This window comes from Ensifer adhaerens, assembly GCF_002940685.1.
GTDB classification, from domain to species: Bacteria; Pseudomonadota; Alphaproteobacteria; order Rhizobiales; family Rhizobiaceae; genus Ensifer; species Ensifer adhaerens_E.
Genome location: NZ_PNFP01000011.1, coordinates 227,971 through 283,935 on the forward strand (window position 1 = coordinate 227,971; position 55,965 = coordinate 283,935).

General features: G+C 62.9%; 58 protein-coding genes (2 of these 58 cut by a window edge). 36 read left to right on the forward strand and 22 right to left on the reverse strand.

Features of this window, described 5'->3' with window-relative positions; all coding sequences use genetic code 11:
- Both C1A35_RS21920 and C1A35_RS21925 read right to left on the reverse strand, forming a co-directional pair.
- A protein-coding gene (locus tag C1A35_RS21920) for a DUF1326 domain-containing protein (protein ID WP_104666365.1) crosses the window boundary here: on the reverse strand, nt 1-289 show its 5' portion. Its footprint begins 401 nt before the window's first position; the window shows 289 of its 690 coding nt (coding positions 1-289); the start codon lies at nt 287-289; its stop codon lies beyond the left edge, outside the window.
- Between the two features lie 256 nt (nt 290-545).
- Nucleotides 546-701: a hypothetical protein gene (locus tag C1A35_RS21925; protein ID WP_104666366.1), complete on the reverse strand. Its 156-nt coding sequence runs from the start codon at nt 699-701 to the stop codon at nt 546-548.
- A 121-nt stretch (nt 702-822) separates the two neighbouring features.
- On the opposite strand from C1A35_RS21925, the gene C1A35_RS21930 reads away from it, so the two are divergent.
- The 6 genes from C1A35_RS21930 (at nt 823) to C1A35_RS21955 (ending at nt 6,446) form a co-directional block, all read left to right on the forward strand.
- Nucleotides 823-1,380, forward strand: coding sequence for a cytochrome c oxidase subunit 3 (locus C1A35_RS21930; RefSeq protein WP_104666367.1), 558 nt, complete (start codon nt 823-825; stop codon nt 1,378-1,380).
- Nucleotides 1,381-1,385: 5 nt separating this feature from the next.
- Entirely contained in the window at nt 1,386-1,664 is a 279-nt protein-coding gene (locus C1A35_RS21935) for a cytochrome C oxidase subunit IV family protein (RefSeq protein ID WP_104666368.1), read from the forward strand.
- A gap of 170 nt (nt 1,665-1,834) precedes the next feature.
- Nucleotides 1,835-2,287 (forward strand): c-type cytochrome, encoded by a 453-nt coding sequence (locus C1A35_RS21940; protein WP_104666369.1) that lies wholly within the window; start codon nt 1,835-1,837, stop codon nt 2,285-2,287.
- Nucleotides 2,288-2,311: 24 nt separating this feature from the next.
- Entirely contained in the window at nt 2,312-3,658 is a 1,347-nt protein-coding gene (locus tag C1A35_RS21945) for a nitric-oxide reductase large subunit (RefSeq protein WP_104666370.1), read from the forward strand.
- Nucleotides 3,659-3,723: 65 nt separating this feature from the next.
- A complete protein-coding gene (locus C1A35_RS21950) occupies nt 3,724-4,536 on the forward strand; it encodes a CbbQ/NirQ/NorQ/GpvN family protein (RefSeq protein ID WP_104666371.1) in 813 nt (270 codons plus the stop codon).
- Nucleotides 4,537-4,544: 8 nt separating this feature from the next.
- Nucleotides 4,545-6,446, forward strand: coding sequence for a nitric oxide reductase activation protein NorD (locus C1A35_RS21955; RefSeq protein ID WP_104666372.1), 1,902 nt, complete (start codon nt 4,545-4,547; stop codon nt 6,444-6,446).
- Here the strand turns inward: C1A35_RS21955 and C1A35_RS21960 are convergent.
- Both C1A35_RS21960 and hemN read right to left on the reverse strand, forming a co-directional pair.
- Nucleotides 6,425-6,916, reverse strand: coding sequence for a WapI family immunity protein (locus C1A35_RS21960; RefSeq protein ID WP_104666373.1), 492 nt, complete (start codon nt 6,914-6,916; stop codon nt 6,425-6,427). The two genes, C1A35_RS21955 and C1A35_RS21960, sit on opposite strands and share 22 nt — an antisense overlap.
- Before the next feature lie 141 nt (nt 6,917-7,057).
- The gene (gene hemN, locus C1A35_RS21965; protein WP_104666374.1) at nt 7,058-8,410 is read right to left on the reverse strand and encodes an oxygen-independent coproporphyrinogen III oxidase; all 1,353 of its coding nucleotides are present in this window, start codon (nt 8,408-8,410) and stop codon (nt 7,058-7,060) included.
- A 221-nt stretch (nt 8,411-8,631) separates the two neighbouring features.
- Here hemN and C1A35_RS21970 point away from each other — a divergent pair, with 221 nt between their 5' ends.
- From C1A35_RS21970 to C1A35_RS21985, 4 genes are all read left to right on the forward strand, one after another.
- The gene (locus C1A35_RS21970) at nt 8,632-8,910 is read left to right on the forward strand and encodes a DUF2249 domain-containing protein (RefSeq protein WP_104666455.1); all 279 of its coding nucleotides are present in this window, start codon (nt 8,632-8,634) and stop codon (nt 8,908-8,910) included.
- 133 nt (nt 8,911-9,043) lie between these two features.
- Entirely contained in the window at nt 9,044-10,408 is a 1,365-nt protein-coding gene (locus C1A35_RS21975) for a hypothetical protein (RefSeq protein ID WP_104666375.1), read from the forward strand.
- Entirely contained in the window at nt 10,405-10,935 is a 531-nt protein-coding gene (locus tag C1A35_RS21980; RefSeq protein WP_104666376.1) for a DUF2249 domain-containing protein, read from the forward strand. The genes C1A35_RS21975 and C1A35_RS21980 overlap by 4 nt, the downstream gene beginning before the upstream one ends.
- Nucleotides 10,922-11,248 carry a metal-sulfur cluster assembly factor gene (locus C1A35_RS21985; protein WP_104666377.1) on the forward strand — a complete coding sequence of 109 codons (327 nt, stop codon included), beginning with the start codon at nt 10,922-10,924 and terminating at the stop codon, nt 11,246-11,248. Before C1A35_RS21980 ends, C1A35_RS21985 begins: the two co-directional genes overlap by 14 nt.
- Before the next feature lie 64 nt (nt 11,249-11,312).
- Here C1A35_RS21985 and C1A35_RS21990 read toward each other — a convergent pair whose 3' ends face one another.
- The gene (locus C1A35_RS21990; protein ID WP_104666378.1) at nt 11,313-12,536 is read right to left on the reverse strand and encodes an NnrS family protein; all 1,224 of its coding nucleotides are present in this window, start codon (nt 12,534-12,536) and stop codon (nt 11,313-11,315) included.
- 339 nt (nt 12,537-12,875) lie between these two features.
- Between C1A35_RS21990 and nirK the strand changes: the two genes are divergently transcribed.
- The 3 genes from nirK to C1A35_RS22005 all read left to right on the forward strand — a co-directional run bounded on the left by nirK (nt 12,876) and on the right by C1A35_RS22005 (nt 15,848).
- A complete protein-coding gene (gene nirK / locus C1A35_RS21995; protein ID WP_104666379.1) occupies nt 12,876-14,009 on the forward strand; it encodes a copper-containing nitrite reductase in 1,134 nt (377 codons plus the stop codon).
- 100 nt (nt 14,010-14,109) lie between these two features.
- Complete coding sequence (locus C1A35_RS22000) at nt 14,110-15,027, forward strand: SUMF1/EgtB/PvdO family nonheme iron enzyme (protein ID WP_104666380.1); 918 nt, start codon at nt 14,110-14,112, stop codon at nt 15,025-15,027.
- A 122-nt stretch (nt 15,028-15,149) separates the two neighbouring features.
- Nucleotides 15,150-15,848, forward strand: a complete 699-nt coding sequence (locus tag C1A35_RS22005) for a Crp/Fnr family transcriptional regulator (RefSeq protein ID WP_234822942.1) — start codon at nt 15,150-15,152, stop codon at nt 15,846-15,848.
- A gap of 110 nt (nt 15,849-15,958) precedes the next feature.
- Here the strand turns inward: C1A35_RS22005 and C1A35_RS22010 are convergent, their stop codons facing one another.
- Nucleotides 15,959-16,195, reverse strand: a complete 237-nt coding sequence (locus tag C1A35_RS22010; protein ID WP_104666381.1) for a hypothetical protein — start codon at nt 16,193-16,195, stop codon at nt 15,959-15,961.
- 196 nt (nt 16,196-16,391) lie between these two features.
- The gene (locus C1A35_RS22015) at nt 16,392-17,318 is read right to left on the reverse strand and encodes a LysR family transcriptional regulator (protein ID WP_104666382.1); all 927 of its coding nucleotides are present in this window, start codon (nt 17,316-17,318) and stop codon (nt 16,392-16,394) included.
- Between the two features lie 425 nt (nt 17,319-17,743).
- On the opposite strand from C1A35_RS22015, the gene C1A35_RS22025 reads away from it, so the two are divergent.
- Nucleotides 17,744-18,667: a DMT family transporter gene (locus C1A35_RS22025; RefSeq protein ID WP_104666384.1), complete on the forward strand. Its 924-nt coding sequence runs from the start codon at nt 17,744-17,746 to the stop codon at nt 18,665-18,667.
- 49 nt (nt 18,668-18,716) lie between these two features.
- Nucleotides 18,717-19,049: a DMT family transporter gene (locus C1A35_RS22030; RefSeq protein ID WP_104666385.1), complete on the forward strand. Its 333-nt coding sequence runs from the start codon at nt 18,717-18,719 to the stop codon at nt 19,047-19,049.
- A 30-nt stretch (nt 19,050-19,079) separates the two neighbouring features.
- Here C1A35_RS22030 and C1A35_RS22035 read toward each other — a convergent pair whose 3' ends face one another.
- Nucleotides 19,080-19,829, reverse strand: coding sequence for a sulfite exporter TauE/SafE family protein (locus C1A35_RS22035; protein ID WP_104666386.1), 750 nt, complete (start codon nt 19,827-19,829; stop codon nt 19,080-19,082).
- A gap of 98 nt (nt 19,830-19,927) precedes the next feature.
- On the opposite strand from C1A35_RS22035, the gene C1A35_RS22040 reads away from it, so the two are divergent.
- Entirely contained in the window at nt 19,928-20,818 is an 891-nt protein-coding gene (locus C1A35_RS22040; RefSeq protein ID WP_104666387.1) for a LysR family transcriptional regulator, read from the forward strand.
- A 382-nt stretch (nt 20,819-21,200) separates the two neighbouring features.
- Nucleotides 21,201-21,467, forward strand: a complete 267-nt coding sequence (locus C1A35_RS22045; protein WP_104666388.1) for a hypothetical protein — start codon at nt 21,201-21,203, stop codon at nt 21,465-21,467.
- Between the two features lie 56 nt (nt 21,468-21,523).
- On the opposite strand, the gene C1A35_RS37105 is transcribed toward C1A35_RS22045, so the two are convergent.
- Nucleotides 21,524-21,646, reverse strand: a complete 123-nt coding sequence (locus C1A35_RS37105) for a hypothetical protein (RefSeq protein WP_272939265.1) — start codon at nt 21,644-21,646, stop codon at nt 21,524-21,526.
- Between the two features lie 389 nt (nt 21,647-22,035).
- On the opposite strand from C1A35_RS37105, the gene C1A35_RS22050 reads away from it, so the two are divergent.
- Nucleotides 22,036-22,569, forward strand: coding sequence for a GNAT family N-acetyltransferase (locus tag C1A35_RS22050; RefSeq protein ID WP_158665125.1), 534 nt, complete (start codon nt 22,036-22,038; stop codon nt 22,567-22,569).
- 95 nt (nt 22,570-22,664) lie between these two features.
- On the opposite strand, the gene C1A35_RS22055 is transcribed toward C1A35_RS22050, so the two are convergent.
- On the reverse strand, nt 22,665-25,844 hold the full coding sequence (locus C1A35_RS22055; protein WP_104666390.1) for an efflux RND transporter permease subunit: 3,180 nt from the start codon (nt 25,842-25,844) through the stop codon (nt 22,665-22,667).
- Nucleotides 25,841-27,103 carry an efflux RND transporter periplasmic adaptor subunit gene (locus tag C1A35_RS22060; RefSeq protein ID WP_104666391.1) on the reverse strand — a complete coding sequence of 421 codons (1,263 nt, stop codon included), beginning with the start codon at nt 27,101-27,103 and terminating at the stop codon, nt 25,841-25,843. The genes C1A35_RS22055 and C1A35_RS22060 overlap by 4 nt, the downstream gene beginning before the upstream one ends.
- A gap of 359 nt (nt 27,104-27,462) precedes the next feature.
- Here C1A35_RS22060 and C1A35_RS22065 point away from each other — a divergent pair, with 359 nt between their 5' ends.
- Nucleotides 27,463-28,476, forward strand: a complete 1,014-nt coding sequence (locus C1A35_RS22065) for a 2Fe-2S iron-sulfur cluster-binding protein (RefSeq protein WP_104666392.1) — start codon at nt 27,463-27,465, stop codon at nt 28,474-28,476.
- Nucleotides 28,477-28,596: 120 nt separating this feature from the next.
- Here C1A35_RS22065 and C1A35_RS22070 read toward each other — a convergent pair whose 3' ends face one another.
- The 7 genes from C1A35_RS22070 to C1A35_RS22100 form a co-directional block, all read right to left on the reverse strand.
- Entirely contained in the window at nt 28,597-30,168 is a 1,572-nt protein-coding gene (locus C1A35_RS22070; RefSeq protein WP_104666393.1) for a TerC family protein, read from the reverse strand.
- Between the two features lie 397 nt (nt 30,169-30,565).
- Nucleotides 30,566-31,132 (reverse strand): DUF2076 domain-containing protein, encoded by a 567-nt coding sequence (locus tag C1A35_RS22075; RefSeq protein WP_104666394.1) that lies wholly within the window; start codon nt 31,130-31,132, stop codon nt 30,566-30,568.
- Between the two features lie 27 nt (nt 31,133-31,159).
- The gene (locus C1A35_RS22080) at nt 31,160-31,876 is read right to left on the reverse strand and encodes a Bax inhibitor-1/YccA family protein (protein WP_104666395.1); all 717 of its coding nucleotides are present in this window, start codon (nt 31,874-31,876) and stop codon (nt 31,160-31,162) included.
- Between the two features lie 10 nt (nt 31,877-31,886).
- A complete protein-coding gene (locus tag C1A35_RS22085; protein ID WP_104666396.1) occupies nt 31,887-32,648 on the reverse strand; it encodes an anti-sigma factor family protein in 762 nt (253 codons plus the stop codon).
- Entirely contained in the window at nt 32,641-33,171 is a 531-nt protein-coding gene (locus C1A35_RS22090) for a sigma-70 family RNA polymerase sigma factor (RefSeq protein ID WP_104666397.1), read from the reverse strand. Before C1A35_RS22090 ends, C1A35_RS22085 begins: the two co-directional genes overlap by 8 nt.
- A 300-nt stretch (nt 33,172-33,471) precedes the next feature.
- On the reverse strand, nt 33,472-33,660 hold the full coding sequence (locus tag C1A35_RS22095) for a hypothetical protein (protein ID WP_104666398.1): 189 nt from the start codon (nt 33,658-33,660) through the stop codon (nt 33,472-33,474).
- A gap of 112 nt (nt 33,661-33,772) precedes the next feature.
- Complete coding sequence (locus C1A35_RS22100) at nt 33,773-34,495, reverse strand: NIPSNAP family protein (protein ID WP_104666399.1); 723 nt, start codon at nt 34,493-34,495, stop codon at nt 33,773-33,775.
- Between the two features lie 98 nt (nt 34,496-34,593).
- Between C1A35_RS22100 and C1A35_RS22105 the strand changes: the two genes are divergently transcribed.
- Nucleotides 34,594-35,202, forward strand: a complete 609-nt coding sequence (locus C1A35_RS22105; RefSeq protein ID WP_104666400.1) for a TetR/AcrR family transcriptional regulator — start codon at nt 34,594-34,596, stop codon at nt 35,200-35,202.
- Between the two features lie 104 nt (nt 35,203-35,306).
- Complete coding sequence (locus tag C1A35_RS22110; RefSeq protein ID WP_104666401.1) at nt 35,307-36,704, forward strand: family 16 glycosylhydrolase; 1,398 nt, start codon at nt 35,307-35,309, stop codon at nt 36,702-36,704.
- A 110-nt stretch (nt 36,705-36,814) separates the two neighbouring features.
- Here the strand turns inward: C1A35_RS22110 and C1A35_RS22115 are convergent, their stop codons facing one another.
- Both C1A35_RS22115 and alr read right to left on the reverse strand, forming a co-directional pair.
- Nucleotides 36,815-38,065, reverse strand: coding sequence for a D-amino acid dehydrogenase (locus tag C1A35_RS22115; RefSeq protein WP_104666402.1), 1,251 nt, complete (start codon nt 38,063-38,065; stop codon nt 36,815-36,817).
- A 25-nt stretch (nt 38,066-38,090) separates the two neighbouring features.
- Nucleotides 38,091-39,221 carry an alanine racemase gene (alr, locus tag C1A35_RS22120; protein ID WP_104666403.1) on the reverse strand — a complete coding sequence of 377 codons (1,131 nt, stop codon included), beginning with the start codon at nt 39,219-39,221 and terminating at the stop codon, nt 38,091-38,093.
- 126 nt (nt 39,222-39,347) lie between these two features.
- Here alr and C1A35_RS22125 point away from each other — a divergent pair, with 126 nt between their 5' ends.
- From C1A35_RS22125 to C1A35_RS22175, 11 genes are all read left to right on the forward strand, one after another.
- Nucleotides 39,348-39,812, forward strand: coding sequence for an Lrp/AsnC family transcriptional regulator (locus C1A35_RS22125; protein WP_104666404.1), 465 nt, complete (start codon nt 39,348-39,350; stop codon nt 39,810-39,812).
- Nucleotides 39,813-40,156: 344 nt separating this feature from the next.
- Nucleotides 40,157-41,278 carry an efflux RND transporter periplasmic adaptor subunit gene (locus C1A35_RS22130; RefSeq protein ID WP_158665126.1) on the forward strand — a complete coding sequence of 374 codons (1,122 nt, stop codon included), beginning with the start codon at nt 40,157-40,159 and terminating at the stop codon, nt 41,276-41,278.
- On the forward strand, nt 41,275-43,212 hold the full coding sequence (locus C1A35_RS22135; protein ID WP_104666406.1) for an ABC transporter permease: 1,938 nt from the start codon (nt 41,275-41,277) through the stop codon (nt 43,210-43,212). The genes C1A35_RS22130 and C1A35_RS22135 overlap by 4 nt, the downstream gene beginning before the upstream one ends.
- Entirely contained in the window at nt 43,181-44,605 is a 1,425-nt protein-coding gene (locus tag C1A35_RS22140) for an efflux transporter outer membrane subunit (protein WP_158665127.1), read from the forward strand. Before C1A35_RS22135 ends, C1A35_RS22140 begins: the two co-directional genes overlap by 32 nt.
- A gap of 176 nt (nt 44,606-44,781) precedes the next feature.
- Nucleotides 44,782-46,128 (forward strand): NADP-specific glutamate dehydrogenase, encoded by a 1,347-nt coding sequence (gdhA, locus tag C1A35_RS22145; RefSeq protein WP_104666408.1) that lies wholly within the window; start codon nt 44,782-44,784, stop codon nt 46,126-46,128.
- A 484-nt stretch (nt 46,129-46,612) separates the two neighbouring features.
- Entirely contained in the window at nt 46,613-47,629 is a 1,017-nt protein-coding gene (locus C1A35_RS22150) for an NAD-dependent epimerase/dehydratase family protein (protein WP_104666409.1), read from the forward strand.
- A 166-nt stretch (nt 47,630-47,795) separates the two neighbouring features.
- Nucleotides 47,796-48,302, forward strand: coding sequence for a peptide-methionine (S)-S-oxide reductase MsrA (msrA, locus tag C1A35_RS22155; RefSeq protein WP_104666410.1), 507 nt, complete (start codon nt 47,796-47,798; stop codon nt 48,300-48,302).
- Nucleotides 48,303-48,401: 99 nt separating this feature from the next.
- Nucleotides 48,402-49,628 (forward strand): bifunctional alpha/beta hydrolase/OsmC family protein, encoded by a 1,227-nt coding sequence (locus C1A35_RS22160; protein WP_104666411.1) that lies wholly within the window; start codon nt 48,402-48,404, stop codon nt 49,626-49,628.
- Nucleotides 49,629-49,784: 156 nt separating this feature from the next.
- Entirely contained in the window at nt 49,785-50,381 is a 597-nt protein-coding gene (locus C1A35_RS22165) for a DJ-1/PfpI family protein (protein ID WP_034802015.1), read from the forward strand.
- Nucleotides 50,382-50,405: 24 nt separating this feature from the next.
- A complete protein-coding gene (locus tag C1A35_RS22170; RefSeq protein ID WP_104666412.1) occupies nt 50,406-50,756 on the forward strand; it encodes a ribbon-helix-helix domain-containing protein in 351 nt (116 codons plus the stop codon).
- A 250-nt stretch (nt 50,757-51,006) separates the two neighbouring features.
- A complete protein-coding gene (locus tag C1A35_RS22175; protein WP_104666413.1) occupies nt 51,007-51,891 on the forward strand; it encodes a DMT family transporter in 885 nt (294 codons plus the stop codon).
- 6 nt (nt 51,892-51,897) lie between these two features.
- Here C1A35_RS22175 and C1A35_RS22180 read toward each other — a convergent pair whose 3' ends face one another.
- Both C1A35_RS22180 and C1A35_RS22185 read right to left on the reverse strand, forming a co-directional pair.
- Nucleotides 51,898-52,143, reverse strand: coding sequence for a LysR substrate-binding domain-containing protein (locus C1A35_RS22180; RefSeq protein ID WP_104666414.1), 246 nt, complete (start codon nt 52,141-52,143; stop codon nt 51,898-51,900).
- 168 nt (nt 52,144-52,311) lie between these two features.
- Nucleotides 52,312-52,773, reverse strand: coding sequence for an RrF2 family transcriptional regulator (locus C1A35_RS22185; RefSeq protein ID WP_104666457.1), 462 nt, complete (start codon nt 52,771-52,773; stop codon nt 52,312-52,314).
- A 102-nt stretch (nt 52,774-52,875) separates the two neighbouring features.
- Between C1A35_RS22185 and C1A35_RS22190 the strand changes: the two genes are divergently transcribed.
- The 4 genes from C1A35_RS22190 to C1A35_RS22205 form a co-directional block, all read left to right on the forward strand.
- Entirely contained in the window at nt 52,876-53,841 is a 966-nt protein-coding gene (locus C1A35_RS22190) for an alpha/beta fold hydrolase (protein ID WP_234822943.1), read from the forward strand.
- A gap of 178 nt (nt 53,842-54,019) precedes the next feature.
- Entirely contained in the window at nt 54,020-54,430 is a 411-nt protein-coding gene (locus C1A35_RS22195; protein ID WP_104666415.1) for a hypothetical protein, read from the forward strand.
- Between the two features lie 102 nt (nt 54,431-54,532).
- Nucleotides 54,533-55,003, forward strand: coding sequence for a BA14K family protein (locus tag C1A35_RS22200; protein WP_104666416.1), 471 nt, complete (start codon nt 54,533-54,535; stop codon nt 55,001-55,003).
- 397 nt (nt 55,004-55,400) lie between these two features.
- On the forward strand, nt 55,401-55,965 hold the 5' end (the start) of the coding sequence (locus C1A35_RS22205; protein WP_104666417.1) for a SulP family inorganic anion transporter. Its footprint extends 1,199 nt past the window's final position; only the first 565 of its 1,764 coding nucleotides appear in the window; the start codon lies at nt 55,401-55,403; the stop codon falls past the right edge of the window.

A 55,965-nucleotide genomic window follows, 5' to 3' on the forward strand; every position in this document is an offset into this window, starting at 1 on the left:
CACCGGAAACGATGGCTTCAAGCGCACTCCGTTGCGCTTGATTCGCACGCTCGTCGATGACAATCAGGCGTCGACCGTTTCCGTCCTTGATTTCGCCGGGCCACTTGTAAATCGCCGCCCAGTTCAGGCCAGCGATCGGTGTGTCGTCGAAGTGGCCTTCAACCACGTTGCCGACGAAGGCCGACTGGCAGTAACCGTGAGTGCTTGGCAGATTGAACTGGCAGCCGCAATTCATGGCGCAGTTGCAATTGTCGTAGGTTTCGCTCTTGAAGAGCCATTGGTCGACCATCTCTCCTATCCTCCCCTAATCCGTTAGAGGGCAGTTCGTCATGTCGAACCCTTCTGCATGCGCCGCGCCGCTACGCTTGCTGGACACGCGCTACCTTGGGTGCGGAAGAAGCAGAATTTTACCAGTGTCGAGGGGCCGCTTCAATCGGGCGGCCAGCCGCAAACCGGGCACGGCTGGCTTCAGCAAGCCGGCCGTGAGCATCGCCACACGTTCACGTATGTGCCCCCGACGCTGGGGCTGCGCAGCCCTTCGCGTCTCAGCGGTCGAGGAAGAGAACGATGGCGATCGCGACCGCGGAGAAGACCGCCGACAGCGTCGCGCCGCGCTGAAGCACGCCCATGCGATAGAGCATAAGGGCGAAGACGATGATGATGGGGGTGGCGACGGAAAGGCCGATCTGTGCGTCTGTCATCGGAAGGCTCCTTTGTTGACCGCCAATAGCCCCGCCCCCTGCCGCCATCTTTGTCGAATCGCAAAGACAGGGCCTGCGCCGGCGATTAGCTCGAACCGGTTTTGTAGATGGAGGCACTGACATGGATGCCCGCAGTGATCCGATTGCCGCAGCAGTGGACGAGGACACAACGGACGCCCTGCTGCTCTGGGTGCTCGTCTGGAGCGAACTTGCCGCTTTCGGCATTCTTCTCGTCGGATTTCTGGTCGTCGGGTTGATTCAGGCAGACGCCTTTGCCGCTGCCCGCGCGCATCTCGATCCGCTGCTTGCCGGTATCAACACCCTCGTTCTCCTGACCAGCGGCTGGCAGGCGGCGCTGGCGACAAGGCCCCGGGCGTCGCTCGGAAAACGGCGGCGGGCGCTGGTCGGCGCGGCGCTTTTGGGCTTCGCATTTGTGGCCATCAAGCTCTTCGAATACAGCACCGAGGCCGGCGTTGCCGGCGATCCCCAGTTCGGTTCCTTCTTCGAGCTCTATTTCCTCGTCACCGGCTTCCATCTGCTGCACGTCGTCTTCGGCGCCTTCGTGCTGCTCATGGTTGCCTGGCGACCAAAACCCGGCAACGTCGCGCTCATCACCACGCTCTGGCACGTGATCGATCTCGTCTGGATCGTGATGTTTCCGCTCGTCTATCTCGTGTGAACGCCATGACCGATCATAATCCGCGACAATTGTTCAAGATCTGGCTTCTGCTCGCCATGGTCGTGATCTCGGGCATGGCGCTGATGGCCATCGCCGGGCCGACGCCCTTGGTCATCGCCGTCCTGTTGGGCCTCGCCATCATCAAATGCCGGTTCGTGGCGCTCGATTTCATGGGTTTGCGTGGGGCCCCGTCTGCCCTTCGCCTGGGCCTTCTGACCTGGCCCGCAGCACTCGTCCTTGCCGCCGCAGCGAAGCTGCTCCTGGGCACGGCTCTCTTCAGTTGAGACGAGCCGCGGACTTGTTTGCCGAAACGCAAAGAAGCCGGCGCCGATTTCCCTAGACATGGGGTCGCCCCGATTGTTGCCGGCGCCGATAATTCAGGCGCCACACGGGGAGGGGATCAGATCAGCCGGCCGCGCTCTCAGCGGCCATCTGAAATCGAAAGGACCACGTGATGGCAGAACGCCTCACCAAAACCGGGGCCCGTAACGTCTTTTACGGCGGGTCCTTCTTTTTCTTCGCAATCTTCGTCGGGCTCACCGCCCACAGCCACTACTACATGCGCACGACCTCGACGGACGAGACGACGCTGACCGATGCGGTCGCGCGCGGCAAGCACGTCTGGGAAAAGAACTCCTGTATCAACTGCCACACGTTGCTGGGCGAGGGTGCCTATTTCGCACCCGAGCTCGGCAATGTCTGGAAGCGGTTCGGCGGCGAGGCCGATCCGGATGGCGCCCGCGAAACCCTGAAAGCCTGGATGGCCGCCCAGCCGACGGGCATCGAGGGACGGCGGCAGATGCCGCAGTTCAACCTTACCGAACAGGAACTCAACGACCTCGCCGACTTCCTCGAATGGACGAGCCGCATCAAGACCCAGGATTGGCCGCCGAACGAGGCCGGTTAAGCGAAGCGATTGGAGTATGACACCATGAAATACCAAACCCAGAAGGTCGCGATGCTCTACTTCTACGGAGCGCTCGGTCTGTTCCTCGCCCAGGTGCTGTTCGGCGTGCTTGCCGGCACCATCTATGTCCTGCCCAATACGCTCTCCGAGCTTCTGCCCTTCAACATTGTGCGCATGGTCCACACCAACGCGCTGATCGTCTGGCTGCTCATGGGTTTCATGGGCGCAACCTACTATCTGCTGCCGGAAGAGGCGGAAACAGAGCTCTACAGCACGAAGATCGCCATCGCGCAGTTCTGGATCTTCCTGATTGCCGCGGCCGTCGCCGTCGTCGGCTACCTCATGCACATCCACGAGGGACGCGAATTCCTCGAACAGCCCTTCGCGATCAAGGTGGGGATCGTCATCGTCGCGCTGATGTTCCTCTACAACATCACGCTGACGGTGCTGAAAGGCCGCAAGACCACCGTCACCAACATCCTGATCTTCGGGCTCTGGGGTGTTGCAATCTTCTTCCTCTTCGCCTTCTACAACCCGATCAACCTGGCGCTCGACAAGATGTACTGGTGGTATGTCGTCCATCTCTGGGTCGAAGGCGTCTGGGAACTGATCATGGCATCGGTGCTCGCCTTCCTGATGATCAAGCTCAACGGCATCGACCGTGAGGTCGTCGAAAAGTGGCTCTATGTGATCGTCGGCCTGGCGCTCTTCTCCGGCATCCTCGGCACGGGCCACCACTACTACTGGATCGGCGCACCGGGTTACTGGCAGTGGATCGGTTCGCTGTTCTCGACGCTCGAAGTCGCCCCCTTCTTCACCATGGTGGTGTTCACCTTCGTGATGACCTGGAAGGCCGGCCGCAAGCATCCGAACCGCGCAGCCCTCCTCTGGTCGATCGGCTGCTCGGTCATGGCCTTCTTCGGCGCCGGCGTCTGGGGCTTCCTGCACACGCTGTCTTCGGTGAACTACTATACCCACGGCACTCAGGTGACCGCGGCCCACGGACACCTCGCCTTCTTCGGCGCCTATGTGATGCTGAACCTTGCGGTCATGGCCTATGCCATCCCGGAAATCCGCGGCCGCGCGCCCTATAACCAGTGGCTGTCGATGGTGAGCTTCTGGATCATGTGCACCGCCATGTCGGTCATGACCTTCGCGCTCACCTTCGCCGGTGTGCTCCAGGCGCATCTGCAGCGGGTGCTTGGCGAGAGCTACATGGACGTCCAGGACCAGCTCGCGTTGTTCTACTGGATCCGCCTCGGCTCCGGCGCCGTCGTCCTGATCTCGGCGCTGATGTTCATCTGGGCGGTTCTGGTGCCCGGTCCTGAGCGCAGCGAAAAGCTCGCCGGTGTCGTCCAGCCCGCCGAATGACCCATCAGCCGGCGCGGTTCGCCGCGCCGGCATCTCCCCAAGAATTCCCAGCATGGAGACGTGCCATGAGCCCTGTCCAAACTGCCGTCAGCCGCACGACGCTCGATATCCCCGCCTATAGTCCCTCGGGCAACGAATGCGCGCTTTTCGAAAACGCCTGGGTGCGGCAGCTGCCGCTGCTCTTGAAGGGACCGACCGGTTGCGGCAAGACCCGCTTCGTCAGCCACATGGCCGCAAAGCTCGGCCTGCCGCTTTCGACCGTTTCCTGCCATGACGATCTGGCCGCCGCCGACCTCACCGGACGGTATCTCTTAAAGGGCGGCGACACCGTCTGGGTCGACGGTCCGCTCACCCGGGCCGTGCGGAACGGCGGCGTCTGCTATCTCGACGAGATCGTTGAAGCCCGCAAGGACGTGGCCGTCGTGTTGCATCCGCTGACCGATGACCGCCGCATGCTGCCGCTGGAACGCACCGGCGAATTGCTCGAAGCGCCGTCGAGCTTCATGCTGATCGTCTCCTACAATCCCGGCTATCAGAACCTTCTGAAGAGCCTGAAGCCGAGCACAAGGCAGCGCTTCGTCGCGATCGAGTTCGACTTCCTGCCGCGGAACGCGGAGATAGCGGTCGTTTCGCAGGAGAGTGGCCTGCTGGAGAGCCAGGTGGCGCCGCTCGTCAACCTCGCGCAGCGGCTGCGAGCCCTCAAGGGCCATGATCTCGAAGAGGGCGTATCCACCCGGCTGCTCGTCTATTGCGCCTCGCTCATCGATGCCGGCATGCCGGTCAAGGATGCCGTGCGGGCCGCGATGATCGAGCCTCTGACTGACGAACCGGATGTGCGCGCAGCCCTTCTCGAAGTGGCCGGTTCGCTGATCGCCTGAGGTGGACCATGCTTGATTTCCTCGAGCTCGAAGAAACCGTCGGACGGGCCTGGCACCGTTTCGTCGGCAACACCGGAACCTGGCGGCGTTACCCGGAGGAGGCCGTGAAGCTCGCCGACATGCTGCCGTTGCTCGGCGTCTCCTTCCGTGGACATGGCGGCGAAGCCGCGGTGCAGATCGTGCCAGCCCGCGGACGCACCTCGACTCATCGGCTACGGTGGCGGCAACGCATGGGGCTGGGTGAAGAGAAACTTGTGCAGCCGGCGCGTGACCACGCGTCGTTGATGCTGCCGGGCGAGATCGACATCTTCCCGACGAAAGACCTGAACCGGGACCTCTATCACTGGCTCGTCGCCTATATGGCGACGATGCCCGTCGATCCGGTCAACGAAACCGATCCGCTGCGGCGCGACCTGGCGCTGATATCGCGCGCGCTGGAAACGGTCGAGGACGTCTTCCAGCGGTTCCCAGGCCTTAGGCGACGCTATCGGCGTCTGGCGGAGGCAACCCTTGCCGAGCGGAAGCGGGGCGCGCTGCCATCGATCGAGCAGCATCTTGAAAACCGCATCCTCAGGCTGTTGCGCAAGGCGACGGGCGAGGCGGATACAACGCTTCCGGTGATCTTCCCGCACCGCGCGCCGCCCGGTTACCTGCCGATGCTGCCGATGCCGCTTTGGCCGGACACGCTGCTGCGCGCCGAAACCACGACGATGCGCGACGAGGATGTCGCAGCAATGCCGGGAACTCAGAGCGCGGTCGCCGAGGCCGAACGGCACGTTGCCGTGCGCGAAAACCCGGAGAACCGCAAGGGAGAACGTAGCCCTTTCATCCTCAACCGGTTCGAGAAGATCCTGGCCATGGCGGAGATGGTCAATGTCGACCGCCCCGGCGACGACAGCGACGACCACGACAGCACGGCGGCCGAAGAGCTCGACGACATGACGCTCGGCGAGCGCAAGGGGCGTCCTTCGGCGCGCTTCCGCTTCGATCTCGATCTGCCGCCGGAAGCCGTCAACCCGACGCCGTTGACGTCCGAGCTTACCTATCCGGAATGGAACTACCGGACCGGACAGTACCTCAACGACCATTGCCGCGTGCTGGCGATGCCGGCCTCCGCTGAGGCGGAGCGGACCGAACTGACCGAGGAAAGCCGGAGCCTGATCCGCCGGGTGCGGCGCCAGTTCGAGGTGCTGCGCCCGCGGCACGAGATGCTGCGCGCACAGCTGGACGGCGCCGATCTCGATCTCGACGCGGTCGTGCGTGCCCGCACCGATCTCGCCGCCGGCGGCCAGGGCAGCGACCGTATCCATCTGATGAGCCGGCCGCAGGTGCATGATCTGGCGGTGACGATCCTCGTCGACGTGTCGCTGTCGACCGACTCCTGGTCCGACAACCGGCGCGTGCTCGACGTGGAAAAAGAGGCGCTGCTCATTCTTGCGCACGGGCTCTCGGCCTGCGGTGACAACCACTCGATCCTGACCTTCACCTCAAGGCGGCGCGACTGGGTGCGGGTGGAAACGGTGAAGGCCTTCAACGAGGCGATGGGACCGCTGGTCGAGGCGCGCATTGCAGCGCTGAAGCCCGGCTATTATACCCGCATCGGTGCTGCGATCCGTCACGCCGCGGCCGAGCTTCGCCGGCAGCCGAACCGAAAGAAGCTCCTTCTGGTCCTGACCGACGGCAAGCCCAACGATATCGACCACTACGAGGGGCGCTTCGCGCTCGAAGACAGCCGTCGCGCGGTCACGGAGGCACGGCGCAGCGGCATAAACACCTTCGCCGTCACGGTAGACCGGGAGGCGAAGTCCTATGTACCGGCCATGTTCGGCCAGAACGGCTACGCCGTGGTCGGCAACATCTCTCGGCTGCCCGCAGCGCTGCCGGCGATCTACCGCAACCTGGTCGGGTGAGGTCCTCTTCGAGGGAACCGAACGAGCTGCTGCCGCAACTGCGTTGCGGCGGTCGCAAGCGCAGAACTGACCGGCACCAGAAAACTCCGCTCGTCCCAGCTAGACGGTGTGCCAAATCCCGGCGGTCCGGATTCGAGTGCGAAAGAGATGCGGAGCTGTCGGTTTTTCTGATAGCGAAATTCCAGGTTCGGCTCGGTGAAACGGCAGTCAACCTTCGACGGCTCTGCATTTGAGACTTCCTCGAGCCAGTCCGCCAGATGCTCCGCTTCGAAGGTGGTGAGGCACGGATCACGAAACGTCCATTTCCTGCCTTTGATGTCGACATGGCCTTCGACGATCAGCCAGTTCGAATCCCACGCGTCATCCATCACGTCCGGGAACTGGTATTGCCGAATGGCCATACGCAGAGAGGAGTGTCGACCTTGAAAGGCGACGAGCTGCAGGCCGCTGGGTTCGTCGGGTTCTCTCACGGGATAGGGCTGACAACGGTTGTGAACGCGGTAATCTCCTTGCCGATCAGGTCAGCGTAAACCACCGTGCGCCGGAAGCAAGTCACCGATGGCCCGGTTTGGACGCCAGGCCATCGGCTTCGCAGAAAGCAGACAGAACCTTCACGCCGCCTTGCTGTGCACCCGCTGCGTTCCGTCGATATAGGCATCGAAGGCCGCAGCCACTGCGCGGATGACGAAGCGGTGTTCGGGACGCACCGTGATGACGCCAGCCGAAAGATCGACTACGCCATCCCGCTGCAACTCCGCCAATTTGCCGTTGCCTTCGATCAGCGACTGCCAATCCCGGCCATGAGCAGCGGCGATCGCGCGGAGATCCGCGCCGAAGTCGCACATCAGCCGTTCGATGATTTCGGCGCGCAGCCGATCCTCGTCGGTCAGCCGGTAACCCTTGGTGGTCGCGAGCCGGCCCGATGCGATGCGGCTCGCATAGACACCGGGCGGCACCTCGTTCTGGACATAACCGTCGCGCGAGCGGCCGATCGCTGAGGCGCCGAAGCCGATCAGCGTCTCGCAGGTGTCCGTCGTATAGCCCTGAAAGTTGCGCCGCAGCCGCCCGGCCGCCTGGGCGGTGACGAGATCGTCGTCAGGCAAGGCGAAATGATCGAGGCCGATCTGACGGTAGCCGGCCTTGACCAGCGCCTCGGCGATCGCCATCGCCTGTTCGGCGCGGGCGGCACTTCCCGGCAGCGCCGTCTCGTCGATCGTGCGCTGGTGCTTCTTGAAGCTCGGCACATGGGCGTAGCCGAAGACGGCGAAGCGTTCCGGCCGCATCGCCACGGCCGCTTCGACCGTCTCGACGCAGGAACGCACCGTCTGGTGCGGCAGCCCGTAGATCAGGTCGAAATTGATCCCACGGATACCGGCGCCGCGCAGATGGTCGACGGCTTCGGCCGTCTGCTCTTCGCTCTGAATGCGGTTGATCGCCTTCTGCACCGCGGGATCGAAGCTTTGCACGCCAAGGCTGGCGCGACGGACCCCGCCTTCGCCGAGCGCCTCGGCCATGGCGAGCGTCAGCCGACGCGGATCGATTTCGACGGCGACATTGGTTGATGACGACAGTGCGAAGCGCTCGCGCATCAGCGTCATCAGTGCCAGAAATTCGCGCGGCTCGATGATTGTCGGCGTGCCGCCGCCAAAGTGCACTTCCGCGACCGCCAACGGCCGGCCAACGGTGTCGGCGACCATGCGGATCTCGTCTCGCAGAACATCGAGATAGTCGAGAATCGGATCGTCCTTCTTGGTGATCGTCGTGTGGCAGCCGCAGTACCAGCACATCGAACGACAGAACGGGATGTGCAGATAAAGCGACACGTCCTGCCCCTGCGGGATTGTCCTTAGCCAGTCGCCGTAGGTGTGCTCGTCGACGTCAGCGGCGAAGCGCGGGGCGGTCGGGTAACTCGTATAGCGCGGCAGGCGCATCTCACCATATTTCAGCAGCGCGGAAGCTAACATGTCATCCTCATCTCATTGGCGGCGGATGCTGCTTTCTAGGCTTCGCGGGCCGGCACCTCTTTGCGAAAAGTCAAGGACGGGACGGTCTCGGCCAATGCGCGATTTGTTTGCGCTTCGACAAAATGTCGCGGTGGCGCTGTCGCTAGGGTGCGGAAATCCGGGGCGTGTGCGCCGGCGTTCCCGGACCATCAACAAGCGACGGCGTTCAGAAGCGGATGACCATGACCATTGCAGAGACCGAAAAGCCCTTCATCGATGTGCGGACCATACCGCCGGTGGAACGCCATCCGAAAATCTTCGGCATGCTGAACGCGCTTGCCGAGGGCGGCGCCTTCATCATCATCAACGACCACGATCCGCGTCCGCTGCACTACCAGTTGGAAACCCGTTATCCGGGCGAGTTCACCTGGGAGTACATCGAGCAGGGACCGGAGGTCTGGCGCGTCGAGATCGGCAGACAACAGTCTTCCGGCTGCGACTGCTGCTGCGGCGGACACTGAGCCTCTGGTGTGCCTGAAGAGTGGGGTGAAAAAGCGTGTGCCATTTTCCGCTCCCGTCCCGCTCTCACTTACGAGAATCAATCACGCTTGGTCGACTCGACCAGAACCATCGTGATCCAAGGGTTGAACCTCCATGTTCGCAGCCACGCTATCCCGCTGGACCATGTCCTATTTCGCGGCCGCGCTGATCTTCCTCGTTCTCGGCGAGATCATGATGGTTTTCGGCTTCGGCTACCCGGTCTCAAGCCTTGAGGCGCCCGAAACGCTGGCGCTCGTCCATGTCGTCGTGTTGGGTTGGCTGAGCCTCTTGATGACCGGCGCGCTGCTTCAATTCGTGCCGGTTCTCGTCGGCCAGCCACTTTCCGTGTCCAACGTCGCCCTGCCGGCGCTCCTGTTCCTCATGACAGGCATCACCAGCCTGACACTCGGCTTCGTCAGCCTTTCCGGCACGATCGATCTTCCGCTCGTGCTGCTTCCTGGCGGAGCCGCGTTCTCCATTGTTGGCTTCTCGGCGCTCGCTTTTGCGTTCGCTGCCACCCTCTGGCACGCGCGCCCCCTGACGCTTCCGGCCCGCTTCGTCGCCGTCGGCCTTGCCGCACTCCTTGGCACGATGCTGCTCGGCGGCGTCTATACCGGCGTGCTCTCGGGCCTGATCGATGCGGAAGGCGCGATCGAGCTGACGATCGACGGGCTCTCGCTTCATGCTTCACTCGGCCTTTGCGGCTGGCTGAGCTTCACCACCATGGGCGTGAGCTACCGGCTTCTGACCATGTTCATGCTCTCGCCGGACAGGGAACGGAGAAGCAGCCGCGCGGTCTTCGCGCTTGGTGCCCTTTGCCTCGGTCTTCTTGCCGCCACCGTGCCGGTCGTGATCGCAGGCACCATCGGCCGCGAACCGCTCTTGCTCCTGGCCATCGGCTTGGGCGCCGCGGCGGTGGCGATCTATGTCTGCGACATCCTGCGCATCTATCGGGAACGTCGGCGCAAGGCGGTCGAGCTCAACAGCCGCGCCAGTATCGGCGCCTTCGTGTCGCTGATCGCCGCGAGCCTGCTCTTCGTCGCGCTGCTTACGGCCGGCCGGCTCGATAGCGGTATCGGTGCTGTCGTCTATCTCGTCACTTTCGGTTGGCTGACGGGCATGGGGCTTGCTCAGCTCTACAAGATCGTGCCGTTCATGACCTGGCTCGAATGTTACGGTCCGGCGCTTGGGCGCCTTCCGACCCCGAGGGTCCAGGACCTCGTCACCGAAGCCTCCGCCCTTCGCTGGTTCCGGCTCTTCTATCTGACGGTCGCCATCGGGACGTTGGCCCTTTTGATCGGCAGCGCTCTTCTCTTTCGGTTCGCAAGCCTCGGCCAGTTGATTGCTGTCAATGCGCTTATCCTGGAGTTCGTGCGAACACGGCGGTTGATCAACGTTCCGGCCGAACTTCGATTGCCTGACGGACTTGTTCGGCCAGGCCTGTTTCTGCCATCTTTTTCCTCACGGAGGTTCCCATGAGCCAAGATCCCTATGAACTGGACGTCCGGCCGCTGTTGCGCAGCGGCAGCGATCCGTTCCAGGCCATCATGAATGCCGTCGACAGCCTGGCGCCGGGCCAGGCGCTGAAGCTGATTGCGACCTTCCGGCCGGTACCGCTTTTCAGCGTGATGGCCGGGCGCGGTTTCACCCATCAGGACCGCCCGCTCGACAATGGTGACTGGGAGGTTCTGTTTTCTCCCGAAGGCGAGGTCGATGGGATCAGGCTTTCGGCCGGCGAAACCGATCTCGACACCTGGCCAGATCCCAGCCGTCAGCTCGACCTGAGCGATCTCGATCCACCCGAACCGATGGTGCGCATTCTGGCGACGGTCGAGAAGATGGCCGAGGGCGAGGTGCTGTTCGCGCTGCTCGCACGCGAGCCGCTGTTCCTCTATCCGGAGCTCGCGAAACGCGGTCACAAATGGGCCGGCAATTTCGATGCGGCCGGCGAGACCTACAGGATCCTTATCCGTATCGGCGGGAGGCGTTCCCATGCCGGCGCCTGAGACCCTGGACCTCGAAGCGAAGATCCGCGACGCGCTGCGCATCATCATCGACCCGGAAATGGGCAAGAACGTCGTCGATCTCGGCCTGATCTACGACATCGACGTTCAGGAGGGCGGCATTGCCCGCGTCACCATGACGACGACGATCAAGGGCTGCCCGGCGACCGTCTTCCTCAAGGAAGCGGTGCAGAATTGCGTCTGGTATGTGCCGGGTGTCGAGTATGCCGAAGTCCGCCTGACATACGAGCCGCCATGGACGCCCGAGATGATCACCGGGGACGCGATCGAATACGCCCACGGCAGCATCTTCTAGGACTGCCCCTGTTAGAAAAAAGAAGGCGCCGCAGCAGCGGCGCCTTTTGCATTGGGGAGGGTGGTCAGGAGGAGGCACGCGGCGAGCGGCGCTCACGCACGAGCATCGGTCCGTATTCGAGTGTGAACAGTGCGAACGCCGCGATCCACAGTGCACCCGAAAGCGCGATCAGGTGATGGTAGTGCGCCGGCAGCACCTCGGCCAGCGGCCGGACGAGCGCCGCGCCAGCGATCGCGACATAGGAGGCGCTGGTAAGTGCCGATCCCACCAGCGGCCGTCCGGTATGGCCGCGAGTGGCGCGGGTCATGACGGCGAGCATCATGAAGGCGACCACGCCGACGGTCAGCACATGCATGACGGGGTAATCGCTCAGCAGTTCGATCGCACCGGCGGATATCGCCAGGAAGCCGAGCGGCACGAAAGCGTAAGCCGCGTGCAGCACGAAGAGCAGCGTTTCCGGCCAGGTCGTCGAGCCGCGCCAGCGCAGCAGGCGCACTGTATGGAAGGCGCACGCGATAAGCCCGATTGCCGCCGTGACGATGTGAATGGGGGCGAAGGTCCAGGCGGCCAGCGCCGCAACGCCGATCAGGATCGCCGCCGTGTCGAAGCGGTTGTAGGGCACGGGGAAATCGGTGCGGCCAACCTTGTTCAGCCAGTTACGGGTAAAGCTCGGCACGATGCGCCCGCCGACGATCATGATCAGCATGGTGTAGGCGCCGATCGCAAGGCGTGCCGCGGCATCGACGTCGAGGCCGCCAAGCACCGAGAGGTGGAACCAGATGTTGGCGGCAGACAGGAGGATGAGCCCGCTGATCACCTTGAGGTCCTTCCACTTGCGGCCGACGATCACCTCGCGCGCGCAGATCAGCAGGAGTACCGGGAGGAACAGTGCCTCGAGACCGGCGGCAACGGGCAGGCCGATGATGGCGCTTGATAGGAGAGCGATGCGGCCGATGACCCAGAGTGCAAAAAGGGCGGCGAGCGGCCGGCCGGATACCGGCAAGCGTCCGGTCCAGTTCGGGATCGCCGTCAGCAGGAAGCCTGCGAGCACGGCGGAGGAAAAGCCGAACAGCATCTCGTGCGCGTGCCAATGGGAAGCACCGTAGTCGCCGGCAAGGTTTAGTCCGAGGGTCAGTGCCGCGATCCACAGCGCCATGGCGGCAATCGCCCAGAGAGCGGCCGCGAGAAAGAATGGCCGAAAGCCATAGGAAAAGAGCACCGGGCCGGTGGTCGAGAGTCCGCGCGGAATGCCGCCGCTTGGTTTCGGTCTTATCAATCTGTCCAACATGATCGTGGTCCTCATCGAGCGTCCTTTAAGGACTTGCGGATGAGGCTTGATCTATCAATGGGTTCGAAGGCGCTCTTTGCGAAAACGCAAGTATCGCTGCCCGGCCAGGCGGCCGGCGTCGCAAGGCATAAAGAAAAGCGATCTCCTCGAAACGATTTGTTCCAAGACAAAGACGCGATTCGTCTGTGGCTCTACTTCTTGTGTGACTGCTGGGGGACCGGTGGTCGGGACCGGAGGCAAAGCCGCCCAAGTCGGCGTCGCCCACCCTAACACGTTGAATACAGGTGCGTTTCGCAGAAGGCCAATCCCGGCCGCTGGAACGCGCCGAAGGAGAGCAAGATGACTGAACAGCTTCAGATGACCCGCCGGACAATGCTTGCCGGTGCTGCCCTGGCGGGCGCGGTTGCGCCGCTTCTCCATACTGCGCAGGCACAGGCGGCCGGCGCCACGGCGGCCGCTGCCGCCCCCGTCGACATCTCGACCCTGCCGCGTGTGAAGGTCGATCTGGTCAAGCCGCCCTTCGTGCATGCGCATGATCAGGTCGCCAAGACCGGTCCGCGCGTCGTCGAATTCACCATGACGATCGAGGAAAAGAAGCTGGTGATCGACCGTGAGGGCACCGAGATCCACGCTATGACCTTCAACGGCTCGGTACCCGGCCCGCTGATGGTGGTGCATGAGAACGATTATGTCGAACTCCGGCTGATCAACCCTGACACCAACACGCTGCTGCACAACATCGACTTTCACGCCGCAACCGGTGCGCTCGGCGGCGGGGCGCTGACGCAGGTCAACCCGGGCGAGGAAACCACGCTTCGCTTCAAGGCGACCAAGCCCGGCGTCTTCGTCTACCATTGCGCGCCGGAGGGCATGGTGCCCTGGCACGTCACCTCGGGCATGAACGGCGCCATCATGGTACTGCCGCGTGAAGGCCTGAAGGACGAGAAGGGCCGGTCGCTGACCTACGACAAGATCTACTATGTCGGCGAACAGGACTTCTACGTGCCGAAGGACGAGGCCGGAAACTACAAGAAGTACGAAACCCCCGGCGAGGCCTATGAAGATGCTGTCAAGGCGATGCGCACGCTGACCCCGACCCATATCGTCTTCAACGGCGCGGTTGGCGCGCTAACCGGCGACAATGCCCTGACGGCGGCCGTGGGCGAGCGCGTGCTCGTCGTCCATTCGCAGGCCAACCGCGATACGCGGCCACACCTGATCGGGGGGCATGGTGACTATGTCTGGGCGACCGGCAAGTTCCGCAACCCGCCGGATCTCGACCAGGAGACCTGGCTCATTCCGGGCGGAACCGCGGGCGCTGCCTTCTACACCTTCCGCCAGCCGGGTGTGTACGCCTACGTCAACCACAACCTGATCGAGGCGTTCGAGCTGGGTGCCGCCGGCCACTTCAAGGTCACCGGCGAATGGAACGACGACCTCATGACGTCGGTCGTCAAGCCGGCATCGATGTAGGCGGCTGACGCCGGGTGATCGTGGGGCCGCGCTCTCTGCGACCCCACACGCCAACAAAGGCACGCGCTGTCTGCGCGTGCCGTTTTCCCGGAGACCTTTCATGCCCAGAACCAAGAAATCCGCGGTTTCGCTCCTCTCGCTTGCAGCCCCGGCCGTCCTGTTGGTCGCAATCAGCGGCGTGTTGTCGGCGAAGGTGGGGCTGTTCGACGATCTCAAGGGCGGCGTCGATCCGTCGATCAGGCCACCGGTGACGGTCACGATCGCGCCACGCCAGATGAGCTATCGGGCCGAGGGACACTTCCTGAAGAACGGTTTTGCGGTCGATGCGCCGATCGTCGTGGCGGCGCTCACGGAGCCGCTCGAGATCATGAAGTACCAGGTGACGCGCGAGGATTTTGACCGCTGCATCGCCGACGGCGCCTGCCAGCAACCCGAGGGTGGCCACAGCGCCGGCCTGTCGGGCGTGCCGATGACCGGGATCAACTACACTGATGCAACCGATTATGCGGCATGGCTGACCAAGAAGACCGGCGAAGTCTGGCGTCTGCCGACCGACCGGCAATGGGCCTTTGCCGCCGGCTCCAAATTTCCAGACGACGCGCTCGGTATCGACGGCAGCAAGGATAATCCGGCGCTGCGGTGGTTGGCGGACTACGAGCGCGAGGCGAGCCGGCAGCGGGCGAAGAACCCGCTGCCGCAGCCATCGGGCGCTTTCGGCGAAAACGAGTACGGGGTTGCCGACCTCGACGGCAATGTCTGGGAATGGACCGAGACCTGCCACCGCCGCGTCACGATCGGCGACGACGGCGAGGTGCTGAAGGAGGCTCCCGCTTGCGGCATCTTCGTCGTCAACGGCAAGCACCGGGCCTCGATGAGCTTCTTCATCCGTGATCCGAAGAGCGGCGGCTGCGCGGTCGGTGTCCCGCCTGATAATCTCGGCTTCCGGCTGGTGCGCGACGGCCGCTGGTACTCGGGCTACCTCTATGCCTTCCAGCGCCGGCTTCAGGGCGCGGGTTGAGATGAAACGGCTGATGACATTTTCAAGCGAACCGTCTCAGGCACGAAGGCCGGGTGCTTTTGCAGGGTTTGGCGCTATGCTAGAGCAAAGGCGATTTCAAATCGGCAGGATATAGGGCCAACGTGGCTGCACTCGATCGCACACTCGTCAAATCGCTCCCTCTGTTTCAGAAGATGAGCGACCCGGAACTCGACACGCTGCTGACACGCGCCACGGTCAGGCGCGTGCCGCAGAACGAAGCCGTGTTCGAACAGGGGGCGACGGCCGATTTCTTCTTCCTGCTGCTGAATGGCCGCCTGAAGGTAACCCAGGTCACCAAGGACGGGCAGCAGATCATCGTCCGGGTGGTCAATCCCGGCGATCTCTTCGGTTTCGCCCGGGCGCTCCAGCGCAGCGACTATCCGGGCACGGCGACGGCTGCAACCGAAAGCCTGGTCCTCGCCTGGCCGACGGAACTCTGGAATATCTTCGTCGAGAAGAATCCTCACCTTGCGGTCAATGCCCTCCACACGATCGGCCAGCGGCTCGATGAGGCGCATACCCGTATCCGCGAAATGTCGACCGAAGAGGTCGAGCGCCGCGTCGCGCACACCGTTCTCAGGCTCGCCGAGCAGGCGGGCAAACCGGAAAGCGGTGGCATCCGCATCGATTTCCCGATCTCGCGCCAGGATATAGCCGAGATGACCGGTACGACGCTGCACACGGTCTCACGCATCCTCAGCGCCTGGGAAGGGCAGGGGTTGGTCCTTGGCGGACGGCAGAAGCTGACGCTGAAGGACATTCCCGGGCTGCGGCGCCTGGCGGAACGGGCCGGCGGCTGATCCTGCGCAACCCGACGGAGTGATGGTGAGCCTTCGCCACGGGGACGCCAACGAACCGTCGTGCCGTCAGTCCGACGCGCGACCGCGCGGGGCGGCCGCTCCTGCGGAGCTCACCACAGGATCGACGACACGTCCATCAGCAATCCATCAAGTGCTCCGGCAAAAACCCCGGCCGCGGCCGTCATCTCGGCATGCGCGGCGAGGATGAGCAACCCCAGCATGGAGATGGCCGACCCGATCTGGATCGCGGAGACGCCTACGCCGTCAACAGGCAGGGTAAGGGCTATCGGCGTGGGGGATGTCGGACGGCGCGCACGCGGCAGGTTCTGGTTTGCCGCGCGCAGCAAACGGGGTGGCCGCGGATATTTCAGGCGGCTTTTCTCGCATATTCCGGGATAGTTTTCGCAAACTGAGCCTGGCATCTGACGTGTCCCTGACCAACTGGAGTTGCCATGATCTTAAGCGCTCCGTCCGCATCGGCCGTTCCCGGGGGAACTTCATGTCCACGGCGCCAGGCCGGCCAAACTTTTGCGCCACCTTCCGTCAGACGCCTGCCGCCTGCCCGTTGCCTTCGAGGAGCGGGCGATGCTTTGCCAGCGCCTGTCCGGCAAACTCGGTGAAGGCGCTGACGCGCGCTGTGCGACGCAGATCCTCGTGCGTGAGAAGCCAAAGCTCCCGCGTCATGGCGGCGACCGGCGAGCCGATTCGCACCAGACCCGGCGTCGTATCTCCGAGATAGCAGGGCAGGGCCGCAAGGCCGATGCCGGCCATTGCCGCCTCGCACGCCGCGACCAGCGAATCGCAGCGCAAGACGGCGGGAGCCGCCAGTGTCGCGCGCATCCACCGCGCGACACTCGTGGACGCAAGCCCGTCGCCAAGCCCGATCCAGTCTTCCTGCGCGATATCGAGTGCGTCGATGGCCAGCAGGCCGCGTTCTTCGAGATAGGACGGCGCCGCATAGACGGCGAAAGCCACATTCGCGATCCGGCGGCCAACCAGAGCATCCGGTGAATCGACTGCGGGACGTATGGCCACGTCCGCGTCGCGATGGGAGAGGTTTGCAAGTGCATTGGCGGTGCTGACCTCAAGCAGCACGCCGGGATGACGCTGGCGGAAGGAAGCCAGGATCGACGGCAGAATGGAAGCCATGAGCGTGTCGGTGGTGGTGATGCGCAGGTTTCCCTCCAACCGCAGGTCTTGTCCGGTCAGGCGGCGCTCCAGGTCGGTGACCGTTTCGGCCATCTGCCGGGCCACCGCCAGCAGTTCCTCGCCGCCGGCGGTGAGCGTGTAGCCCGACGGCAGGCGATCAAACAGCCGCACCCCCAGCTTCTGTTCGAACGACCCGACACGCCTGAGCACCGTGGTGTGATTGACGCCAAGCGCCCGGGCGGCAGCAGCAAGGGAGTTCGCCTCCGCGACTGCCAGGACAAAGCGGAGGTCTTCCCAGTCGATACGGTGATGGCTGTGCATTGTTGCGCAAATCCGGGAGAGAACTGTTCATGGGCGTAGCGAAATTGCACCGTCATTCCCAGGCATTGTCAATCGTTTTGTGCGACCGCATTTCGCCGTCCGGCCCTGTGCAAATATGCAGGGATGGATGGCAAAGCGACAGATCGACCTGCAACGGAGCACCGGTTAGCTTCATAGGCACGATCGGATGGGCCGGTCGGTGGAGCGACACAAGATGATCCAATTCTCCCATTTCTGCGAGAAGGCGCCGGACGATCCCAATGTCTTGGCGCAACATGAGGCGGCCGGGTGGGAGTGCGACGCTTGCGTAAAAGACGCGGCGATTGGTCGGCTCCATGCCGGTGTTGCCCCGCTGCGCGAGAGCGTACACGCCTGATCCTTTCCTTCACCATTCTCAACGTCATTCTCATCAAGGAGGTCCCGTCATGGAGACCCTGTTCGTTCCCCTCGCTTTGCTTGCGGGCGGCCTGCTCGCCGTCCAGGCCGGCGCCAACGCGCAACTGTCCAAAGCGGTCGGGTCGCCCTTCGCGGCGACCACGCTCCAACTCGCGATCGGCACCGGCCTGCTTCTTCTCGTCGCCGTCTTGACCGGCACAATCACCGCCCTTGGCGCGGTTCCGGAGGTCGAATGGTGGCATCTTGTCGGAGGCACCGCTTCGGCGGTCTATGTCGTCTCGACCATCGTTCTGTTCCCGCGCCTCGGCGCCGTCGTTTCCGTCGGGCTGTTCATCGCAGGGCAGATGCTCGCCTCCCTTGCGCTCGACAGTTTCGGCCTGCTGGGCGTGCCGCAGACAGGGCTGCGGATCGGAGCCGCGGTCGGCACCCTTGTCGTGCTGCTCGGCGTCGCGATGGTTGTGTTCGGCCAAGGCGGCAAGGACAACCTCAAGGCCGACAGGCTTGGCTGGATCGCACTGGCGCTCATGGCCGGCGCGGTGCTGCCGGTACAGGGCGCCGTCAATGCCCTGTTGCGCCATGATCTCGGCGGTGCGCCGTTCGCCGTGGGAGCGATTTCGTTTCTCGTCGCGACGCTTGCCATGGCCGCGGTGATGTTCCTGACGCTCGCTGGTCAAAAGACGCCGCGCCCCAACATTGCCGGTGTGCAGGTGATGCCCTGGTGGGGGTGGCTCGGCGGCCTCGCCGGAGCGACCTATGTCACGACGGTCTTTACCGCGATCCCGGCAATCGGTGCTGCCGCGGCTGTCGGTCTCACCGTCGCCGGCCAGCAGGTCGCAAGCGTCTTCGTCGATCGCTACGGCTGGTTCCGTCTGCCGCAGAGGTCCGTGTCGGGGTTGCGCCTCGGCGGGGTGGTGCTGCTGCTCGCCGGCGTCGCCCTCATCAAGCTCGTCTGAAACTGAAACCTGTCGCGCTCGGCGGTCCGCCGAACGCCGGAGAACAACCATGTCACCCACATCTCTTGCCTGGATCTACCTCGTTCTCTCCGGTGTTGCGGACGTCGCCTGGGCTGTCAGCACCAAGTTCTCGAACGGCTATACCCGCCTGTCCTGGACACTCGCCTCCATCGTTGCCCTGGTGGCTTTTCTTGCGCTGCTCACCCAGGCACTCAAGACCTTGCCGCTCGGGACGGCTTACGCAGTCTGGACCGGCATCGGCGCCCTCGGATCCGTTGCCTGCGGCGTGCTGCTGTTCGGCGAGGCCATTACTGTCGCGCGCGCCGCCGCAATGCTGGTGATTGCCGGCGGCGTCATAGCGCTCAAGCTCGTACCGGCCTGAACTCGCCGGGGCAAGAGGCTGAGACCGACGTCAAAAGATGGCGTCTGCGAGCATTTTGGCGCCGAGGGCCAGCAGGCAGATCAGGAACCAGCGCCGGAATGCGGACGGACTGACGCGGCGGCGAATGACTTGTCCGGCCCACATGCCGGCGAGCGCCGGTGCGATCGCCAGGACCGAAGCGAAGAGATTGTCGACCTCAAAAGCGCCTTGCCAGACCAGCCCGGCGGTGAGCGCGACGGTTGAGACGGTGAAGGAGAGGCCGAGCGCCTGCACGAGTTCATCCCGCTCAAGACCCAGCGCCTGCAGGTAGGGCACCGCTGGCATGACGAACGCGCCTGTTGCGCCCGTTACAATTCCCGTTGCCGCGCCGACCATTGGAGACAGCCATGGCTCCCGGTCGGTCGGCACGCGAAGCTGACGGGCAAGAAGCGTAAAGGCGGCGTAGAGGATGAGTGCTGCGCCAAGTGCGCCGGTCGTCAGCAAGGTGCTGCCACCGGCAAGCATCGAGGAGCCGCCGACCGTTCCGACAACGATCGCCAGCATCATTGGCCAAAGCCTCAACGCGAGTACGCCGAAGCTCGGGCCTGCAAAGAGCTGCCAGATGTTCGTCACGAATGACGGCGCGATCAACAGGCTGGCCGCGGCGAGCGGAGAGATAAGCGCGCCGAGCACGCCCATCGCCAAGGTCGGCAACCCCATGCCGGTGACGCCCTTGACGATACCGGCGGCGAAGAAGGTCGCGGCAACCACGACGACGAGCGAAGGAGAAAGGTCGAGCATGCCACCGGCTTAAAGCATGCGCGGGCCGGCACAATGCGGATCACCCACAGCCTGGCTTCGGCTGGCCCGAAGGCTATTTTTCCGCTAGCCTCGACGGCATGCGCTTCGATCTCACCGACCTCCGTCTGTTTCTCGCCGTGGTGGACGCCGGCAGCATGACGCATGGCGCGGCGGAAGTCGGGCTTTCGTTGCCGGCCGCCAGCGAACGCCTTCGCGACATGGAGGCCATCGGCAAGGTCAAGCTGCTCGAACGGGGTCGCCGCGGAGTGCGGCCGACGCCGGCCGGAGAAGCGTTGGCGCATCACGCCCGCCTGATCCTGCGCCAGATGGCTGAGATGCGCGGCGAGCTTAGCGAGCACGCCAGTGGCCTTCGCGCCACCGTCCGGCTTGCGGCGAACACGGCGGCGCTCACCGAGTTTCTGCCTCAGCGGCTCGGCGCCTGGATGGCAGCACACCCACGGATCGACATCGATCTGAAGGAACGGCAAAGCATCGAGGTCGCAAGGGCCGTTGCTGCCGACCTGGTCGAGATCGGCATTCTTTCGGGCGCAGTCGATACGGGCGGCCTATATCTGCGTCCCTTCGCCGTCGACCGGCTCGTCGTCGTCATCCCGCGCGATCACGCATTGGCGGCAAGCAGGCGCCTCGCCTTTACCGACATCCTCGACTGGCATTTCGTCGGCCTGGCGGACGGCGCACTGCAGGGCCATATCGATGCGCAGGCTCAGCGATTGGGACTGAGGCTCAAGATGCGCTTGCGTATGCGCACCTTCGAGGGCATCTGTCATCTGGTTGCGGCGGGTGTCGGGCTTGGCATCATGCCCGAGACCGCGGCACGCCGTGGCGGCACATCTGCCGGGACCGCGTATGTGCGTCTTGCTGACGATTGGGCGACGCGGCGGCTTTCGGTCTGTGTCCGCGCGGAAAAGGAGCTGACGCCGGCGGCGCGCGGCCTGTTCGAACACCTGGGCTCGGTCGGCTCACATTGACATCGGAAAGCGCCGCCAGTCTCACGTGCTCTGCCCGTCCGGTTGCCGTCGATCGCAAATGCCTCCGACAGTAGCCCGACGACCGTATTGGCATTGTCGCGAAGGCGGCCCTTAATCGTGAAAATCGACTTTCCGTTGGAACTTCTTCGGGCCTTTGGCGGTTGGGCTCCAACAGGGATGTCGTGCGGCCCGACCCTTGCCGGGCCTATCGAGTAAGCGGGAGAGGGAGCATGATGCATTTCCGGAAAAGACAGGACGTACACCGGAAATCCACCTTCTCCCAGACGAACCGTTCGGGCGTTCTCACGATCGAGAGTCCGAAACGAAGATCGTGCCGGGCCTCTTCTGCAGACAGCGGGGCATCGTCATGATCGGAAAACCCATGCCGGCCTATGTGGTCGATCTCGCCTTTGTCGAACGAATTCTGGAGATGGCGGAGCGGCGCATCGCCGAGCCCAAGTCGAGCGAGGCTCTCTGCCGCGAGATCGCCGACGAGTTGGAGCGGACCGGAGGGGATCCGAAGATGGCGCGCATCCTGCTCGTTACCTTTACCAACTCGTACGCCGCACACTTCACAAGCAGCGATCGCCTCCGAAGATTGAGAATTGAAGCTGAATGGGGCTCCTTCTTGCGCCGAAGGTGGCTTTGAGGCCGCAAATAGCGCGCTTCTGCGACAAACGCCGGCCTGAGGCGCGGCAGCCGAGCCTAGCAGAGCAACAGGAACACCGGCATCAGGGCCACAAGATAGGCGAGGCCGTCGGCGGTCAGGCGATCACGAAGGCTATGCGCAGCGAAGGAGTTGCCCGATAGGCATCCATTATTGTTCATTTTTTTGGTCTTCCTGGGTCGTTGTTGTCGAGCCCGCCGGGAGGAGAGGCCGGGCCCGTCGCATATGGGAGAGAGGTCGGTCGGGATCAACGAAGGGCGCCAGGCAAAGTGGTCCGATGCGCGAAAGCCCGACGTCGACCGGTTGCTGATCTTCCAACGCGGTGCTTGAGGAACCGCGTGTTAGCAGGGTTCGCACCCGATGCAATCCGTCACCGGTCACGTCCTTGCACGTTTGCGTGAGCCCTGCGGTTTGCGGCCGGAAACTCCGTGCGAATGACCGCTTGCAAGGTTCGGGACATTCGCCGAGCTCACAGCTCGGGGCAATCGGCATTCTCTGCCTCTGACATGCAGTGTAAGAGTGGGGCGCATTCATCGAGATGGAGCGTTTTATGGATCGCCTGGAGCTTCGGCTGCGGCGAGCGACGACGGCAGATGTCGAGGAACTTGGCTATGTCGGCCCAGCGGCCTATGCCGCCGAGTATGCGTACCTTTGGGACAACGGCGCTGCCTTGGCGCGCCAACTGGCGACTTTCAGTTCGGACGCATTCTCGCGGCTGATGGCGCGTCCGGAGGCGAGCGTCTGGGTCGCCGAGATCGATGCGACGATTGTCGGCTTCCTCACCATGATCGCTGGATCAGCCGATCCAATCCAGTCGCGCCCCGGTGGCGCGGAGATTCCACGAATTTACCTTCTGCCTGGCGCCAAGGGGCACGGCATCGGCCATAAACTCCTGGACTGCGCCATCGCCCAGGCGCGACAGGAAGGCGCCCGCTATGTCTGGCTGGATGTGATGGCATCCGCAAGACAGGCAAGAAGTGCCTACCTCAAATGGGGTTTCGTCGAACTCGGGGCCACGCGTTTTCCCAAGCCGGTGAAAGCGGAGCTTGCAGACATGATTGTCCTGGCCAGACAGCTCGACTGAACGTCATCCGTGGCCCCAAGCGCTCTCGGCTCCTCGGGCAGCGCACGCGGCCATCTGGAATCCCGATCTGGCCGCATGCGATGGTTGTGTTTCGTTTAGGTCCGCTGTTCCAGCGACGCCCGTTCGGCGCTTCGGCCATTTTCTCGCCGGATCGCCAACTTGCGCACCAGGACATAGAACACCGGCGTCAACACCAGGCCAAACAACGTGACACCGAGCATGCCGGCAAAGACGGCGATGCCCATGACGTGCCGCATCTCGGCGCCAGCGCCCGTTGCAATCACCAGCGGCACGACCCCGGCGATGAAGGCGAGCGAGGTCATCAGGATCGGTCTGAGGCGAAGCCGAGCCGCTTCGAGCACCGCGGGCAGCGGATCGACGCCTTCATCTTCCTTCGCCCGAGCGAACTCGACGATCAGGATCGCATTCTTGGCCGCGAGCCCCACGAGGACGACAAACCCGATCTGCGTGAAGATGTTGTTGTCGCCCCCCGTAAACCAGACACCTGCGATTGCGGAAAGCAGCGCCATCGGCGCGATCAGCAGCACGGCGAAGGGCAAGGACCAGCTGTTGTACTGGGCAGCGAGAATGAGAAACGCCAGCAGAACGGATAGCGGGAAGATGTACATCGCGGTGTTTCCGGCCTGCTTCTCCTGATAGGCAAGCTCTGTCCACTCGAAGGCCATGCCGGGTGGCAACGTTTCCGCTGCGATCCGTTCGATGGCAGCGGTCGCTTGCCCGAACGAATAGCCGGGCGCCGGGCCGCCGCTGATATCGGCCGACGGGAAGCTGTTGTAATGCATGACGCGATCCGGCCCCGCGCTGTACTTGACCGTCAACAGGGCGGACAGCGGGATCATCTCGCCCGCCGCATTGCGTACCTTCAGCCGGCCGATATCCTCCGGCTGCATGCGGAACGGCGCGTCTGCCTGGACCACCACGCGATAGGTCCGGCCAAAGCGGTTGAAGTCGTTGGCATAGAGCGAACCGAGGTTGACCTGCAACGTCTCGAAGATGGTGTTGAGCGGCACCCCTTGAGACTTGGCTTTCACCCGGTCGATGTCGACCTGCACCTGCGGCGCGTTCACCTGGAAGCTTGCGAGCATGCCGGCAAGCTCCGGTGTCTGCATCGCCTTGCCCATGATTGCGCCCTGCGCCTCGGCAAGCGCCGCAAAGCCGAGCCCGGCCCTGTCCTCCACCTGGATCTTGAAGCCGCCGGTCGTGCCGAGGCCCGGAACGGGCGGGGGCGGGAAGATGCCGGCGAAACCATCGGGTATCTGGCTGAACTTGCCCATCAGCCGACCGGCGATCGCGAATGCGGACAAGGACGGATCCTTGCGCTCGTCGAAGGGCTTCAGCATCGTGAACATGACGGCGGCATTTGGGATGTTGACCATGCCGTTGACGGAAAGGCCGGGAAAGGCGACGACACTTTCGACGCCCGGTTCGGCAAGGGCGATCTCCGACATCTTCCTGACGACCGCCTCGGTCCGGTCGAGCGACGCTCCGGTCGGCAATTGGGCAATGCCGACCAGGTAGTATTTGTCCTGCGCCGGGACAAATCCGGCCGGCACCGTCTGGAAGCCCAGCCATGTCGTGGCGACCAGGCCGGCGTAGACGAGAAGGACGAGCGCGCTGAGCCTCACGGCGCGGCGTACCGACCAGACATAGGCATTCGAAGCGCGTTCGAAGAACCGGTTGAAGAGCCGAAAGAACCAGCCGAACAGGCCGTCGATCACCCGGGTCAGGAGATCGCGCTTCACCTCGCCGTGGTGCGGTTTCAGGAGCACGCCTGCAAGCGCCGGGGAAAGCGTTAGGGAGTTGACCGCCGACAGGATGGTCGAGATTGCGATCGTGAGCGCAAACTGGCGATAGAACTCGCCTTGCAGGCCGGAGAGGAAGGCTGACGGAATGAACACGGCCGACAGCACCGACGTAATGGCAATGATCGGCCCGGTCACTTCGTCCATGGCCTTGCGCGCCGCCTCCTTCGGCGTTTCGCCAAGTGCTATGTGGCGCTCGACGTTTTCGACGACCACGATGGCATCGTCGACCACGATCCCGATCGACAGCACAAGGCCGAACAGCGACAGCGTGTTCAGCGAGAAGCCGAACATGTACATCAGCGCGAAGGTGCCGACCAAGGAAATCGGCACGGCGACCAGCGGGATGATCGACGCGCGCCAGGTCTGGAGGAAAAGCACGACCACGATGACGACCAGAACGATCGCTTCAAGCAGCGTCATCACCACGGCCTCCAGCGAGGCCTTCACGAAAACGGTGGGGTCGTAGGCAATGCGATATTCTATGCCCTCCGGAAAGCCCTTTTGCAGGTCTTCCATGGAGGCGCGAATGGCACTCGCCACATCGAGCGCGTTGGCGCCGGGGCTCTGGATGATCTGCAGCGCCAGTGCCGGCTTGCCATCCAGAAGGCTGCGCAGGGCGTAGGAGTCCGCACCCAGTTCGATACGGGCCACGTCACGCAACCGAGTGACCTGGCCATCCGCACCCGTCTTGACGACGATCGCGCCGAACTGCTCCTCGCTGGATAGCCTGCCGAGGGTGTTGACCGTGACCTGCAGTGCTGCCGAGGCATCCGGTTGTTGGCCGACGGAGCCGGCGGCAACCTGAGCGTTCTGCTCCTGGATGGCAGCGACCACGTCGGAAGCGGTCAATCCGCGTGCGGCGACCTTGGCCGGATCGAGCCAGACCCGCATGGAGTACTCGCCGGCACCCCAGACGAGAACGTCACCCACGCCCGACAGGCGCGCGAGCTGGTCGCGGACCTGCAGCGTGGCGAAATTCGACAGGTAGAGCGGATCGTAGCGGTCGTCGGGCGAAACCAGATGCACGACCATCAGGATGTCGGGTGAGGTCTTCTGTGTCACGACGCCGATGCGCTGAACTTCTTGCGGCAGACGCGGAAGCGCACGCGAGACGCGGTTTTGCACCTGGATCTGCGCCATGTCGGGATCGGTACCCTGCTGGAAGGTCACCGTCAGCGTCATGCGTCCGTCGGTCGCGGCTTGCGAGCTCATGTAAAGCATGTTCTCGACGCCGTTGATCACCTGTTCCAACGGAGCCGCTACCGTTTCGGCGATCACTTCGGGGCTCGCACCCGGATAGCTTGCGGTGACCTGCACGGTCGGCGGCGTCACCTGGGGATATTCGCTGAGCGGAAGCTTTAGGAGAGTCAGGCCACCGCCGATCAGCATCAAAACGGAGAGAACGACCGCAAAGATGGGGCGGTCGACGAAAAAACGTGGAATGTTCATCGACGCGCCTCCTGCGATGCGGCCGCCGCGACATCGCCTTCGGCCGCTTGCTCCGGCGCCATCGAAACCGCCTGCGGGTCCACCTCCATGCCAGGGCGAACGAGCCCCTTGACGATGACCTTCTCACCCGGCTTCAGGCCGCTTGCGACCACGCGCAGGCCGTCGATCATCGGGCCGAGTTCGATCGGCCGGTACTCGGCCTTGTTCCCTGCGCCCAGTGCCAGCACATAGCGGCGGCCCTGATCGGTACCGATCGCCTGATCGTCGATCAGCACGGTGCGGGCCGGATCGGCCGTCACGAGGTTCACCCGGGCGAAGAGACCGGGCGCGAGCAGACCATCCGGGTTCTTGACGATCGCGCGGGCGCGGATCGTGCCGGTGCTGCGTTCGACGCGGTTGCTGATGAAATCGAGGACGCCGGCATGAGGGAAACCGGCATCCGTCATCAGACCAACCTCGACAGGCAGGTTCGTGGTCGCGCCATCTCCTTTGCCGGGGCGGGCGCGCGCGACGAAATCCAGAAAGGTGGCCTCATCGATGTCGAAGTAGACGTAGAGGGGATCCGTCGACACGATGGTCGTGAGGAGCGTGGAGGCAGCTGTATTGCCGCCGGCAACCAGGTTTCCTTCGGTCACGCGCACACGATCGACCCGCCCGCCGATCGGGGCAGCGACACGGGTGAAAGAAAGATCGAGTTCAGCCGCAGCGACCGCTGCCTTTGCCATTTCGACCTCGGCCTGGCGCTGGCGGCGCAAGGCCTCCGCGTCGTCATAGGTCTTGCGCGACACGGTCCCGTTCGGAGCCAGGGATTTGGCGCGCTGGAACGCGATTTCGGCATGCTCGCGAAGGACGATCGCCTGTTGCAACTGAGCCTTGGCTGCGTCCAGGGCAACCTGAAATGGACGTGGATCGATCTGGAAAAGGACCTGCCCGGCTTTTACGAGGCTGCCTTCGGGAACACTCACGACGTCAATGGCGCCGCCGACACGCGGACGCAGTTCAACGGATTTCGCAGCGTCGAAATGGCCGGTGAACTCCACCGCGGGCGCGACCTCGCGGGTGATGACCTCGGCGACCGGAACCTTGGGAATGGGCGCTCCCTCGGCTCCGGTCGCCGCGACTGCCTCTGACGCACCGGTCGAGGAGGCAAGCTCGAGAAGACGGCTGGTGAAAGTTCCCATTGCGTCGCCGTTGACAAGGGCGAGGCCCCCAACGGAGGCGACCCCGGTGAAGAACAGGACAGCGGCCTTTTTACTCATTCTCGTTCACCTTCATTTGCACACGCCGGCCGGAGCGGCCGCGATCAATTCCTGGCGAAGTTGCGGTTTCCAACGATGGAAAGGTCAAGGCCTCTGGAAATTTCTTTCGCGGCGTCCTGAAGCAAGCGGTCAGGTTTTCGTGCGAACTAGCTGGAAAGGTGGGCTTTTCAGCTGGCAAGACTTGCGATCGGTGCAGGCTGTCCGCCGCTCCGATCCAATGTTTCCGGACCTGAAACACCGGTCGGGCCGGATACCCCTTGACCTTCCCAGCGCTGGAAGCCGCAGCCTGACGGGATCTTTCACTCGCGGCATCAGGGACCGGCTGCGAGCGAAATCGAACCGGTGAGGAAACATTTGATATGACCGTCAAACGCATAGACATACGATCGGCACGGGCGAGCCTCGACGTGCATGCCGCGCAGACCATTCTCGATGCCGCGCTCGCGGCCAACCTTCCTTACCCCCATGGCTGTCGATCCGGGCGCTGCGGGGGCTGCAAGTCTCGGCTGATCGAAGGGGAAGTGGAAAGCCTCCAACACTCGCCCTTCGCGCTCACCGATGAGGAAAAGGCGGGTGGCCTCATCCTTGCGTGCCGGGCGCTGCCCGTCACGGATGTGGCTGTGGCGTGGCTTGGAGGCAACGACGAAGATGCCCTCCAGTCGCCGCGGCGGCTAAACGGCGTCGTGACGCACCTGGAGGATCTCACGCATGACATCAAGCTGGTCCGTATCGACACGGTGGACGGGGCCGGTTCGCGCTTCGTCGCAGGGCAGTATGCTGAGGTCAGCTTTGATGGGGTGCCCGCCCGCAGCTATTCCATGGCCAATCGGCATGGCGACGGCGGTGTGGAGTTCCACATTCGCCATGTCCCCGGTGGAGCGGCATCGCGACATGTGCATCGTGCGTTGAAGGCCGGGGACAAGGTGGCGCTCGAATATCCCATGGGGTCTTCCTACCTCAGGGAGAACCACTCCGGCCCGATCCTCTGCATCGCCGGCGGCTCCGGCCTCGCGCCGATCAAATCGATCGTCGAAACCGCCCTTGCTCACGGCATGAAGCAGCCGATCCACGTTTACTTTGGCGCACGCAGCGAGCGTGATCTCTACCTCGTGAACCACTTCCGCGCGCTCGCCGAGTGGCACGCCAATCTTTACTTCCAGGCCGTCCTTTCGGAAGCCGATTCGGCAGGGTACCGGCATGGATTCGTGACCGAGGCCGTGGCCGAGGATCTGCCTGATCTCGACGGCTGGAAAGCCTATGTCGCCGGCCCGCCGCCGATGGTCGATGCCGCCATGGACGTTGCCTTTGCCCGCGGCCTGAACCGCTGCGACATGCATGCGGACGTGTTCTTCACGCCCGAGCCGATGGATTAGCCGCCTCGGGCTGCGAAAATCTGCAACACGCCTATCTTGAGCGCTTCCGCGGGATTTTCCGCGAACGGCCGGAGACAGGCGCTTCATTCGCGGATGCGGCCTTGCGGACGCTCGACGAGGCTAGGCGCGAGCCAGTTCTTCCAGCTGCGGCCTTCGGATCCTGACCTTGTCGACGTTGCGACCATCCAATGCGACGACCTCATAGGTCAGGCCACCGAAACTGACGCTTTCGCCCTGGTTCGGCAGATGGCCGAGACGCCAGAGAACGAGCCCCGCCAGCGTGGAGTAGCGATCGGCCTCATCGACAAGATCGACGTCCAGCAGCTTCGAGACATGCCGGATATCGATCCATCCGTCGACGAGCAGGGCACCGTCCTCTTCGTGCTCGACCGTCAATTGGTCGTCATCATCGTCGGCAAACTCGCCGGCAATCGCTTCGAGCAGGTCGGTCGGCGTCACCAGGCCCTCCATCGAACCATACTCGTCAAGCACGATCGCCACCTGGAGGGGAGACTGGCGCAACTGTTCGAGCAGGCGCAGCGCGCTGACGGTTTCATGCACGACCAGCGGCTGGCGCAGGGAACGGCTGAAATCGATCTTGCCCGTTTCGAGCAGGTCTCTCAAAAGATCCTTTGCCAGCGCCACGCCCAGGAACTCATCGAGATTGCCGCGCCCGATCGGGAAGCGCGAATGCCCTGTCTCGATGATCTTGCGGCGCAGTTCGTCGTCACTCTCCTCGACATCCAGCCACTCGACATCGAGCCTCGGGGTCATGACCGATTTCGCGGGGCGGTCCGCAAGCGTCAGCACGCCCTCGATCATCTCGTGTTCGACCGGCGTGAACAGCTCGTCTTCCGTTGCCCGTTCGGCGATGACGTCGGCCGTGTCGCCGAGGGACGTTTCGCTCTTGCGCCGGCCAAGCAGTGACAGCACCGCATTCGCGGTACGCTCGCGCAAGTCGCCGGTGGTCATGAAGCGCTCGCGGTTGCAGCGGCCGATCTGGTTGAAGACCTCGATCAGCACCGAGAAGCCGATCGCCGCATAGAGATAGCCCTTGGGGATATGGAAACCGAAGCCTTCGACGATCAGCGAGAAGCCGATCATCATCAAAAAGCCGAGGCAGAGGATGACGACGGTCGGGTGTTTCGACACGAAAGCCATGAGCGGCTTGGACGCAAGCAGCATCACGCCGACGGCGACTATGACCGCGATCATCATGACGGAGAGATGCTGGACCATGCCGACGGCGGTGATGACGCTGTCGAGAGAGAAGACGGCGTCAAGCACGACGATCTGCACGAGAACCTGCCAGAAGACGGCATGCTCGACCTTGCCCTCCTTGTGGCCGGCATGCCCCTCGAGGCGCTCGTGCAGCTCCATCGTCCCTTTGAACAGGAGGAACAGACCGCCGAACAGAAGGATCAGGTCCCGACCGGAAATCTCCGCGCCGAGCACTGTGAACAGGGGAGCGGTCAGCGTCACGATCCAGGCGATCGACGCCAGAAGCACGAGGCGCATGCCGAGCGCCAGTCCGAGGCCGATCAGTCGGGCCTTTTCTCTTTGATGCTCAGGAAGCTTGTCCGCGAGGATGGCGATGAAGACGAGGTTGTCGATACCGAGCACGATCTCGAGAACGATGAGGGTGGCGAGACCCGCCCAGGCGGCCGGATCAGACATCCATTCGAACATCATTGGGTTTAAAGGCCAGCTTTCAGGGCAAGGCCAATCCTTCTATTGTTGAGGGAAAGAAAAAGCTTCGCCCGGTCTTCCGATAGACGACTACGAGCGGACAACAGGGGGCCGTGAAACCGCTTGGCGGCGCCACGGGTACGACCGGGGGAACGTTGGTCAGGTTCGGCGTCGTCAGGCATGCCGCAGGGTCCGTCTCATCGGAAAGGCCTGGAGCGTGCGGCAATCAGCAAGCCGAAATCGGCCCATCCGGCGCCACCGGCAAGGTGGCCGATCATCGTGACTGGATAGGGGGTGGGCCGTGGGCTTTGCGCCGGTGGGGTCATGAGAGAAGGTTGTCTCTGAGGGAGGCCGGCTTCCGGAGGAGGGGAATAGATTCCCCCGGAAGCCAAGAGCGGCATCAAAATTCTTCGCCGCCGCCGAAATCCATGTCTTCAGCAGGCGCTTCCGGCTCCGACGCTGCGGCGGCCGGTTGAGCGGCCTGTGCCGCGTCGCCGCCGAACATGCCTGCGATCGCGTTGCCGAGCAGGACGCCACCGGCAACGCCCATCGCCGTCTGTGCAGCGCCGGCGAGGAAGCCGCCGCCGGCACGCTGCTGCATCGGCTGGCCGTAAGCCTGGTTCTGGTTGCCCCATGGCGAGCCGGGAGCAGCGCTGCCATATCCGGGCTGCTGCGGCGCGTGGCGCTGCGGAGCGGCGTTGCTGCCGAACATCGACGAGAAGAAGCCGCCGCGCTGCTGGCTCTGCGCGGTGTGCGATTCCAGTTCCTCGATACGGCGTTGCGCCGCCTCCAGCGCCTGCTCCTGCACGACGATCGTCTGCGCCATGTAGTAGGGTGCACCCGGCTGCTGGCCGATCCGCTCCTGAATGAAGCGGTCGGATTGGGCGTCGCGTGGGCCGGACTGGCGCTCCACCTGGGCAAGCTTGGAGAACAGGCCGTCGATGGCCTGCTGATCATTGCGATCCATGGGATGCTTCCTTGCTATCGACGACTGTTATTCTTCGCGCTGGCCGGTGAAATTCAGCAGCAGCTGGAAGATGTTGACGAAGTTCAGATAGAGCGACAGGGCGCCGAACACGGCAAGCTTCTGCTGCGATTCCTGGTCGAAGTTGTCGGCGTACTGCTCCTTGATGTTCTGCGTGTCCCAGGCGGTCAGGCCGACGAAGACGACGATGCCGATGACAGAGACGGCAAACTGAAGCGCGCTGGAGCCAAGGAAGATGTTGACGATCGAGGCGATCATCACGCCGATCAGGCCCATGATCATGAACGAGCCGAACTTCGCGAGATCGCGTTTCGTCACATAACCGTAGAGGCTGGTCGCGCCGAACATGGTGGCGGCAATGAAAAAGGTGCGGGCGATGCTGGCGCCGGTGAAGACCAGGAAGACGGAGGCAAGCGACAGCCCCATGACGGCGCAGAAGACCCAGAAGGTCAGCTGCGCTGCGGATGCCGACATCGAATGCATCTTGAAGGAAAAGAAGAAGACGAAGGCGAGCGGCGCCAGCATCACCACCCATTTCAGCGGCGTGGAGAAGATCGGCACGTAAAGCGCCGGCGTGGTGCCGACGATGAAGGCAACAAGGCCCGTCACGACGAGGCCGAGGCCCATATAGTTGAAGACGCGCAGCATGTGCTGGCGAAGGCCCTCGTCGAGGGCGGCGGCCGAAGCCTGGCTCATCCCGCCGAAGCGGTTCTGGTTCTGATACATGAAGGTTTCCTCAGTAAAGTGAGTTCTTGAGAAGCTCGGCCTCGTCGCTGAGGCCGATGCCCGGCGTGCTTGAAACGACGGCATAGGCAACCTCGCCGACCTGCCACCAGGCAGCCTCGGCATTGGAAAGGTTGAGGTCCTTCACGGGTTCGACCGCGAAACGACCGGGCCTGCCGGCGAAAAGTGAAATGACCGTGCCCGCATCGGTCTTGACGCTCGCCTCGACGCTGGGTCCGAACTCGGAGGGGAATACCTGAACGTCGACGACGTTCCAGCCCTTCGGAAGCTCCGGCATGACGATGGCGGTTGCCGCGCGGATATCGTCCCGGTCATAGGTCTGCACCTCCGGCTGCGACGGCATTCCAGCCCTGACGAGCGAGGTCTGATGGGCACGGATGGCATGTTCCACGAAAGGAGGCGGGGGGGCCGAGGCGTTGACTTCGCTCGGGCCGACCGACGCATGGGCAATCCATCCCACCGACACCATCAGGCCGACCGCCGCCACTTTTTGCAGAGCGTTCCACACGCGCGCATTCGCCAGTCCCGACGAGAGCCGCCGGGCCGCCTCGCGCGTCTCCGGACGACCGCCAACGGCATCCGACGTCATCGCCAGCTTGAGCGTGGTCCGCATGCCGAGGTCGGCCATCACACGCGCCGCCGCATCCGGGTTCCTGGCAAGCCAGGTCTCGACCCGGAGCCGACCTGCGCCATCGAGCTGATTGTCGACGTAGGCGTTGAGATCACTGTCGGTCATCGTATCGGCGTCAATCATTCTCGCCTCCGACAAGCCTTAGATGGATGGGTTTCTTCGCTCCGCTTTCGAAATCTCTCAAGGTCGCTCGCGCGCGGGAGACACGTGACATCAACGTCCCGACGGGGATATCGAGTATGTCGGCAGCCTCCTGGTAGGAAAGATCTTCGACGGCAACGAGATGAAGGGCTTCGCGTTGCTCCGGCGGAAGCAGCATGAAGGCTTCGCGAACCTGCGCCAGCCGGACGCTGTGTTCCTGGTGGGCCGGATAGGAGGAGACGGCTTCCTGCGCCGTCTGGCTGTCACGCTGGCCGCGCGACAGCGCCGATCGCACGCGATCGACATGGGTGTTGCGAACGATGGCGAAGAGCCAGTTTCGAAGGTTCGCTCCGGATCGGAAGGTCGAGCGCCGCTCGTAGGCTCTTACCAGAGCATCATGAACGAGATCTTCGGCGTCCGGCGCGCTGCGCGCAAGCGAGCGCGCATACCGCCGCAGCGCGGCGAGCTGCCCAATAACGTCGAAAGCGCCCTTTTTCGAATCCATACCCGCATATACGGAGCCGATGCGATTTCTCATCCATCGTCAGCCAAAAAATTTCATTCATTCGTATGCGGCAGCTTCGGATTTCGTCATGACCACCGACCCACGCTCGCCGTCCAAGGCGCCGCCTGCGAAAAAGAAGCCGATCGGGAATTCTGGCTCTTGCACATACTTTTGCGACTTTTTTGACCGGGTTTCTCGCCTGCGACGGCAACGCGCAAAGGATCATTTCCGCAAGGTTCGGCGGCAATACGAAGCTCAAGCAGGCTCGGCCTGACGCCTATCGGCGGCATGTAGGGCTCTTCAGCGAATGCGCGTCTGAACGCGCACGATGTTCATCTGAAGCTCGTGGCATGTGGCGTATCTACCGAGCACCTTGATCAGACGCTGCTCTTCGATTTTGGGAATGCCGGTCCGTTGGCAATAGTCCGCGACGTCCCAGATGTGTTTGGCCCGGGAGTTGTCGACAGTTCGAACATCCGTATGTTTCATTCTTGCCTCCCCTTGCACGCGCATAACGCCCGGAGGCCGGTTTGGTTCCGCCAGGGTCCGGCCCCTGGCGGTTTCGGCTGCGTACCGATTGCAGCGTGAGCACAGACGACCGCTACAACGTGCAAAGCGACCGCGATGTCGGGGTCAGGCGCGAAACCTCAATTGTTCGCCAGCACTGGCTGTCCATGTGCGGAAAGACCTCACTGGTCCATCTCACGTCCTTGCGCAAGCGCTCCTGGTGCCGGGAAAGACTGTCCTCGTCCTCGTGCATTTCGAACCAGACAAACACCGCCTCGCCCTCGCGGACGGGAAGCCTCGGAAAGCCGTTCACGCTGCGTTCGGTGGTCAAGACCGCATCGACGCGAGCGCCGGCCCTTTCCAGGATCGGCAGCGCCTCGGCGACGAAGAATGCGGCGAACTTGTCCTCTGTGCCGGGAGCCAGCGAGCAGATGTTGACGGCAACCAGGCCCTTGGTCTGCCTTGCCTCCTGTTCCCTCGAGCGGTTGCGCGAAAACGGGTGCGTGCCGTCAACGGGCTTGAGCAGCAACACGTTGTCCGAGTTGAGCATCGTTTCGTTGGCGTGTGGCCCATGCTCCTTCCAGACCGGCCCCGAATAGAAAGCGGCGAGCGCGTCCGTTCGTGTCTCCATGTTTAAGAAGGACCGTACCCAGACGAAGGCGTCGGGATCGCCGCAGTCGCGGAACTCTCCTTCAATGCGCATTCCGAGCGCCTCCTGCGGTTCGACGAATTCGCTGTCGAACAGTCCGATCAGGCGTTCCCTTCCGCCAGGCCGAAGTCGGTAGCGCCGAAGTTCGAATACGGCATGCGATTCCATGGGGCCTCCACAACAGGTCGATTGTCCTGTTTTCAATAACAGGTTGATTGACCTGTTTTGTCAAGGCACTATGTCGGAAGAATTTTCAGGCGACGATCATGATCGAACACAAAAGAACCAACGACCCTCAGGCGGTGCGCCGCAGGATCGTGGATGCGGCCTACCAGGCCTTCGTCACGCGAGGGTACCTTGCGACGGGAATGTCGGAATTGCGGGCGAAGGCTTCCGTAACCGGGGGAGCGATGGCGCATCATTTTCCTGTCAAGCGCGAGCTCGGATTGGCGGTTATCCGCGATCGCGTCGCCGAAGCGGTGCAACAGACCTGGATCGAACCGTTGCGCGTGTGCAGCGACGCGCCGACGGCGATCGATCGGATCTTCACCGAGATCATCGACGAGCTTTCACGCAATGGGTCCGTTTCCGGCTGCCCGCTCAACAATATGGCAATGGAAGTCTCCAGGCACGACGAGGAGATGCAGGAGGCGCTTGGCGCGATTTTTGCCGCCTGGGAGGACGCGCTATCGAGGCGGTTCCAGGAAGACATCCGCTTGAAGCGTGTCGACGGCATCCGCCCCGACAGCCTCGCTACCCTGGTAATCGCCGCCTATTCGGGCGCCATGGCGATGGCAAAAGCCAACCAGGACACGCGTCCACTCGTGCATTGTCAGGCGGAACTCGCAGCCCTTCTCGCGTCGAAATACGCTTAAGCCGGCCGGGATTTTTCACAAAAGTTGGGGGGGTGTGGCCGAAAGCTTGAGGTGCTACAGGTGCCCATCGGGAAGGGGCAAGCTCTTAAGCAGGAGACTTCTCGATGAGCAGAACTGCCACGAATGCCCTCGGACAACCGGTCTATTACAGCGGAACTTCGACCGCCTGGTTTTCCGCAACTGCATCCGGGCCCACGTTTTATGGCACGCCTGGCAACGATTCGATCTGGGGCGACGGCTCCGTCGATGTGACCATGATCGGCGGCACGGGCGACGACATCTACTATCTCTATTCATCGACCAACCGGGCCGAGGAGGCGCCGGGCGAAGGTGTAGACACGATCGACACCTGGATGAGCTACACTTTGCCGGAGAACTTCGAGAACCTGACTGTCACCGGCAACGGCCGACATGCCTTCGGCAACAGCGCCGACAACATCATTACCGGCGGCTCGGGCAGCCAGACCATCGACGGACGCGCGGGCAATGACGTGCTTGTCGGTTCCGGCGGGGCCGACACCTTCGTGTTCGAGCGCGGGAATGGCAGCGACCTCATCGTCGATTTCAGCTCCAACGATACGGTCCGCCTCGACGGCTATGGATTTGCCTCGTTTGAGAAGGTTCTTGCCAATTCTGCCCAGGAGGGGGACGATCTCCGCCTCCATCTCGGCAATGGCGAAAGCCTGGTCTTCGCCGACACGGCCGCCGAAGAATTGCAGGAGAGCCAGTTCCAGTTGAGCCTCGACCGGTCGTCCCTGACACAGACTTTCTCGGACGATTTCGATACGCTTCAGCTCACCGACGGCTCCAGCGGTGTCTGGGATGCGAAATACTGGTGGGCGCCCGAAAAGGGGGCGACGCTCACCGACAACGGCGAGTTGCAATGGTACGTCAATCCGAGCTATGCGCCGACCGCCTCCGCCAACCCGTTTTCGGTCGAGGACGGTGTGCTGACCATCACGGCGGAGCGCGCCTCTGACGCAATCCAGTCCGAGATCGGCGGGTATGACTACACGTCCGGGATGCTGACGACCCATTCGTCCTTCGCCCAGACCTACGGCTACTTCGAGATGCGGGCCGACATGCCGGATGACCAGGGCGCATGGCCGGCCTTCTGGCTGCTTCCTGCCGACGGCTCCTGGCCGCCGGAACTCGACATCGTCGAAATGCGCGGGCAGGACAAGAACACCGTCATCACCACCGCCCATTCCAACGAAGGCGGCGAGCACACGATCAGCCGGGACGGCGTACAGGTCGCCGATACAGACGGGTTCCACGACTACGGCGTGCTTTGGACGCAAGACGAGATCGTCTGGTACTTCGACGACACGGAGATCGCGCGCGCCGCCACGCCTGCCGATATGCACGAGCCAATGTACATGGTCGTCAATCTCGCCGTCGGAGGCATGGCCGGCACACCCGATGACAGCTTTGACGACGGGGCGGAGATGAAGATCGACTCCATCGAGGCTTACGCGCTCGACGCCGATTGGCTGATCTAGACGGGCGAATGCAAAGGGGACGGCAGGCGACCGATAAAGGGCCGGCCTGCCGTCCGCTCTTGAATACGCCAGCCCTTGTGGCGCCCGCGTCGGAGTGCTCCCGGCGCCCTTTAGGCGTAGCGGGCGATCGCGAGATCGGTTGCGTCGATCTCCGGCTTGCTGCCGCTGACGAGATCGGCGATCACGCGGGCCGAACCGGAACTCATCGTCCAGCCAAGCGTGCCGTGACCGGTGTTGAGATAGAGACCCGCGACCTTCGTCGGGCCGATGACCGGCGTCCCATCCGGGGTCATCGGGCGAAGACCCGACCAGAAGCTCGCCTTCGACACGTCGCCGCCCGGGAAGAGATCGGTCACGGAGTGCTGCAGCGTCAGGCGGCGAGGCTCGCCAAGATCGTTAGTGTAGCCGGAGATTTCGGCCATGCCGCCGACGCGGATGCGGTCGCCGAGCCTGGTGATCGCGATCTTGAAGGTTTCGTCCATCACGGTCGATTCCGGCGCGCGCGCGGCGTCGGTGATCGGGATCGTCAAGGAGTAACCCTTGACCGGATAGACCGGCAGGCGGATTCCATGTGGCCTGACGAGGAGCGGCGAAAAGCTGCCGAGCGCCACGACCACGGCGTCGGCCTGCAACGTACCGTGCGCGGTGACGACACCCTTGACCCGGCCGCCTTCCACGTCGAGACCGCGGATGATGCTGCCGTAGTTGAAGCGCACACCGAGTTCTTCCGCCTTTTTCGCAAGGCCGTTGGTGAACTTGAAGCAGTCGCCGGTCTCGTCCTTGGGCGTCAGCAGGCCGCCGACGATCTTCTCGCGCACATGTTTCAGCGCCGGCTCGACACGAACGCAGCCGTCGCGATCCAGCACCTCATAGGGAATGCCGTCGGCGGCGAGCGCCTTGACGTCCTTGCCGGAGGCGTCGAGTTGGGCCTGTGTGCGGAAGAGCTGCAGCGTTCCCTGCATGCGCTCGTCATAGGCGATGCCCGTTTCCGCCCGCAGCGCGGCAAGCGAGGTGCGGCTGTAGTCGGCAAGCCGCAACATCCGGCTCTTGTTGATCGCGTAGCGCCCGGACGTGCAGTTCGAGAGCATCTTGATCATCCAGGCAATCATGGCGCCATCGACTTTCGGTCGCAGAATGAGCGGCGCGTGCTCCATGAACAGCCATTTCATCGCCTTCATGGGGATACCGGGTGCCGCCCAGGGCGAGCAGTAGCCGAAGGAAACTTCGCCGGCATTGGCGAAGCTCGTCTCCAGCGCCGGACCGGGCTGGCGATCGATGACGGTGACCTCGTGTCCGCTCTTGGCAAGCTGGTAAGCCGAGGTGACGCCGACGATGCCGGCGCCGAGAACGATGACTTTCATGGTGTCCTCAAAGGAAAGAAGAAGCTCAACGGTACTGCCGTTCGTAGCGATGGCCGAGACCGGTCAGGATTTCGTAGGAGATGGTGCCGGCATCGCGCGCAATGTCTTCCAGCGTCTGGTTGGGCCCGAGAACCTCCACCAGGCTGCCAAGGTGCAGGCGCTCCTCCGGCAAGGCGGAGATATCGACCGTGATGCTGTCCATCGATACGCGGCCGACGATCGGCAAGCGAATGCCATCGCAATAGACGGCACCCCGATCGCTGAGGCTCCGCGGCAAACCGTCGGCGTAGCCGGCGGCGATGGTGGCGAGCCGGGTTTCGGCGACGGCGATATGGGCGCCACCGTAGCCGACAAGCGCGCCCGCCGGCACGGTCCGTGTCTGCACCACGGCCACATCGAGTTTGACGACCGCCTCCATCGGGTTCGGCCGACCGTCCGTCGGAGCGCCGCCGTAAAGCGCGATCCCGGGTCGGGCGAGCACGCCGTGATAGGCTTCACCAAGGAAGATGCCGCCCGAATTGGCAAAGCAGAGTTCGAATTCCGGAAACTCCGCCGCGATGCGCCGCAGTTCGGCAAGCTGGCTGCCGTTCTGCTCGCTCAGGGTTTCGTCGGCCGAGGCCAGATGGCTCATGACGAACTGGATGTCGACCATGCCGCAGGTCCGCAGCATTGCGGCGACCGCAGATCTTTCCTGTGGTGGCACGCCGAGCCGCGACATGCCCGTATCGAACTGCAGGACGGCCGGCAGCCGGCGGTTGAGATTCACCGCCGCACCGGCCCATTGCCGCAACTGCTCGAGTGAATTGATGACGGGAACGATGCCTTCGTCGGCGCAGGCAAGCTCGTTGCCAGGCTGCAAGCCATTCAGGACGAAGATCATCGCATCGCGGGCTAGCTGCGGTCGCAGGCTGAGCGCTTCTACGAACTGGGCGACGAAAAAATGCCGGCAGCCATGCGCATAGAGGCGTGCCGCGACCCGGTTCGCACCGAGCCCGTAGGCGTCCGCCTTGACGACGGCTGCGGACCGCGCCGGCGCAATTTCGGCCGCCAGCCGGTCGTAGTTGCGCACCAGCGCCGCAAGATCGATCGTCAGGTAACCCGACGCGCCACCCTTGTTCGCTCTTTGGTGCGTATTTTCCCTTACTGCGCCATCCATGGCCGAGCCTCCCACCGTCACCGGAGGGTAGTGAAATGATCGCAGAATTGTCGAGGAATTGTCGATTGAACGTTGCGTGAAATCGTGATCTTTGAATGAAACCACGAAGAATTGGAATGATCTGCGATGACTGCGCTCGACTCCATAGACCGCAATATCCTTCGGCTGCTGCGCCTGGATGCCCGTCGAAGCAATGCCAGCCTTGCGAGCGAGGTCGGGCTCTCGCCATCAGCCTGCCTCAGGCGGATAAAGCTGATGGAACAGTCCGGCGTCATCCGCGGCTATACCGCTCTGGTGGACACTTCGAACGTCGAGGCCACCATCACCGTTATCATCAACATCACGCTCGATCGCCAAACGGAGGATTACCTCGACCGGTTTGAAGCGGCGGTGCGAAGATATCCCGAGTTGCGGGAGTGTTTTCTGATGACCGGTGGGTCGGATTATCTTCTGCGCGTCGACGTCGCCAATGCGGGCGAATTCGAGCGCATTCACAAGGAGATCCTGTCGGCTCTGCCGGGGGTCTCCAGGATCCATTCGAGCTTTGCAATCCGCAACGTGCTGGCGACGCGTCCGAAGTCGCGCAGATAGCCCACCCGCAACCTGCCAATCAGGCGCATGGCCCTGCAGTTTGCCCATGCCGCGAGATCGGTCCGCAGCACGGCAATTCTTGACCGGACGTACATTGACCGTTGACGATCGGCACACATGCGTCAGGGCGCAATGTTACCGCAAGGTGGAACGTCCAATCGGCCCCACACAACCGGAAGGGAACCAGCCGACCCAGGTTCGCCTGGCGAAGCCCCGATCGCCGTCGCTGTAATTCCGCCCGCAAGACAACCAGGTTCAGGCATTCTCAATTGGTTCCCAGACAACGATCCCATCGCACGCGCTTCGCCATATTGGCGCTCGCGTTGCTTGGAGTTTCTGGCGCGTTGGTCGCGTTCGCATTCCCAAGCTCCACTCCTTCAGATCAATCGGTTCTCACGGCTACGGTGCGCCGGGGTGCGTTATCCGAAACCGTCGGCGCGGTCGGAACACTCGAGCCCTCCGTCGTGGTGCAGGTCGGCGCGCAAGTCAGCGGCCAGTTGCGGACCATACACGTCAAGCTTGGCGATCGCGTGCGCAAAGGCGACCTGATCGCAGAGATCGATTCCCTCCAACAGGAGAATGAACTGCGGCTCGCCCGCGCTTCGCTGCTCCAGGCTAAAGCCACCGAGCGCTCGCGACAGTTTCATCTGGAGAAGGCCGAGCGCACGCTCGAACGTCAAAAGACACTTCATGACGGACGAGCCGGTTCGGCTGCCGACCTTCACGATGCTCGATCGGCGGTCCAGATCGCGCGCTCCGATCTTGATCTGTCGATCGCGCAAACCGAAACCGCCATTGTCGGCGTCGAGAAGGCCGAGACCAATCTCGGCTATACGCGCATCGGCGCGCCTATGGATGGGCGCGTCATTGCCGTGGTCGCCAAGACGGGACAGACGCTGAACTCCGCACAAACGGCTCCGGTGATCGCAATCATCGCCAACATCGATGTCATGGTGGTTCGAACCCAGGTTTCCGAAGCCGACATCGGCCGGATCAAACCGGGACAGAAGGTCCGCTTCACAACCTTCAGCGACCGCCAGACCAGACGCGAGAGCGTGCTGGCCGTGGTCGAACCAGCGTCTCCTGCCATGCTGGCGGCTCTCGGGGCGAGCACCACCCAGCCTGCCACCAACGGCCCTTCCCAAGCAGTCTATTTCAATGCCGTCTTTGATGCACCGAACGATGACGGCAGTCTGTTACCCATGATGACCGCCGACGTGACCATCACGACCGGCGCCGTCGATAATGCGGTGCTTGCCCCCTGGGCGGCGCTTCAAGGCCCCGACGAAAGCGGCCTGTTCAAGGCCACGGTCAGAAGCCAGCACGGCCAGTTGGAGACGCGTGACGTCCGGATCGGCCTCACAGACCGCATCGACGCAGAAGTGCTTGAGGGATTGGCCGAGGGCGACGAAGTGGTGCTGCAGCTCGATACCGGGCCGACGGATACGGACGTAATACTGCAATGATCGCTCCCCGGCTCGAACTTTCCAATGTGACGCGTAGCTATCGCAGCGGCAATGAGACCGTCATGGCGCTCGATGGTGTAAGCCTGGTCATAGAGCCTGGCGAGTTGGTCGCGATTGTCGGGGCATCGGGATCTGGCAAATCCACCCTCATGAACATTCTCGGCTGTCTCGACCGCTCTGACCGCGGCCTCTACCGCGTCGACGGGATCGACGTGTCGACCCTCGAAGCCGATGGCTTGGCACACCTTCGCCGCGACCGGTTTGGGTTTGTGTTTCAGCGCTACCATCTGGTGAACGCGCTTTCGATTGGCGGCAATGTGGAGTTGCCGGGGATATATGCGGGCATGCCGACTGCCCGTCGGCGCGAACGGGCTGCCCGGCTCGTCGAGCAGTTCGGGCTGGCGGACAAGCTTCCTTTTCGCCCCAATGAACTGTCGGGAGGGCAGCAGCAGCGCATCGCAATTGCGCGTGCCCTGATGAACGACGCCGGTGTGGTGCTTGCCGACGAGCCAACCGGTGCGCTTGATCGGCGATCGGGCGACCTCGTCCTGTCCGTGCTCAAGGACCTGCACGAGCAGGGCCGTACCGTCATCATCGTCACCCACGATCATGACGTCGCGTCCCATGCCGGGCGAATAATCGAGATTGCCGATGGCGCGATCATCTCTGACACCCGCTTGAGCGCCGCCCGAAAAAACACGGCTGCCAACGAGTTGGCGAAGGCGGCATCGAGGTCGTCGCGCGCTTCGATTTCAAGCCTCACCAGTGCTTTTGGCATGTCCTTCAAGGCAATGGCTGCCCAGAAGTTGCGAACGGGATTGACGATGCTTGGCATTGTCATCGGCGTCACCGCCGTCGTCGCCGTCATCGGGCTTGGCGAAGGCGCTCGGATGCAGGTCGCCAACCAGTTGGCGGGCCTCGGAACCAATACACTTGTCATCTATCCCGGACGCAGCTTCGGAGACGCCGACGCATCAAGGATCGCCAGTATGACCACAGCGGACGCGGATGCCCTTGCGGCCCAGTTCTACGTCGACAGTGCAACACCGGAAATCTTGACGAGCCAGAAGGCTCGAAGCGGAACGCGAGCCGTGGACCTTCAAGTGTCCGGGGTAGGGCCCTCCTACTTCCGGGCAAATGGCATGAGGCTCGTTTCCGGCCGGCTGCTCACGCAAGAGGATTTGGCCGACGCCCATGCCAACTTGGTACTCTCCGAACTTGCCGCGTCGAGCCTCTTTGGGAACGCCGAAGCGGTGGGCCAACAGGTCCTGCTCGGCAAGACGCCGGCGACGGTGGTCGGGATCGCGGCGTTGCCGGATATGCGCGGCAGGGCAGCCTCCGCCTACATCACCCATACGGCCCTGCGGGCGCGCTTGAGTGGGACGATGCCGCTAACGAACATCACGCTGCGGGTTCGCGACGACATCGACACGAACCTGGCTGAACGCGCAGCGAGCAACCTCCTGCAACGCCGGCATGGCGTGAAAGACTTCTTCATTATCAACAACGACCAAATTCGACGGTCGACCGAAAGGACAATGGCGACATTCAGTCTGCTGATTGCCGCATTGGCCACGGTTGCTCTGGTGGTTGGCGGAATTGGGGTCATGAACATCATGCTCATCTCCGTCACGGAGCGGACCCGTGAAATTGGCCTCCGCATGGCGCTTGGCGCAAGACAGCGCGATATCATGGCTCAGTTCATGATCGAGGCGGTCGCGGTCTGCCTCGTCGGCGGCGGGCTCGGCGTCGCACTCGCAATAGCGCTGTCGTTCGTCACGGACGCCCTGATGTCGCCGCTTCCGATCCTGCTGAGCGCGGGGGCCGTTTTGCTCGCCGCAGGCTTCACCCTTCTGATTGGTCTGGCATTCGGCTATCTGCCGGCGCGCGGCGCAGCCCGTCTTGACCCCGTCCGTGCACTGGCAAGCGAGTAAACGGGTGCGCGTGTTCAAGATTGGGATCGTTTTTCCGATTGGTCTGGCGCTCGCCGGCTGCCTGGCGCCGGCCGGGTACCAACGTCCGGAGGTTCCGTCCGGTCTTGGCTGGCCCGCACAAAACGATAGTGGCGGCGGCAAGGAATATCCCGCGGCAACGGATCGGTGGTGGACGGCCTTTGGTGATCCTGGTCTTGATGCGCTTGTGCCCGCAGTGCTTGCCGCCAACAACGACGTCGTTGCGGCAAGTCTGCGCGCTCGCCGCGCAATGTTGAACGCGGGGCTCTCCGCGGAGGCGGGTGCGCCGAAGCTGTCGGGTGGCGCTGGCGGAACCCGGCGCATGCCCTTTGACGGCAGCGGACCCGGCGGGCAGAGCGTTCAATCCAACCTCGCCCTTTCCTACGAATTGGATTTGTGGGGAAAGATGGCGGCCATTCGCGACATTGGCGATCTCGAAGCTTCGGCATCGGCGGATGACCTTGAAGCCGCCCGCCTGGCGGTCGCGGCGGCGACGGTTTCGACGTGGTGGCAGCTTGCCCATGCGAACCAGATGTTGGATAGCGCGAATTCCGGGCTCGCGGTGGCCTTGCGCACACGCGACATCGTCGAAACCATGCGCGCAGCCGGGACAGCATCGGACCTCGAACATTTCGAGATGACGCAGGCCCTCGAGGCGCAACGCGCCTCCCAAGAACAGCTCAAGCGCGACCGTGACGTGTTGCGCAACCGTCTGGTGGGGCTATTGAATGGCAAGGCCAGCCCGGTCGCCGAGCCAAAACGGCTTCCGCAAGGCAAGCTGCCTGAACTGGCGCCGGGACTGCCAGCGAGCCTCATTGGGCGTCGACCAGATCTGCGCGCAGCCGAAACGCGGCTTCGGGCAGCGCTTCGCCGAACGGACGAAAAGAGGGCGAGTTTTTATCCACCGATATCGCTGACGGGCAATCTCGGCGCCGGTGGCAAGGAACTTGCCGAGCTCGTGGCCAATCCCATTGCGACGCTCGGGGCGAATGCGGTCCTGCCGTTTCTGAACATCCGCGAAATGGGCCTGCAGATACGTGTTTCGGACGTTCAGTACGAAGAGGCCGTCTCCTCCTTTCGTGGGGCGATGCTGACCGCGTTGACCGAAGTCTCGGACGGACTGTCATCCAGGACATATCTCGCCCGCCAGCACCAGCACCTGACACGTGCGCTGGATGCCCGAAAGCGCGCGGAGGCACTTTACGAGACCCGGTTTCGTGCCGGGGCGATCGCGCTACGTCCTCTCCTCGACGCGCAAGAGGGCACCAGGCTGGCGAAGGATAGCCTGTTGAACAACCAGTTGGCGCGGCTCCTGAACGAAGCAACGCTTATCCGGGCTCTCGGCGGGCCACCTCCGCCGCAGGCGCCGCCATGAGCGCGCCGCGCCCGACGGCATGCGACCCGACGATCTGTTCATCCGGTGAAAACTGCGGCATTGCGCCGCAATCACGAATTGCATTGTCGCACGCAATGGATGTTCACTTGCCTCCCGGCTTCCGGTAATGCGCGGAGGTCCGCGCACAAGAGCCTGCGCGCAAGAGGAGAACCATCTTGAATGTCGATGAGAAGCTGGAACCAATTCTGACGGAAGTGCTGAGGCGCAACGCCGGCGAACTGGAATTTCACCAGGCCGTCCGCGAAGTGCTTGAAAGTCTGGGGCGTGTCGTTGCCAAGCACCCGCGATATGCGGAACACGCCCTCATAGAAAGGATCTGCGAACCTGAGCGGCAGATCATCTTCAGAGTGCCTTGGGTAGACGACGCCGGACAGGTCCAGATCAATCGCGGCTTCCGGGTACAATTCAACTCCGCGCTTGGGCCCTACAAGGGCGGCATTCGTTTCCATCCTTCCGTCAACGTTGGGATCATCAAGTTCCTCGGCTTCGAGCAGACATTCAAGAATGCCCTCACGGGCATGCCGATCGGCGGCGGGAAGGGCGGTTCCGACTTCAATCCGAGAGGGCGAACGGATGGGGAAATCATGCGATTTTGCCAGTCGTTCATGACCGAGCTCCACAGGCATCTGGGCGAATACACGGACGTGCCCGCCGGCGATATCGGCGTTGGGGGCCGGGAGATCGGTTACATGTTCGGCCAGTACAAGCGCCTCACCAACCGGTATGAAGCCGGCGTGCTGACGGGCAAGGCGCTGATCTACGGCGGGTCGCGCGCACGCAAGGAAGCAACGGGCTTTGGCGCAACCTACTTCGTCCAGCGCATGCTGAGCACCAAGGGCCTCGATTTTGACGGCAGGCGCGTGACGGTATCGGGCTCTGGGAACGTGGCCATCTATACCATGGAAAAGGTCGCGGAATTCGGCGGCAAGATCGTCGCCTGCTCCGATTCCAACGGTTACGTCGTCGATGAGGACGGGATAGATCTCGAATTGGTCAAGCAGATCAAGGAAGTTCGCCGCGAGCGGATATCCGAGTACGCCAGACTGAAAGGCACAAGGGCGCACTATGTGGAGGGCGGCTCGGTCTGGGATGTTCCCTGCGACGTCGCGATGCCTTCGGCGACCCAGAACGAGCTTACGGGCAAGGATGCCCGCATGCTGGTGAAGAATGGCGTCATCGCGGTAGGAGAGGGGGCAAACATGCCGTCCACTCCGGAAGCGGTTCGCATTTTCCAGGAGGCAGGGGTCATGTTTGCACCCGGCAAGGCGGCCAACGCCGGCGGGGTTGCGACATCGGCTCTGGAGATGCAGCAGAACGCCTCCCGCGACAGCTGGACGTTCGAACAAACCGAAGCCCGGCTCGCCTTCATCATGCAGTCGATCCACGACCGTTGCGCCGAAACCGCCGAGGAATACGGCAACCCCGGTGACTATGTGCTCGGGGCCAACATCGCCGGTTTCGTACGGGTCGCCGAGGCCATGGACGCGCTCGGGGTGATTTGACGCCCCTTTTGAAGAAAGCCGGCTTCGGCCGGCTTTCTTCTACCGTTGCCCGATGGCGGCAGCGTTGCCGCCATCGGGCATTGGGCCGGTGCCAATAATGTCTGCAGGATCTACACCGCGCCGGCGACGCAGGCATTTTCCGGCCACGCCGTACCGCCGCTGGCAGGCCCCCTTGTTCACGAAGATTCGCTGTGCTGGGCTTGCGATTTCACCTAGCAGTAGGCCCTTGGCCGCCGGCCTTCTTAACCACCGAAATTACAGCTGTGTCGCACTTCGAATTAGAATGTATCCGGCCACACCCAAACATCGCATAACATACATTATGGAACCATCGCGACGTTCTCCCGGGCAATCGAATTGCCGGCGGACTTGCCGTTGGCGAAGCGATAGATTTCAATGCTTTCGCGCGATCTTCGTTCCAGGTGCCGAGTGCCCCTGGTTTCGCTGGTATGCGTGATGCGGAATGCTCGGAAGGACAGTCGCAATGCCCAGAGCCGTCATTGTTGGTGGAACCGGACAGATAGGTCTCGCAACGGCCCGCCGCCTGCTGGATGAAGCCTGGGACGTGACGATCGTCAGCCGCCGCGCCACGGCCTTGCCCTGCGGCTGCCGCCACGCGGAAATCGATGCTCGGGATGCCGGTGGGCTGCGCGCCGTCATCGGCACGGACACCGATGTTCTGCTGTCTTGCGTCGCCTTCGACGCGACCGATGCCGAATGCCTGGCGCAAGCCGGAACGGCCGCCGGCCGCATCGTGGTGATCTCAAGTGCGAGTGTTTATCGCGACAGCGAAGGACGAACGCTGGACGAGGCGTCGGACTGCGGATTTCCTGTTTTTCCTGGGCCGTTGACCGAAGAGAGTCCGATCGTCGCAGCCGGACCGGAGACCTATTCGACACGCAAAGCGGCGATGGAAGGCACGCTTCTAAGCCTCGCCGCATGCCCGGTGACGATCCTGCGTCCCTGCGCCATTCACGGGCCCGAAAGCAGGCACGCCCGCGAATGGTGGTTCGTCAAGAGACTGCTGGACGGCAGGACGGCCATTCCCCTTGCCTATGGCGGGCAGAGCCGATTCCAGACGACATCGGTTGCCGCGATCGCCAGCGCCGTGCTGCAGGCAGCCGGAGGCCACCTGCCGGCGATTGCCAATGTTTCCGACGTCGACAGCCCGACCGTTGCGGAAATTGGGCACGCCATCATGGGGATCCTGAATAGACGGGCAGAGCTTATTGGCTTGCCGGACGCACCCGCCTACCCGCCGACGTTTGGCGCGACGCCCTGGTCTGTTCCTTCGCCCATGGTGGTGGCGGGTACCACGGCCCCGGCAGCGACCTACAAGCAATCCGCCGAACCTGCCATCCGGTGGCTTGTCGAGCATGTCGCCGGCAACGATTGGCGAGAGCGTCTGCCGCAGCTTGCGGCCTATCCCCATGATCATTTCGACTACGAAACAGATGATGACGCACTGGAACTTGCTGGAGGGACATCGATTGCCGTTTGAACGCCGGGCATCGGTCCTGGCAAACTCGACACGCTCCGAGCCAAGCCTCAGATTTGGAGCCGGCCTGCTGATCTCGGCGAAACGCGTTCCTATATTACAGCCACGTCCGGCGCGCCGGCGCGCAGCCGGAGGAGTTAAAGCCATCAACGATGTGGAGGATATCCGAATGACCGAGAGAGCTGTTCTGGCTGGCGGTTGCTTCTGGGGAATGCAGGATCTGATCCGCAAGCTCCCTGGCGTCACCGGCACCCGTGTGGGCTATACCGGCGGCGATGTGGCCAACGCCACCTACCGCAACCATGGCACCCATGCCGAAGGCATCGAGATCGTCTTCGATCCGCAGAAGATCTCCTACCGGCGGATTCTCGAAGTGTTTTTTCAGATCCACGACCCCACGACGAAGAATCGCCAGGGCAACGACATCGGCACGTCCTATCGCTCGGCGATCTACTACGTCGATGACGAACAGAAGCGCATTGCCGAAGACACCATTGCCGACGTTGAAGCCTCCGGCCTGTGGCCGGGCAAGGTCGTGACGGAACTCGAACCCGTCGGCGATTTCTGGCAAGCAGAGCCGGAGCACCAGGATTATCTGGAGCGGTACCCCTACGGTTACACCTGCCACTTCCCGCGGCCGAATTGGGTGCTGCCGCAAAGGTCCGCGGCGGAGTAGCGAACGCCCGTCAAGTCATGTCCGCAGGACCAGGCACTGGGGACATGGGTGCCGACCGCCGTCGCCTCGGAACGACCATTCTCCTCAAAGGAGCGTCGCATGAACTTCAACTCGCAAAGACTTGAATTCAAAGGCCATTCCGGCGCTACCCTTGGTGCCCGTCTCGATCTTCCGAACGGACCGGTGCGGGCCTATGCGATTTTCGCCCACTGCTTCACCTGTTCCAAGGATCTGGCGGCGGCGCGCCAGGTCTCGGCCGAACTCGCGCGGGAAGGCATCGCTGTCCTACGCTTTGATTTTACCGGCCTCGGATCAAGCGAAGGCGAGTTCGCCTCGACGAATTTTTCCTCCAATGTCGCCGACCTGCGCTCCGCCGCCGACTATCTGCGCCAACACTTCGAGGCGCCGTCGTTGCTGATCGGCCATTCCCTCGGCGGCGCCGCGGTCTTTGCGGTTGCCGGGGAGGTTCCCGAAGTCCGTGCGGTGGCCACGATCGGCGCGCCCGCCGATGTCGGCCATGTCCTGAAGAACTTCGGATCGAGTCTTGAGGAAATCCAAGAGAACGGTGTAGCCGAGGTCGATCTTGCCGGCCGCAAGTTCCTGATAAGGAAGCAATTCGTGGACGACGCCTGCGCGCACCGCATTCTCGATGCTGTCGCAACGCTCAAAAAACCCGTTCTTCTCCTTCATGCGCCACTGGATCAAACGGTCGGCATTGAGAACGCAAGCGACCTCTTCCGCGCGGCGAAACATCCCAAGAGCTTCGTTTCGCTGGATAAGGCCGACCATCTGCTGACCGATCCGGCCGATGCCGCTTACGCCGCCCGGATCATTGCCGGGTGGTTGAGCCGCTATCTCGTGGCCGACAATCCGCAGGGCGCCGAGCCAATGGAACAGGTCCAGGTGACGGAAACGGGCGAAGGCAAGTTTCAGAACGCAGTGCATGCCGGCAAGCATCGCCTCTTTGCCGATGAGCCACAAAGCGTCGGCGGACTGGATTCCGGACCATCGCCCTATGACTACCTGTCGATTGGCCTTGCCGCCTGCACCTCCATGACGTTGCGTCTCTATGCCGACCACAAGAAGCTGGCGCTCGGACGCATCAAGGTGGAAGTCTCGCACTCCAAGATCCATGCGCGCGACTGCGAGGATTGCGCCGCCTCGGAACGCGCCGACGGCGGAAAGATCGACCGGTTCGAGCGGATCATATCGGTCGATGGCGAGGTTTCGGATGAGCTTCGCTCCAAGATCGCGGAAATTGCCGACAAGTGCCCGGTTCACCGCACATTGGAAGGCATCGCCAAGGTGACGACGTCAGTAAGTTAGCTCGCGGACCACGCAGCACAGAAATCCCGCACCATGCCAATCGCTTCCCGTTGGGCAAGCGCGAAGCGCGCGGAATTGTTCTTGTAGTATTCCGCTAGTACCCGCTGCGTCGCTCGAGTTGTTAAGCTCCCTCCATTGGTTCTTGGGAGGAAACACATGGCAAACTCGAAAATTCTGATGATCACCGGTGACTTCACCGAAGACTACGAAACGATGGTGCCGTTCCAGACGCTGCTTGCCTGCGGCCATACCGTCCATGCCGTCTGCCCCGGCAAGAATGCCGGCGAGACGGTCGCGACCGCGATCCATGATTTCGAAGGCGACCAGACCTATTCCGAAAAGCGCGGCCACAATTTCGCACTCAACGCCACCTTTTCCGCGATCCGCGCGGAAGACTACGACGCGCTGGTCATACCCGGCGGCCGCGCGCCCGAGTATCTGCGTCTCAACCCGGATGTCATCAAGGCCGTCCAGCACTTCTTTGCAGCGGGAAAGCCGGTGGCTGCCATCTGCCACGGCGCGCAACTGCTGGCGGCCGCCGGTGTCTTGAAGGGCCGCACCTGTTCTGCCTATCCCGCGTGCCGCCCGGAGGTCGAGCTTGCCGGCGGTATCTATGCGGACATCGCGATCAGCGATGCAGTTGCCGACGGCAACCTCGTGACCGCGCCGGCATGGCCCGCGCACCCGTCGTGGCTGCGCCAGTTCATGGCTGTGCTCGACGCGTCGGCCCTGCTACAAACGGATGCCGCCTGAAAAGGAAGGCATGGGAGGGGCGAAATGTGCGAGTTGTTCATAAAGGCGGATGCGCGGCTCTGGGAAAGCACGACACGGTCGCTGCGCATCGACGGCATGGTGACGAGCGTTCGGCTGGAGAATTTCTTCTGGTCGAAGCTTGAGGAGATCGCCCGGCGCGATCGCATGAACGTCACGCAACTGATCACCAAGCTCCATCACGAGTCCATCGATGCCGGCCACGACCTCGGGAACTTCACCTCGTTCCTGAGGGTCTGCTGCGCGCGCTATCTCGATCTTCAGCTCTCGGGAGATGTTCCCACGGACGTCAATCAACCGATCGCCGGGCTCAACGCTCCGGCGATCCTCACGCGCGAGCAGGAAAAATACCACTGAGGCTGAGCAAGGCTGGGCAAGGCTCGCCCCGCGCGTGGCAGCGCCGTTCTGTGACCGCCCCGCCCAACGACCGACGTGCTTCGCCGGTCGGCACCCCTCGCCTGCCCGGCGCACAACTCTGCAACCATCGGACCTAACCCCAACGATCAGACAGGAGATCCGGTCGTTGGGTGCACGCCGCCGTTTGGTTCAAGCCCCGGCGGGAAGACTGTGCTATTCAGGTGGCCAGCGATTCTGAGTTTGTAGCGTGATGAGCCCCAAGACCCGCGGTTATATGTTTGCCTTCCTCGCCATTTGCATTTTTGCGGGCCAGGACGCCATCACCAAGTATCTTGGCGACCGCTATCCCGCGCTGTTCATCACAATGATCCGGTTCTGGGCGTTTGCGCTTTTCGTCCTCGCTTTCGCCGCGTCGTCCTCGGGCGGACTTCGAAACACCGCTCGGACGCGCCATCCCTGGCTGCAGATTGTACGAGGCCTGCTGCTCGTCGCGGAAATCGTCGTCATCGTCATTTCCTATGTTCACGCCGGGCTCGCCATGAGCCAGTCGATCTTTCAGGCGACGCCGTTGATCATCACCATCCTCTCTATCCCGCTTCTGGGGGAGACTGTGGGATGGCGACGCGGTGCGGCCATCCTGATCGGCCTGATCGGCGTTCTCGTGATCATCAATCCCGTGAACGTGCATTTCGACATGTCGCTGCTGCTACCGCTTGCAGCATCCGTCCTTTTCGCGCTCTACAGCATCGCTACCCGCGCAGTCAGCCGCGAAGATTCCGCCGTCACGAGCCTCTTTTATGCGGGTGTTGTCGGCGCCGTGGCGATTTCCATGATCGGGCCGTTCTACTGGACCGACGTCGAGCCCACCGATTGGTTTGCACTCGCCGCACTTTGCGTCTGCGGCACGCTCAGCCACTATTTTCTCATCAGAGCCTACGGACTGCTGCCGGCAGCCGAAGTCCAGCCCATCACCTATTTTCAGCTGGTCCTCAACGTGATGTTCGCGGTCCTCCTGTTTGACGAGACGATAACCCACAACATGATTGTCGGCGCCCTCATCGTCGTCGGCGCCGGCCTTTTTACGATCTGGCGCGAGCACCAATTGGCAAGACGGCAGTCGGCGTCGCGATCCTAACTCTGTTCACTGGTTGGCCGCTCCGCGGCCGACGGCGACTTGAGGGCAAGCCAGCGTCTTTCGAAGGCCGATATCAAGACGCTTGTCCTGCCGGACGATCACGCAGAGCCGCCGGCTTAGCTTTGGCGTAAGGGGCCCGACCACAAGCTCTCCCTGGCTTTCCTTGTCGGCGACAGCCATCCCCGGAAGCACGGCGCAGCCGAGACCGGCCTTCACCATCCCCTTGATGGCCTCGACGCTCCCCAGGATCATCAGTGGTTTCAAGGATGTGCCGCTGCGGACCACCACTCGTCTACGATCCTTCGTGTGTTTCCGCCGGGCTCATAGAGAAGGACCGGCGCCGGCGCCAGAACATCCGGCGAGATCCGCGCAGGCCGCCTGCGAAAATCAAAGAGTTCACCGACCACATGCGCGGCGCCCTCAGGCTTGGTGATCCCGTTGAGCTGCCCCGCCGGGAGAGCCCGGAACATCCTTCATCGCGCGCTCCGCGATCGTCGAAAGCCTGAGTTCGGCAAACTCCTTGAGCAGGGTCCGTTCGGCCTGTTCGAATGCGCCCACCAGCGCCGCATTCGCCGCCCGTTCCACAGGGCAGGTCGGATGGTCCTCGGACACGCCGGCCGTCAGGACCTGTCCTTCATCCAAAGCCCGCTGCACGTCGAAAACCGTCAGCTGGTCGAGCGGCCGCAGAAGCGCCCAGCCCCCTCCCCGGCCGCCTTCGGAGCCGACGACACCCTTGCGTTTCAACGCACCCATCGTCCGGCGGACGACGACCGGGTTGGTGTTCAGCATCTTGGCGATGGTCTCCGACGTTTCCCGCCCACCGAGCAATGCCATGTGGATGAGCACATGGATCATCCGCGCCAACCGGCTGTCCTGCTTCATTCCGCTCCCCTTATCGTAACAATTAATGTTACGCGATGCTTGACGTCATGCGTTTCCGTAACTTATACAATTACAGTATTCAGCTGTCGAGAAGGAACGAAGATGCAGGCGCGCACTGCCCAGACCCGAACCATTCGCATGAGCTTTGTCGAAGAGGGAAAAGGGCCGGTCGTTCTTCTCTGCCATGGCTTCCCGGAAACGTCCCGTGCCTGGCGACACCAGATACCGGCGCTTGCCGACGCGGGTTTTCGCGCGATTGCGCCTGACATGCGCGGCTACGGTCTCACCGAATGTCCACCATCAGCCGACGAATACAGCGTGTTTCACATCGTCGGCGATATGGTCGCCCTGCTGGATAGCCTTGATGTGCCAACGGCCATCCTTGTCGGTAGCGACTGGGGCGCGACCGTTGCCTGGCAGGCGGCGCTGATGCGGCCCGACCGGTTTCGCGGGATCGTCGCCATGAGTGTGCCGATGATGGGGCAGCCGCCCGTACCGCCCACCCGGATCTTCCCGCGAACCGACGAAGCCGAATTGTATACGCTCTACTTCCAGGAGCCCGACGTCGCCGAGGCAGAGCTTGAGCGCGACATCGGCCAGACGCTCAGAAAGATCCTCTTCGCTGCCTCCGCAGAAGCCGGCCCGCGAGGAACGGGGGAGCAGACACCCAATCCGTTCGGCATGGTATCGCGTCGGCATGGACTGCTTGCGCCGCTGCCCGACAGAAGGCCGACGTGGCTCACCGACGCAGACCTCGACGCCTACACGAGCGCCTTTGCCACGACCGGCTTTCGCGGAGGGCTGAACTATTATCGAAACCTCGATCGCAACTGGCAGCTGCAAGCCGCCCTTGCCGGCGTGACGATCGAAGTTCCCGCCCTCTTCATGATCGGCGAACGCGACCCGGGCCTCGCCATCCCCGGGATGCAGGAAATTATCGATGCGATGCCGAACCTCGTCCCGCAGCTCAAGGAGAAGATCATCGTGCCCGGCAGCGGCCATTGGCTGCCCCAGGAGCGTCCTGATTTCGTCAACGAAGTCCTCATCCGGTTTGCCGGGTATGTCTGAAAGCGGCGATCTCAGTTGGAAGCGAGGGGGTGTCCCCTATCCCGCGAGACAAAGATATGCATGATTGCAACCGCAAAGCGCATGGAACTCGGGCGAGCGCATCTCTGTGGGTACGACACGCTCCAGGTCTCAACAAACGCAAACGCAAACTCAAACTCAATACAATCTCAGGATCCCAGTGAAAACCGTTAGATGTCTGGTACTGGCCGCGGCCGCGATCTCCCTGTCGGCCTGCACGACAACCTCCGACAGTTCCAGGCAGCAGACCCTGTCGATCACGGCGCGCGGCGGCGTGAAGACGCTCGTTGCCAAGAACTGGCATATCGACGACGACTGCAATCAAATCGACTATCCGGCGATGACGGTTGCCGAGCAGCCCAAACACGGCCGCCTCGAGATTGTCCGCGAAGCAGTTTATCCCAAGCTGGTGGGTAAGCAGTCGAAATGCGCGACGACCAAGGTGAATGGCGTCGTCGCTTACTATACGCCGAACCCCGGCTACACCGGTCGCGACAGGCTCGTCATCCGCTCGCCCTATGAGGACGGAAAGATCGAAGAAGGCGTGTTGACCGTCACCGTCGTCAAATAGGCCGCCGCCCGATCGCTGCGCCGGAAACGCCCTGCAAAACGAAGTGCCATCCGGCCGCTTCCGCGCTATAATCGGGCGCGGGGTGGAAGGAAGGTGAAGCCGATGAAGAGGCTAGCTATCTTTGCCTTGTCACTGGCGGCGGCGACCACAAGCGTTCCGCCGGCCATGGCGTTTCCCCCGACCGTTTCGGCGGGGATCGAGGCATCTCAGGTACAACCGGTCCAGTACAGGCGCCATGGCGGTGGCTATCACGGCGGTTACTACCGCGGGCATCATCACGACGGCGGCGACGATTGGGCCTGGGCGCTCGGCGGACTGGCCGCCGGCACGATCATTGGCGGATTGCTGGCGCAGCCGCGCTACTATGGCCCGGGCTATTACGACGAAGGCTACTACGGCTCGACCTACTACGCCCCGCGTTACTATGCGCCGCGCTACTATCGTCAAACCTATTATGGAGGCAGCGCGCACGTCCGCTGGTGCTACGCCCGCTACCGATCCTACAGGGCCTACGATGACACGTTCCAACCCTATTACGGGCCACGACAGGTGTGCGTCTCCCCCTATTACTGAACGCCTTTGAAGCCCGCCTGCGCCGGGCTTCCTGACGTCGTGCACAGACAGACGGCTGCCGCCGGCTAAATCCAAGTCAGCGGCACGCAAAAGTGTGCGTCGACCGGAAGCTGGAGGCGCCGGATGCAAAACCGGTAACATCCGCATGGCTGCCCGACCTCGACGCGGTCGATGTTCCGAGAGATCGAGGGATTGGCGGCGGCGCTCGCGAGATGGCTTACGCCGCGCAGCTCGCTAATTGACTGCAACCTTTGCTCTTTTTGTCGTAACAGGCAGAAGGAAAGTTTTGCATCCCTAATGTACGCAATGGTAGAGTGCATTGTTTGCGCAGCTCGCGTGGCCAGAATTGTAGCATTTAGTGCACCTTTGGAGGGCGACGGCCCCGGGGATCATCAGCATGCTGAACCTGCCTCGCCTGCCGCTTCTGGACAACCTCAAAGGGTATCAGGGAAGCTGGCTGCGCAACGACGTCTCCGCCGGCGTCGCCATTGCTGCCGTGGGGCTGCCGAGTGCAATTGCCTATCCGGCCATCGCCGGCCTGCCGCCGGAGACAGGCCTTTATGCAAGCATCACGCCCCTCGTCGCCTATGCTCTCTTCGGTCCATCGCGGCAGTTGATCGTCGGGCCGGACGCGGCAACGATGACCGTGCTTGCGGCCGTGCTGACGACGGTGTTTGCCGCGTCCTCCGGTGCCGCCGACCGCGTAACGGCTGCAGCACTGCTTGCGCTCATCGTCGGCATTCTCTGTCTGGTGGCCCGCCTCGTGCGTCTCGGCGTGCTCGCGACCTTCCTGTCGCGCCCCATTCTCACAGGCTTCTTTGCCGGCATTTCCCTCTCGATCCTGGTTGGACAGATCAAGCGCTTCACCGGCGTCCAGATCGAGTCGGAGGGGCTCGTCAGCCCCATTCTTGAACTTCTGAGACAGGCTGGCTCCATCCACTGGCCGACCTTGATGTTTGCCT

Coding starts and splice junctions, on each gene's coding strand:
- C1A35_RS22000 (WP_104666380.1), top strand. CDS start 14,110: ATGCCCAGAACCAAGAAATCCGCGGTTTCGCTCCTCTCGCTTGCAGCC.
- C1A35_RS21985 (WP_104666377.1), top strand. CDS start 10,922: ATGCCGGCGCCTGAGACCCTGGACCTCGAAGCGAAGATCCGCGACGCG.
- C1A35_RS21950 (WP_104666371.1), top strand. CDS start 3,724: ATGAGCCCTGTCCAAACTGCCGTCAGCCGCACGACGCTCGATATCCCC.
- C1A35_RS22015 (WP_104666382.1), bottom strand. CDS start 17,318: ATGCACAGCCATCACCGTATCGACTGGGAAGACCTCCGCTTTGTCCTG.
- C1A35_RS21945 (WP_104666370.1), top strand. CDS start 2,312: ATGAAATACCAAACCCAGAAGGTCGCGATGCTCTACTTCTACGGAGCG.
- alr (WP_104666403.1), bottom strand. CDS start 39,221: ATGGATGGCGCAGTAAGGGAAAATACGCACCAAAGAGCGAACAAGGGT.
- C1A35_RS22115 (WP_104666402.1), bottom strand. CDS start 38,065: ATGAAAGTCATCGTTCTCGGCGCCGGCATCGTCGGCGTCACCTCGGCT.
- C1A35_RS21975 (WP_104666375.1), top strand. CDS start 9,044: ATGTTCGCAGCCACGCTATCCCGCTGGACCATGTCCTATTTCGCGGCC.
- hemN (WP_104666374.1), bottom strand. CDS start 8,410: ATGTTAGCTTCCGCGCTGCTGAAATATGGTGAGATGCGCCTGCCGCGC.
- C1A35_RS22170 (WP_104666412.1), top strand. CDS start 50,406: ATGTGCGAGTTGTTCATAAAGGCGGATGCGCGGCTCTGGGAAAGCACG.
- C1A35_RS22185 (WP_104666457.1), bottom strand. CDS start 52,773: ATGAAGCAGGACAGCCGGTTGGCGCGGATGATCCATGTGCTCATCCAC.
- C1A35_RS22175 (WP_104666413.1), top strand. CDS start 51,007: ATGAGCCCCAAGACCCGCGGTTATATGTTTGCCTTCCTCGCCATTTGC.
- C1A35_RS22160 (WP_104666411.1), top strand. CDS start 48,402: ATGAACTTCAACTCGCAAAGACTTGAATTCAAAGGCCATTCCGGCGCT.
- C1A35_RS22070 (WP_104666393.1), bottom strand. CDS start 30,168: ATGATGTTCGAATGGATGTCTGATCCGGCCGCCTGGGCGGGTCTCGCC.
- C1A35_RS22165 (WP_034802015.1), top strand. CDS start 49,785: ATGGCAAACTCGAAAATTCTGATGATCACCGGTGACTTCACCGAAGAC.
- C1A35_RS37105 (WP_272939265.1), bottom strand. CDS start 21,646: ATGAACAATAATGGATGCCTATCGGGCAACTCCTTCGCTGCGCATAGC.
- C1A35_RS21925 (WP_104666366.1), bottom strand. CDS start 701: ATGACAGACGCACAGATCGGCCTTTCCGTCGCCACCCCCATCATCATC.
- C1A35_RS22055 (WP_104666390.1), bottom strand. CDS start 25,844: ATGAACATTCCACGTTTTTTCGTCGACCGCCCCATCTTTGCGGTCGTT.
- C1A35_RS22125 (WP_104666404.1), top strand. CDS start 39,348: ATGACTGCGCTCGACTCCATAGACCGCAATATCCTTCGGCTGCTGCGC.
- C1A35_RS21955 (WP_104666372.1), top strand. CDS start 4,545: ATGCTTGATTTCCTCGAGCTCGAAGAAACCGTCGGACGGGCCTGGCAC.
- C1A35_RS22150 (WP_104666409.1), top strand. CDS start 46,613: ATGCCCAGAGCCGTCATTGTTGGTGGAACCGGACAGATAGGTCTCGCA.
- C1A35_RS22135 (WP_104666406.1), top strand. CDS start 41,275: ATGATCGCTCCCCGGCTCGAACTTTCCAATGTGACGCGTAGCTATCGC.
- C1A35_RS22105 (WP_104666400.1), top strand. CDS start 34,594: ATGATCGAACACAAAAGAACCAACGACCCTCAGGCGGTGCGCCGCAGG.
- C1A35_RS22100 (WP_104666399.1), bottom strand. CDS start 34,495: ATGGAATCGCATGCCGTATTCGAACTTCGGCGCTACCGACTTCGGCCT.
- C1A35_RS22190 (WP_234822943.1), top strand. CDS start 52,876: ATGCAGGCGCGCACTGCCCAGACCCGAACCATTCGCATGAGCTTTGTC.
- nirK (WP_104666379.1), top strand. CDS start 12,876: ATGACTGAACAGCTTCAGATGACCCGCCGGACAATGCTTGCCGGTGCT.
- C1A35_RS22030 (WP_104666385.1), top strand. CDS start 18,717: ATGTCACCCACATCTCTTGCCTGGATCTACCTCGTTCTCTCCGGTGTT.
- msrA (WP_104666410.1), top strand. CDS start 47,796: ATGACCGAGAGAGCTGTTCTGGCTGGCGGTTGCTTCTGGGGAATGCAG.
- C1A35_RS22110 (WP_104666401.1), top strand. CDS start 35,307: ATGAGCAGAACTGCCACGAATGCCCTCGGACAACCGGTCTATTACAGC.
- C1A35_RS21930 (WP_104666367.1), top strand. CDS start 823: ATGGATGCCCGCAGTGATCCGATTGCCGCAGCAGTGGACGAGGACACA.
- C1A35_RS22200 (WP_104666416.1), top strand. CDS start 54,533: ATGAAGAGGCTAGCTATCTTTGCCTTGTCACTGGCGGCGGCGACCACA.
- C1A35_RS21970 (WP_104666455.1), top strand. CDS start 8,632: ATGACCATTGCAGAGACCGAAAAGCCCTTCATCGATGTGCGGACCATA.
- C1A35_RS22080 (WP_104666395.1), bottom strand. CDS start 31,876: ATGTATCAGAACCAGAACCGCTTCGGCGGGATGAGCCAGGCTTCGGCC.
- C1A35_RS22035 (WP_104666386.1), bottom strand. CDS start 19,829: ATGCTCGACCTTTCTCCTTCGCTCGTCGTCGTGGTTGCCGCGACCTTC.
- C1A35_RS21990 (WP_104666378.1), bottom strand. CDS start 12,536: ATGTTGGACAGATTGATAAGACCGAAACCAAGCGGCGGCATTCCGCGC.
- C1A35_RS21980 (WP_104666376.1), top strand. CDS start 10,405: ATGAGCCAAGATCCCTATGAACTGGACGTCCGGCCGCTGTTGCGCAGC.
- C1A35_RS22180 (WP_104666414.1), bottom strand. CDS start 52,143: ATGATCCTGGGGAGCGTCGAGGCCATCAAGGGGATGGTGAAGGCCGGT.
- C1A35_RS21935 (WP_104666368.1), top strand. CDS start 1,386: ATGACCGATCATAATCCGCGACAATTGTTCAAGATCTGGCTTCTGCTC.
- C1A35_RS22095 (WP_104666398.1), bottom strand. CDS start 33,660: ATGAAACATACGGATGTTCGAACTGTCGACAACTCCCGGGCCAAACAC.
- C1A35_RS22065 (WP_104666392.1), top strand. CDS start 27,463: ATGACCGTCAAACGCATAGACATACGATCGGCACGGGCGAGCCTCGAC.
- C1A35_RS22060 (WP_104666391.1), bottom strand. CDS start 27,103: ATGAGTAAAAAGGCCGCTGTCCTGTTCTTCACCGGGGTCGCCTCCGTT.
- C1A35_RS22040 (WP_104666387.1), top strand. CDS start 19,928: ATGCGCTTCGATCTCACCGACCTCCGTCTGTTTCTCGCCGTGGTGGAC.
- C1A35_RS22025 (WP_104666384.1), top strand. CDS start 17,744: ATGGAGACCCTGTTCGTTCCCCTCGCTTTGCTTGCGGGCGGCCTGCTC.
- C1A35_RS22075 (WP_104666394.1), bottom strand. CDS start 31,132: ATGGATCGCAATGATCAGCAGGCCATCGACGGCCTGTTCTCCAAGCTT.
- C1A35_RS22085 (WP_104666396.1), bottom strand. CDS start 32,648: ATGATTGACGCCGATACGATGACCGACAGTGATCTCAACGCCTACGTC.
- C1A35_RS22045 (WP_104666388.1), top strand. CDS start 21,201: ATGCCGGCCTATGTGGTCGATCTCGCCTTTGTCGAACGAATTCTGGAG.
- C1A35_RS22090 (WP_104666397.1), bottom strand. CDS start 33,171: ATGGATTCGAAAAAGGGCGCTTTCGACGTTATTGGGCAGCTCGCCGCG.
- C1A35_RS21940 (WP_104666369.1), top strand. CDS start 1,835: ATGGCAGAACGCCTCACCAAAACCGGGGCCCGTAACGTCTTTTACGGC.
- C1A35_RS22050 (WP_158665125.1), top strand. CDS start 22,036: ATGGATCGCCTGGAGCTTCGGCTGCGGCGAGCGACGACGGCAGATGTC.